The sequence below is a fragment of the Streptacidiphilus pinicola genome, from assembly GCF_003258295.1.
GTDB classification, from domain to species: Bacteria; Actinomycetota; Actinomycetes; order Streptomycetales; family Streptomycetaceae; genus Streptacidiphilus; species Streptacidiphilus pinicola.
Window position 1 is genome coordinate 1 of the sequence record NZ_QKYN01000054.1, and the last position, 56249, is coordinate 56249.

The 56249-nt window shown below is 73.0% G+C and carries 51 protein-coding genes and 1 pseudogene (1 of these 52 running past the window's edge); 35 read left to right on the top strand and 17 right to left on the bottom strand.

Going from position 1 to position 56249, the window contains the following annotated elements:
* Positions 1–131: 131 nt before the first annotated feature.
* Complete coding sequence (locus DN069_RS14055) at positions 132–875, bottom strand: endonuclease/exonuclease/phosphatase family protein (protein WP_165845500.1); 744 nt, start codon at positions 873–875, stop codon at positions 132–134.
* Positions 876–1072: 197 nt separating this feature from the next.
* Between DN069_RS14055 and DN069_RS14060 the strand changes: the two genes are divergently transcribed.
* The 3 genes from DN069_RS14060 (at position 1073) to DN069_RS14070 (ending at position 3924) form a co-directional block, all read left to right on the top strand.
* On the top strand, positions 1073–1540 hold the full coding sequence (locus tag DN069_RS14060) for a MarR family winged helix-turn-helix transcriptional regulator (protein ID WP_111501303.1): 468 nt from the start codon (positions 1073–1075) through the stop codon (positions 1538–1540).
* A 189-nt stretch (positions 1541–1729) separates the two neighbouring features.
* Positions 1730–2992, top strand: a complete 1263-nt coding sequence (locus DN069_RS14065; RefSeq protein WP_111501304.1) for an MFS transporter — start codon at positions 1730–1732, stop codon at positions 2990–2992.
* A gap of 98 nt (positions 2993–3090) precedes the next feature.
* The gene (locus tag DN069_RS14070; RefSeq protein ID WP_111501305.1) at positions 3091–3924 is read left to right on the top strand and encodes an aldo/keto reductase; all 834 of its coding nucleotides are present in this window, start codon (positions 3091–3093) and stop codon (positions 3922–3924) included.
* A gap of 538 nt (positions 3925–4462) precedes the next feature.
* Here DN069_RS14070 and DN069_RS14080 read toward each other — a convergent pair.
* Entirely contained in the window at positions 4463–5044 is a 582-nt protein-coding gene (locus DN069_RS14080) for an HPP family protein (RefSeq protein WP_111501307.1), read from the bottom strand.
* A 56-nt stretch (positions 5045–5100) separates the two neighbouring features.
* Between DN069_RS14080 and DN069_RS14085 the strand changes: the two genes are divergently transcribed.
* The 5 genes from DN069_RS14085 to DN069_RS14105 all read left to right on the top strand — a co-directional run bounded on the left by DN069_RS14085 (position 5101) and on the right by DN069_RS14105 (position 9445).
* A complete protein-coding gene (locus DN069_RS14085; protein WP_133259923.1) occupies positions 5101–5796 on the top strand; it encodes a hypothetical protein in 696 nt (231 codons plus the stop codon).
* Between the two features lie 102 nt (positions 5797–5898).
* Positions 5899–6651: an alpha/beta fold hydrolase gene (locus tag DN069_RS14090; RefSeq protein WP_111501309.1), complete on the top strand. Its 753-nt coding sequence runs from the start codon at positions 5899–5901 to the stop codon at positions 6649–6651.
* Positions 6645–7907, top strand: a complete 1263-nt coding sequence (locus DN069_RS14095) for a cytochrome P450 (protein ID WP_111501310.1) — start codon at positions 6645–6647, stop codon at positions 7905–7907. The genes DN069_RS14090 and DN069_RS14095 overlap by 7 nt, the downstream gene beginning before the upstream one ends.
* A gap of 155 nt (positions 7908–8062) precedes the next feature.
* Complete coding sequence (locus DN069_RS14100; RefSeq protein ID WP_111501311.1) at positions 8063–8917, top strand: glycoside hydrolase family 16 protein; 855 nt, start codon at positions 8063–8065, stop codon at positions 8915–8917.
* Positions 8918–8974: 57 nt separating this feature from the next.
* Positions 8975–9445, top strand: a complete 471-nt coding sequence (locus tag DN069_RS14105; protein ID WP_111501312.1) for a hypothetical protein — start codon at positions 8975–8977, stop codon at positions 9443–9445.
* A gap of 76 nt (positions 9446–9521) precedes the next feature.
* Here DN069_RS14105 and DN069_RS14110 read toward each other — a convergent pair whose 3' ends face one another.
* Together DN069_RS14110 and DN069_RS41540 are read right to left on the bottom strand one after the other, a co-directional pair.
* Positions 9522–9869 (bottom strand): hypothetical protein, encoded by a 348-nt coding sequence (locus tag DN069_RS14110; protein WP_111501313.1) that lies wholly within the window; start codon positions 9867–9869, stop codon positions 9522–9524.
* A gap of 691 nt (positions 9870–10560) precedes the next feature.
* The gene (locus DN069_RS41540; RefSeq protein ID WP_243639206.1) at positions 10561–12939 is read right to left on the bottom strand and encodes a DEAD/DEAH box helicase; all 2379 of its coding nucleotides are present in this window, start codon (positions 12937–12939) and stop codon (positions 10561–10563) included.
* Positions 12940–13173: 234 nt separating this feature from the next.
* Between DN069_RS41540 and DN069_RS14125 the strand changes: the two genes are divergently transcribed.
* Together DN069_RS14125 and DN069_RS14130 are read left to right on the top strand one after the other, a co-directional pair.
* Positions 13174–15759 carry a SpoIIE family protein phosphatase gene (locus DN069_RS14125; protein ID WP_243639208.1) on the top strand — a complete coding sequence of 862 codons (2586 nt, stop codon included), beginning with the start codon at positions 13174–13176 and terminating at the stop codon, positions 15757–15759.
* A gap of 183 nt (positions 15760–15942) precedes the next feature.
* Positions 15943–16839 (top strand): NAD-dependent protein deacetylase, encoded by an 897-nt coding sequence (locus tag DN069_RS14130; protein ID WP_111501315.1) that lies wholly within the window; start codon positions 15943–15945, stop codon positions 16837–16839.
* A gap of 190 nt (positions 16840–17029) precedes the next feature.
* Here the strand turns inward: DN069_RS14130 and DN069_RS14135 are convergent, their stop codons facing one another.
* Both DN069_RS14135 and DN069_RS14140 read right to left on the bottom strand, forming a co-directional pair.
* Positions 17030–17602, bottom strand: coding sequence for a Clp protease N-terminal domain-containing protein (locus DN069_RS14135; protein ID WP_111501316.1), 573 nt, complete (start codon positions 17600–17602; stop codon positions 17030–17032).
* 2 nt (positions 17603–17604) lie between these two features.
* Entirely contained in the window at positions 17605–17841 is a 237-nt protein-coding gene (locus DN069_RS14140; protein ID WP_111501317.1) for an RNA polymerase subunit sigma-70, read from the bottom strand.
* 209 nt (positions 17842–18050) lie between these two features.
* Here DN069_RS14140 and DN069_RS14145 point away from each other — a divergent pair, with 209 nt between their 5' ends.
* The 3 genes from DN069_RS14145 (at position 18051) to DN069_RS14155 (ending at position 22481) form a co-directional block, all read left to right on the top strand.
* The gene (locus tag DN069_RS14145; protein ID WP_243639209.1) at positions 18051–18542 is read left to right on the top strand and encodes a hypothetical protein; all 492 of its coding nucleotides are present in this window, start codon (positions 18051–18053) and stop codon (positions 18540–18542) included.
* A 359-nt stretch (positions 18543–18901) separates the two neighbouring features.
* A complete protein-coding gene (locus DN069_RS14150) occupies positions 18902–21601 on the top strand; it encodes an alkaline phosphatase family protein (protein ID WP_111501318.1) in 2700 nt (899 codons plus the stop codon).
* A 118-nt stretch (positions 21602–21719) separates the two neighbouring features.
* Positions 21720–22481 carry a maleylpyruvate isomerase family mycothiol-dependent enzyme gene (locus tag DN069_RS14155; RefSeq protein WP_111501319.1) on the top strand — a complete coding sequence of 254 codons (762 nt, stop codon included), beginning with the start codon at positions 21720–21722 and terminating at the stop codon, positions 22479–22481.
* A gap of 37 nt (positions 22482–22518) precedes the next feature.
* Here DN069_RS14155 and DN069_RS14160 read toward each other — a convergent pair whose 3' ends face one another.
* A complete protein-coding gene (locus DN069_RS14160) occupies positions 22519–25146 on the bottom strand; it encodes a SpoIIE family protein phosphatase (protein ID WP_111501320.1) in 2628 nt (875 codons plus the stop codon).
* 638 nt (positions 25147–25784) lie between these two features.
* On the opposite strand from DN069_RS14160, the gene DN069_RS14165 reads away from it, so the two are divergent.
* Entirely contained in the window at positions 25785–26564 is a 780-nt protein-coding gene (locus tag DN069_RS14165; protein ID WP_165845501.1) for a thioesterase II family protein, read from the top strand.
* Positions 26565–26573: 9 nt separating this feature from the next.
* Here DN069_RS14165 and DN069_RS14170 read toward each other — a convergent pair whose 3' ends face one another.
* From DN069_RS14170 to DN069_RS14195, 6 genes are all read right to left on the bottom strand, one after another.
* Entirely contained in the window at positions 26574–26930 is a 357-nt protein-coding gene (locus DN069_RS14170) for a cupin domain-containing protein (RefSeq protein WP_111501322.1), read from the bottom strand.
* 34 nt (positions 26931–26964) lie between these two features.
* Positions 26965–27531 (bottom strand): DUF5565 family protein, encoded by a 567-nt coding sequence (locus DN069_RS14175; protein WP_111501323.1) that lies wholly within the window; start codon positions 27529–27531, stop codon positions 26965–26967.
* Positions 27532–27587: 56 nt separating this feature from the next.
* Entirely contained in the window at positions 27588–29150 is a 1563-nt protein-coding gene (locus tag DN069_RS14180) for a long-chain-fatty-acid--CoA ligase (protein WP_111501324.1), read from the bottom strand.
* 106 nt (positions 29151–29256) lie between these two features.
* The gene (locus DN069_RS14185; RefSeq protein WP_111501325.1) at positions 29257–30423 is read right to left on the bottom strand and encodes a GDSL-type esterase/lipase family protein; all 1167 of its coding nucleotides are present in this window, start codon (positions 30421–30423) and stop codon (positions 29257–29259) included.
* Positions 30424–30497: 74 nt separating this feature from the next.
* Positions 30498–31073, bottom strand: a complete 576-nt coding sequence (locus tag DN069_RS14190; RefSeq protein ID WP_111501326.1) for a TetR/AcrR family transcriptional regulator — start codon at positions 31071–31073, stop codon at positions 30498–30500.
* Positions 31074–31133: 60 nt separating this feature from the next.
* Positions 31134–31709 (bottom strand): hypothetical protein, encoded by a 576-nt coding sequence (locus tag DN069_RS14195; protein ID WP_111501327.1) that lies wholly within the window; start codon positions 31707–31709, stop codon positions 31134–31136.
* A gap of 284 nt (positions 31710–31993) precedes the next feature.
* On the opposite strand from DN069_RS14195, the gene DN069_RS14200 reads away from it, so the two are divergent.
* The 3 genes from DN069_RS14200 (at position 31994) to DN069_RS14210 (ending at position 34492) form a co-directional block, all read left to right on the top strand.
* Positions 31994–32254 (top strand): hypothetical protein, encoded by a 261-nt coding sequence (locus tag DN069_RS14200; RefSeq protein WP_111501328.1) that lies wholly within the window; start codon positions 31994–31996, stop codon positions 32252–32254.
* Between the two features lie 48 nt (positions 32255–32302).
* Positions 32303–33964, top strand: coding sequence for a murein biosynthesis integral membrane protein MurJ (gene murJ / locus DN069_RS14205; RefSeq protein ID WP_111501329.1), 1662 nt, complete (start codon positions 32303–32305; stop codon positions 33962–33964).
* Between the two features lie 63 nt (positions 33965–34027).
* Positions 34028–34492, top strand: coding sequence for a phage tail protein (locus tag DN069_RS14210; protein WP_111501330.1), 465 nt, complete (start codon positions 34028–34030; stop codon positions 34490–34492).
* Here DN069_RS14210 and DN069_RS14215 read toward each other — a convergent pair.
* Positions 34476–35417, bottom strand: coding sequence for a LysR family transcriptional regulator (locus tag DN069_RS14215; RefSeq protein ID WP_111501352.1), 942 nt, complete (start codon positions 35415–35417; stop codon positions 34476–34478). The genes DN069_RS14210 and DN069_RS14215 overlap by 17 nt on opposite strands.
* A 146-nt stretch (positions 35418–35563) precedes the next feature.
* On the opposite strand from DN069_RS14215, the gene DN069_RS14220 reads away from it, so the two are divergent.
* On the top strand, positions 35564–36832 hold the full coding sequence (locus DN069_RS14220) for an MFS transporter (protein ID WP_111501331.1): 1269 nt from the start codon (positions 35564–35566) through the stop codon (positions 36830–36832).
* A 7-nt stretch (positions 36833–36839) separates the two neighbouring features.
* Here the strand turns inward: DN069_RS14220 and DN069_RS14225 are convergent, their stop codons facing one another.
* The gene (locus DN069_RS14225; RefSeq protein WP_111501332.1) at positions 36840–37727 is read right to left on the bottom strand and encodes a LysR family transcriptional regulator; all 888 of its coding nucleotides are present in this window, start codon (positions 37725–37727) and stop codon (positions 36840–36842) included.
* A 68-nt stretch (positions 37728–37795) separates the two neighbouring features.
* On the opposite strand from DN069_RS14225, the gene DN069_RS14230 reads away from it, so the two are divergent.
* The 6 genes from DN069_RS14230 to DN069_RS14255 all read left to right on the top strand — a co-directional run bounded on the left by DN069_RS14230 (position 37796) and on the right by DN069_RS14255 (position 43538).
* Complete coding sequence (locus DN069_RS14230) at positions 37796–38686, top strand: EamA family transporter (RefSeq protein ID WP_111501333.1); 891 nt, start codon at positions 37796–37798, stop codon at positions 38684–38686.
* An 84-nt stretch (positions 38687–38770) separates the two neighbouring features.
* Positions 38771–40048 (top strand): FUSC family protein, encoded by a 1278-nt coding sequence (locus tag DN069_RS14235; RefSeq protein ID WP_243639211.1) that lies wholly within the window; start codon positions 38771–38773, stop codon positions 40046–40048.
* Positions 40041–40583: a MarR family winged helix-turn-helix transcriptional regulator gene (locus DN069_RS14240; RefSeq protein WP_111501335.1), complete on the top strand. Its 543-nt coding sequence runs from the start codon at positions 40041–40043 to the stop codon at positions 40581–40583. The genes DN069_RS14235 and DN069_RS14240 overlap by 8 nt, the downstream gene beginning before the upstream one ends.
* A gap of 123 nt (positions 40584–40706) precedes the next feature.
* A complete protein-coding gene (locus DN069_RS14245) occupies positions 40707–41108 on the top strand; it encodes a YciI family protein (protein ID WP_111501336.1) in 402 nt (133 codons plus the stop codon).
* Between the two features lie 59 nt (positions 41109–41167).
* On the top strand, positions 41168–42421 hold the full coding sequence (locus tag DN069_RS14250; protein WP_111501337.1) for an RNA polymerase sigma factor: 1254 nt from the start codon (positions 41168–41170) through the stop codon (positions 42419–42421).
* Between the two features lie 166 nt (positions 42422–42587).
* Positions 42588–43538, top strand: a complete 951-nt coding sequence (locus tag DN069_RS14255; RefSeq protein WP_111501338.1) for a patatin-like phospholipase family protein — start codon at positions 42588–42590, stop codon at positions 43536–43538.
* An 84-nt stretch (positions 43539–43622) separates the two neighbouring features.
* Here the strand turns inward: DN069_RS14255 and asnB are convergent, their stop codons facing one another.
* Positions 43623–45476: an asparagine synthase (glutamine-hydrolyzing) gene (gene asnB, locus DN069_RS14260; RefSeq protein ID WP_111501339.1), complete on the bottom strand. Its 1854-nt coding sequence runs from the start codon at positions 45474–45476 to the stop codon at positions 43623–43625.
* A gap of 534 nt (positions 45477–46010) precedes the next feature.
* Between asnB and DN069_RS14265 the strand changes: the two genes are divergently transcribed.
* The 10 genes and pseudogenes from DN069_RS14265 to DN069_RS14310 all read left to right on the top strand — a co-directional run bounded on the left by DN069_RS14265 (position 46011) and on the right by DN069_RS14310 (position 55276).
* Positions 46011–47567 (top strand): Re/Si-specific NAD(P)(+) transhydrogenase subunit alpha, encoded by a 1557-nt coding sequence (locus tag DN069_RS14265; protein ID WP_111501340.1) that lies wholly within the window; start codon positions 46011–46013, stop codon positions 47565–47567.
* Positions 47568–47573: 6 nt separating this feature from the next.
* Positions 47574–49034 carry a Re/Si-specific NAD(P)(+) transhydrogenase subunit beta gene (gene pntB, locus DN069_RS14270; RefSeq protein WP_165845502.1) on the top strand — a complete coding sequence of 487 codons (1461 nt, stop codon included), beginning with the start codon at positions 47574–47576 and terminating at the stop codon, positions 49032–49034.
* Between the two features lie 201 nt (positions 49035–49235).
* Positions 49236–49970, top strand: coding sequence for a DUF4232 domain-containing protein (locus tag DN069_RS14275; protein ID WP_111501341.1), 735 nt, complete (start codon positions 49236–49238; stop codon positions 49968–49970).
* Between the two features lie 71 nt (positions 49971–50041).
* Complete coding sequence (locus DN069_RS14280) at positions 50042–50629, top strand: class F sortase (RefSeq protein ID WP_243639213.1); 588 nt, start codon at positions 50042–50044, stop codon at positions 50627–50629.
* A 101-nt stretch (positions 50630–50730) separates the two neighbouring features.
* Positions 50731–51207: pseudogene (locus tag DN069_RS14285) on the top strand (RNA polymerase sigma factor); the annotation flags it as partial.
* Positions 51191–52093: a DUF4232 domain-containing protein gene (locus DN069_RS14290; protein ID WP_111501343.1), complete on the top strand. Its 903-nt coding sequence runs from the start codon at positions 51191–51193 to the stop codon at positions 52091–52093. The pseudogene DN069_RS14285 and the gene DN069_RS14290, both read left to right, overlap by 17 nt.
* A gap of 54 nt (positions 52094–52147) precedes the next feature.
* A complete protein-coding gene (locus tag DN069_RS14295) occupies positions 52148–52642 on the top strand; it encodes a helix-turn-helix transcriptional regulator (protein ID WP_111501355.1) in 495 nt (164 codons plus the stop codon).
* A 5-nt stretch (positions 52643–52647) separates the two neighbouring features.
* Positions 52648–53055 carry a VOC family protein gene (locus DN069_RS14300; RefSeq protein ID WP_111501356.1) on the top strand — a complete coding sequence of 136 codons (408 nt, stop codon included), beginning with the start codon at positions 52648–52650 and terminating at the stop codon, positions 53053–53055.
* A gap of 128 nt (positions 53056–53183) precedes the next feature.
* Positions 53184–54449 carry a glucarate dehydratase family protein gene (locus DN069_RS14305; protein ID WP_111501344.1) on the top strand — a complete coding sequence of 422 codons (1266 nt, stop codon included), beginning with the start codon at positions 53184–53186 and terminating at the stop codon, positions 54447–54449.
* Between the two features lie 74 nt (positions 54450–54523).
* The gene (locus tag DN069_RS14310; protein ID WP_243639214.1) at positions 54524–55276 is read left to right on the top strand and encodes a PIG-L deacetylase family protein; all 753 of its coding nucleotides are present in this window, start codon (positions 54524–54526) and stop codon (positions 55274–55276) included.
* 56 nt (positions 55277–55332) lie between these two features.
* On the opposite strand, the gene DN069_RS14315 is transcribed toward DN069_RS14310, so the two are convergent.
* On the bottom strand, positions 55333–55584 hold the full coding sequence (locus tag DN069_RS14315) for a hypothetical protein (protein ID WP_111501345.1): 252 nt from the start codon (positions 55582–55584) through the stop codon (positions 55333–55335).
* Positions 55585–55712: 128 nt separating this feature from the next.
* Between DN069_RS14315 and DN069_RS14320 the strand changes: the two genes are divergently transcribed.
* Positions 55713–56249, top strand: partial view of an SAM-dependent methyltransferase gene (locus DN069_RS14320; protein ID WP_111501346.1) — the 5' portion only. The gene runs 324 nt beyond the window's last position; only the first 537 of its 861 coding nucleotides appear in the window; the start codon lies at positions 55713–55715; its stop codon lies off the right edge, out of view.

Sequence of the window (56249 nt, forward strand, 5' to 3'; positions counted from 1 at the left end):
CCCGCCCGCCCCGACGGGCGGGATCCGCCTCGGTCCGGTCGGCCGAGGCGGGGCTCCGGCGAGGACGACGGCCGCCCGGGGCCGACGCGCCACCGGGCGGCCTTGTCGTGCGGTTCGGGTCGCCGCCCGCGTCAACCGATCGTCGCCGCGACCCCGTAGTGGTCCGACAGGTGGCCCTCCCAGCCGTCGGACGCCTTCACGGTGTCCCGCAGAACGAGCTCGGCCGCCACAGGCAGGCCCGGCGTCGCGAGCACCTGGTCGAGGGCGGCTCCGCTCCAGCGCGGTGTCGGCCGGTAGGTCGTGGCGCTGTCGCCGTGGAACGCGTCCCGCAGTCCGGAGTCGGCCGCGAAGCCCTCCAACAGCCAGGAGTCGCGCGGCACGTTGAAGTCCCCCACCGCGACCACCGTCCCGCCGGCGCCGCCCTGCCCCCGCACCACCTGTGCCAACCGCGCGAGCTCGGCGCGCTGGACTTCGGCGAAGGGTGCCTCCTTGGACCAGTCGGAGCGCAGGTTCGCCGACAGGTGCACGTTGGCGACCACGAGGAGCTCCTCCCCCACCGAGAGGCGGGTCACCAGCACGCCCTTGCGGGTGAGCGCCTCGCGCGTGAACGGCCCGCCCGCGGCCAGCCTGGTGAAGCGGTGGCCCGCGATCGGGATCCGGGACAGCGTCAGCAGCCCGCCGGCCAGCAGCGGGAGGCGCGCGCCGTGGGCCGCGTACGGGTACGACGTCCTCGTCAGCGCGCGGATCAGCGCGTAACTCCGCGGATTCCACAACTCCTGGAGGCAGACCACGTCGTAGTCGGCGTCCGCCAGCACCTCCGCCAGGGCGCGCAGTCGCGGGAACGGGTCCTCGTTGTAGAGCGTGTTGAACGACAACAGCCGGATCCTGCGCACGTCACGCCTTTCTCCACCGGGACGTCCCCGCGCACTGCGGACGCTACCCGTCGCGGCTCCGCTCGGAGGCAGGAACACGCGGCACGATACTTGCACGAGCTTCATATGGGCCTAGGCCGATTTTTTCACACGTGACGTATGCTGGGAGTCCGCTCACAGCCCGAGAGGAGACCTGCCCCATGACCGCCACGGACCCCGCGCTCACCGCCCTGGCCAGCGGATGGGGCGCCCTGTCGCTCCTCCACGGCCGGATCGAGGCGCACATCGAGCGCGCCCTGCAGAGCAAGCACGACCTGAGCGTGCGCGAGTACTCGCTCCTCGACGTCCTGAGCCGCCAGCACGACGGCGACGGCGGGCACCTGCAGATGAAGCAGGTCGCCGATGCCGTGGTGCTCAGCCAGAGCGCGACGACGCGTCTGGTCACGCGTCTGGAGGACCGCGGACTGCTCGCCCGGTACCTCTGCCCGACCGACCGCCGGGGGATCTACACCAACGTGAGCGAAGACGGGCTGAAGCTCCTGGCGGAGGCACGACCGACCAACGACGCCGCCCTGCGGGAGGCGCTGGACGCGGCGCGGAAGAACCCCGAACTGGTGTCGCTGGTCAAGGCCGTCGAAGCGGTGGACGCTCCCGCACAGGCCAGGTAGCGGCTCCGCCGCTCCGACAGCACTTCAGGCGAGGACTTCCCACGGGGTCCTCGCCTCACTTCTCCCATGGCGCCATCTCGCGCAGCCATCCTCTGCAGACACCGACTACCGGCATTTGCATTTATCCCGCGTCTGCAATTATTGTTGGAGCTTGTAAGGCGCTCAAGCAATCGCACGGAGGGTTGCCGCATGCCTCTCGCGCTCCTCGCCCTGGCCATCGGGGCCTTCGGGATCGGCACCACCGAGTTCGTCATCATGGGCCTGCTGCCCCAGATCGCCGGCGACTTCGGAGTCTCGATCCCCACCGGAGGCCTGCTGGTCACCGGCTACGCACTCGGCGTCGTCGTCGGCGCCCCGCTGATGACGGTGCTGGGTACCAAGGTCAGCCGCAAGAAGATGCTGATGCTGCTGATGGGCCTGTTCGTGGTGGGCAACCTGTTGTCCGCGCTCGCGCCGACCTTCGCGCTGATGCTCGCCGGCCGCATCGTGACCTCGCTGGCCCACGGCGCGTTCTTCGGCATCGGCGCCGTCGTCGCCGCCGAGCTGGTCGCGCCGAACAGGAAGGCCGGCGCCATCGCCACCATGTTCACCGGTCTCACCGTCGCCAACATCGTCGGCGTACCACTCGGGACGTTCATCGGGCAGGCCGTCGGCTGGCGCATCACCTTCGGCGCCGTGGCCGCCCTCGGCGTCGTCGGACTTCTGGGCATCGCCAGGCTCGTCCCCGCGCTGCCGCGCGCCGAGGGCGCGCACCTGCGGCGTGAGTTGGCCGCGTTCCGCAACACGCAGGTCGTGCTGGCCATGGCGATGACCGTGCTCGGCTTCGGCGGCGTCTTCGCCGCGGTCACCTACATCGCACCGATGATGACCCACGTCGCCGGCTACTCCGAAGGCGCCGTCACCTGGCTGCTGGTGCTCTTCGGCATCGGCATGTTCCTCGGCAATCTGCTCGGCGGCCGCTATGCCGACCGTAGGCTGATGCCGATGCTGTTCACCACGTTGGGCGGGCTCGCGGTGGTGCTGGCACTGTTCACGCTGACCGCGCACGACAAGATCCTCGCCGCGGTGACGATCGTGCTGATCGGCGCGCTGGGCTTCGCCACCGTCCCGCCGCTGCAGAAGCGGGTCCTGGACCAGGCCCACGGCGCGCCCACACTGGCCTCGGCCGTCAACATCGGCGCGTTCAACCTCGGCAACGCGCTCTCCGCGTGGCTCGGCGGGCTCGTCATCTCCGCCGGTCTCGGCTACACCGCCCCGAACTGGGTCGGCGCGCTCCTCGCCGCCGCGGCGCTGGTACTGGCCCTCTGGTCCGCCGCGCTCGAACGCCACACCGGCGCCCGCGCCGCGGCCACCGCACCGGTCGCCGACGCGGCGGTCGCCGGGGCAGCGGCCACCGACGCAGCGGAGGTGGACCGCTCCCTCGCCACCACCGCTCGCCCGGGGCACGCCTGATGTCCAGCGCCCGCGAGCCGCTTCGGGGACGACCTGATCAACCCTCAGCCCGTCCGCTCCACCCTCACCCCGCGCACGAAGCGAAGGAACCGACCACCATGAGCACCACCCCCGCGATCCCCGCCGTCACCCTGAACAACGGCGTCGAGATCCCACAGCTCGGCTTCGGCGTCTTCCAGGTGCCCGACGACGAGACCACCGCCGCCGTCAGCGCCGCCCTGGAGGCCGGCTACCGCAGCATCGACACCGCCGCGATCTACGGCAACGAGACCGGGGTCGGTCGGGCGCTGGCCGCCTCCGGCCTGCCGCGCGAGGAACTGTTCGTCACCACCAAGCTGTGGAACGCCGACCAGGGCTACGACGCTGCGCTGCGCGCCTTCGATGCCAGCACCGCCAAGCTGGGCCTGGACGTGGTCGACCTCTACCTCATCCACTGGCCCACCCCGGCCCGCGACCGCTACCTCGACTCCTGGCGCGCACTGGAGCGTCTCGTGGACGAGGGGCGCGTGCGCGCTGCCGGCGTGTCCAACTTCCAGCCCGCACACCTCCAGCGGCTGATCGACCACGGCGGCCTCGTGCCGGCGGTCAACCAGGTCGAGCTGCACCCCGGCCTGCAGCAGGCCGAGCTGCGGGCCTTCCACGCGCGACACGGCATCGCCACCGAGGCCTGGTCCCCACTGGCCCAGGGAGCGGTCCTGAAGGACCCGGCCATCACCGGGATCGCGACCCGCACCGGCAAGTCCCCCGCTCAGGTCGTGCTGCGCTGGCACCTCCAGCTCGGCAACATCGTCATCCCCAAGTCGGTCACCCCGGCCCGCATCCGGCAGAACCTCGACGTCTTCGACTTCGACCTCACCGCCGAGGACATGGCCGCCATCGCCGCCACCGACCGCGAGCTGCGCACCGGCCCCCACCCGGACCAGTTCAACTAACACACGCACCGGGAGCCCGGCGGACCCGCCTCGTGCGGTGGGTCCGCCGGGCGTGCGGCTAGTCCCCGCTGAGCACCTCGATGTCGTCCGGCGTGGTCACCCACTCGACTCCCCCGCCGACCGGTCGCACATACACCTCGGTGACAGGACCGCAGCCCGGTAGTCCACTCCTTCTCGAGAGCTGACCGACCAGGACGCCGACGCGGCCCGTCGAACGACTGCGGACCCGCTTGCCCTGAGCGGGATGCGGGGAGAACTGGACGCCCACACGTACCTCCTGTGAGAGATGGATCTTGCACAGGGAGAGTGGGAGCCGCTCCGGCTCTTACAGCAAAGTGATCGACGGCGATCCGCCCCGGCCCCTCGGGGCCGCTGTCGCACGGAAAGCCACCCGAAAGGTCGACCGCCGGACAGGTGACCCGGTGTCAGCTCGCGGCGCGGGCAGCCGGCGTCTGGTCATCGGCCGGCTTCCGCCGCACGCCGCTGGCCCGGAATCCATGGTGGCCCGGGGTCGGCCCGGACCGCATCAATGGTTTGGCTAGTCCCGGACCAACGTTTGGACGATGCCGGAGTCAACCGTTCGGTTGATCCCCTCGGGCTTGGGGCGGGAGTAGGTTCCCCGCAGGACGGGATACCGGACGGGGTGCCCGGCGATGCGCCCCGGCAGCAGGCCGATGGCCACCAGAAGCACCGTGCCCACGAGGAGTAGGGCCAGGAAGGGCACAGCGGGTGGCGCCTGCAGCACCACGATCACAGAGGTGGCGGCCGCCGGGGAGTGCGAGAGGCCGAGTCGCAGCATCACACCGAGCGCAAGGCCGGCGGCGAGGGCCGCACCCCAGGGGCTCGGGCCGGTGAGGGCGAGCACGCCGAACCCGATGAGGGCGGAGAGGAGCTGCCCTCCGATCAGGTTGCGCGGTTGCGAGATGGGCAGCCCGGGAGCGCCGTGCACCAGCGCCGCGCTCGCGGCGAGCGGCGGGATGAGCAGGGGCTGGTGCAGCAGCACGCCGACGGCGACGAGCACGAGCAGGGCGCCGGCGGCGAAGCCCGCAGCACGCAGGGCGTGCAGGGACGGGCGGAGGGTGCGGGTCGTCGGCTCTTCGGTGTGGGACGGCGGCGGCATGCAGGCTCCGAGCAGCTGGGGCGGGACCCGGCCAACTTAAACAGACTGTTGAAAGAATGGGCGAATGTCTTGCCATTCGGGCAAAAGGCCTGGCGCTGATCCAGGAGCGGCGCATCGGGGGTCGCGTGCACGCACCGAAGGACGACGTGTCGGGTTTCTCGCGGACCGAGCCGGGCACGCACTCAGCCAGCGGAACTGACCAGGCGTCACTTGCATCGGACGCCACGACAGGTGGGGGCTCGGCTGCCATGTGGACGTGGATCGAAGTCGTAGAACCGTGGAATCGCCATGCGCCCTACTCGCCGGGCGACTTCCGCCAGTGGGAGCCCCTCGGCGGGGGCGTCGACGGCTGCCTGCCGGCCCACCGGTTCAAGACGTTCGACAGCGCGGGCGACGCCATCGTCGACATGGGGCGATGGCTGGACAGCGAGCACCGCGAGAGTGCCGCGTACGCCCGGAGCGCAGCCCTGCTGCCGGGCGCGCCGGACGGCGAGTTCCTGCTCTGGGACATGGAGCTGGTACGGGGCTGGATGGTGTTGCGGGTGCCGGAGGGCGCGCATCCGGCGGCGCACGCCCAGGCCACCTACCGTCTGTGGCAGGAGCCCGCCTGGGATCGCTTCGTCCATACCACCTCCGGCAGCGGGCGCGAACGGGGCCTCTGGTCACCGAAGGGGCCCGCGGCCTCGGGCCCGGGAGCGGCGCCCGGGGGCTGCCTGCTGCTGCTTCTCCCGTTCCTGCGCCGCCTGTCCTGAGCGTTTGGCATGTCGGTCACCTCAGGCCTTGTTCCGCCGGGCCCAGCACCCCCGTAGGATCACGAAGCACTGGCCTGGTCGGCGGCGGCGAGGAGTGAGTTGATGGAGCATCAGCGCATCGGGACGGGGGAGCACACGGTGTTCGTCCTGTCCGGCTGGTTCGGCTCGTCGCGGGCGTGGCAGGCGCTGCTGCCGCATCTGGATCTCTCCGCCTTCCGCTACGTGTTGTGGGACTACCGCGGCTACGGAACCCGCCGGGGCGAGGCGGGCGACTTCAGCCTGGCGGAGGCGGCCGCGGACGTGCTGGCCGGAGCCGACGCGCTGGGAGTGGACCGGTTCTCACTGCTCGGTCACTCGATGGGCGGGGCGGTGATGCAGCGCGTCTACGCCGACACGCCCGAGCGGGTGCGGGCGATGGTCGGGGTCTCCCCCGTCCCGGCCAGCGGATTCCCGTTCGACGAGGCCGGCTGGGCCCTGTTCTCCGGCGCCGCCGACGAGCCCGGTAACCGCCGGGTCATCATCGATCTGACCACAGGCAACCGCCTGACCGGCGTGTGGCTGGACGCGATGGTGCGCCACTCGCTGGAGAACTCCGACCGTGACGCGTTCGCCGGCTATCTGTCCGCGTGGTCGGGCGCCGACTTCCAGGACGAGATCGACGGCGGCACGGTGCCGGTGAAGGTGATCGTGGGCGAGCACGATCCCGCGCTCGGGGCCGAGACGATGCGGGGAACCTTCGCCCGCTGGTACCCCAACCTGGAGACCGAGGTCCTCGCCAACGCCGGGCACTACGCGATGGACGAGACGCCGGTGGCGCTCGCCGGCTCGGCCGAGCGCTTCCTCGCGCGATGGTGACCGACGCCGTGGACGTGTTCGACCCGCGCGTGTTCGCGCGCGGGGTTCCGCACGAGGCGTTCCGGCGACTGCGCGACGCCGCGCCGGTGGCCTGGCAGTCCGAGCACGAGGTGTTCGACTGGCCGGCCGGGTCCGGGTACTGGGCCGTGACCCGCCACGCGGACGTCAAGCACGTGCTGCGCACGCCCGAGGTGTACTCCTCGTGGCTGGGTGCCACGCAGATCCGCGATCCGGAGCCGGAGGACCTCGACTTCATCCGGCGGATGATCCTCAACATGGATCCGCCCGAGCACACCCGGATCCGCCGGATCGCGGCCGGGGTCTTCACCCGCCGGCGCCTGGAGCGGTCCTACGAGCGCGTCGCGGCGCGGGCGGCTGCGCTGCTCGACGCGGTCGCCGGGCGGGGCCGGTGCGACCTGCCGGTCGAGGTGACGGACGACTTCCCGCTGACCAACCTGGCCGAGCTCCTCGGCGTGCCGGAGGGTGACCGGCGGCTGCTGCTCGAGTGGACCAACCGGGTGATCGGCTATCAGGACCCGGAGCACGCCCAGGTGGTGCGCGACGCGCAGGGCCGACCGGTGAACCCGCGCTCCCCCGCGATGTTGCGGGACATGTTCGACTACGCCCAGGAGCTGGCCCGGTACAAGCGGGCCCATCCGGGCGACGACCTGATGACCGCGCTGGTCCAGGCCGAGGTCGACGGGCGGGCGCTCTCGGACGCCGAGTTGGAGATGTTCTTCTTCCTGCTGGTCGTCGCGGGCAACGACACCGTGCGCAGCGCGCTGCCCGGCGGGCTCCTCGCCCTCATGGAACACCCGGACCAGTACCGGCGCCTGCGCGCCGACCTGGGGCTGCTGCCCACCGCCATCGAGGAGATGCTGCGCTGGCACCCGCCGGTGTTGAGCTTCCGCCGCACGGCCACCCGCGACACGGAGCTCGCCGGCCAGGCGATCCGCCGGGGTGACAAGGTGGTCGTCTACCACGTGTCGGCGCACTTCGACGAGCGCGTCTTCCCGGACCCTTTCCGCTTCGACATCACCCGCCCACCGGGCGACCACCTGGCCTTCGGTCAGGGCCCGCACCTGTGCCTGGGCGCGCACTTCGCGCGGCTTCAGTTGCGCGCGTTCTTCACCGAGCTGCTCACCCGCTTGCCGCAACTGGAGCTCGACGGCGAGCCGGTCCGGTTGACCTCCAACTTCATCAACGGCCTCACACATCTCCCGGTGCGCTGGTCCAGCGCCGGTGGGAGTACGTGACGGCGACGGCGGATGGCCCGGAGGCGCCGGTGGCGAGCGACTGAGTTACTCCGTGTCCGCCGCGTGGGCGTCTCGGAGCTGCGCCTGCGTGACAGGGACCGGTTCCTGACGTTGAGTCGACCGCGACCCATCGTCGTCACGAACCGAGGTCGTCCATGCCGCGTCTGACCGCGCTGTTCGCCGCAGCCGTACTGCCCCTGCTCCTGCTCGGCGCCCAGCAGCCGCCGGGCCACCGGCACGAGGCGGCAACGCGGCAGCCGCGCCAGACACGGCAGACGCCGTCCGCGGCGGTGCGCCCCGTGAGCGCGCCGAGCGGAGTGAGCGGGCCGAAGGGCCTGCCCGGGTGGTGGCAGCTCGCATTCGACGACGAGTTCAACGACCAGGACCTCGACACCTTCGTCTGGAGCCCGGGCTGGTTCGGTACCGGCCTCTCCGGCCCGGTCGACCCCCACGAGACGCAGGGGTACGACTCCCGCAACGTCACCGAGTCCGGCGGGTACCTCCACCTGGCACTGACGTCCACATACGGGGCGCTGGCGTCGACCAATCCGCACGACGGCCGGCCGTTCGGCGGGTACGAGTTCACCGGCCCGGCGGTGCTGGAGGCCCGGGTGTTCACCCCCGGCGGCGCCACCGTCGACAACTGGCCCGCTTTCTGGACCGACGGGCAGAACTGGCCGGTCACCGGCGAGATCGACGCCATGGAGGGCCTGAGCGGCAAGCTCTGCTACCACGTCCACGACAGCGCCGGCGGTCTGGGCTCGTGCACGAGCCTCAGCCCGGGCTGGCACACCTACGCCGCGTTCTGGAACCCGGAGAAGCACCGCGTCACGTTCTACTACGACGGCGTCGACGTGGCCTCCGAGCCGTTCGCGAACCACCGCGCGCCGCAGTACCTGGTCCTCGACAACACCAGCATGACGACGCCCGTCCCGGAGTCGATGCTGGTGGACTGGGTCCGGGTGTGGCAACCCGTGCTGGTGGCGGGCGACGCCCGGCCGCGGGGCTGAACCGAGCCGGGTGCTGGGCGGGGCCGGCGGTCGGCGGTCCATGCCAGACTGCCGCGCATGGTCTTCCTACCGGCGAGCATGCTGCCCCGGTCCGGTACGCGGTTCCTGATGTTCACCGGTGCGGTGCTGTGGATCCCGGCGGGCACGGCGCTCGTGGTGAGCTCGCCGCTGGGGCGCTTCACCGCGATCGGCGCCTTCATCGGCCTCGGCGGGTGCGCCGTGCTGTTCCTGTGGTGGGCGCTGCGCCCCCGGCGCTTCGGCCGGGCACGACGGCTGCAGAACGTCGGCGCGCTGCTGACGGTCGCCACCGCGGCGCTTGTCGAGCTCGCTTTGATCCTGGCGGCGCGGCTCAGCCCGGACGACCCGCTCGGTTCCTACCTGCCCGCGCTGCCGCTGGCCGGTGCGGGGCTGGCCTGCCTCGCTGCCAGGATCGTCGTCGGCGTGAAGGCGCGGGCCGCCGCACAGGAGGAGCCGGCGGCGCCGGGGGCACCGCAGGTCGGGCCGGACAGCCACCGGTATCGGGCCTAGGCGTTCTGTCCACGAGCAGCGGCAGGCGAGGGCCCGCCTCACCCGAGGCCACGGGCTCGGGGCCCGGGGGCCCGGGTCAGGCCGAGGAGGCGCGGGTGGTGTCCAGAGCGACGGCGATGACGCGGATGACCGCGTCGATGCCCTCGACGCTCCCCTTCGGGGCGGCGAGCGCGAGAGCGGTGGTGCGGGCCGCGCGGAGGGCCTCGCGGGCACTGCGCAGGGCACGCGAGTCGTGGGCAGGCTCACACAGCAGGTCGGCGTTGTCGAGGACGGCCACCGCGGCGGCCGCGCCCAGGGCGCGGTCGGTGGCGGCACGGACCTCGGCCGGGTCACCGGTCGGCGCCAGAGCGGCGCCGGTCGTGCTGACCTCGGCGTTGAGCCTGGACACGGGCTCGCCGACCAGGCTGGAAATGGTACGGGACATGCGGACTCCCCCTATGACTGCGTTTCGTACACCCACCGGTCCACAACCGAAATCCACGATTCCGGTCCGGCGGCGTCGCCCAGTCTGCCTGTCCGACGCCGCCCTGTCACCCACCCGGTTGGCGGGAATGTGACAGTACACGCTCACCCCGGCCTCCGACGAGGGGTGTCCGCGACCCGGTTCGACGCGCCCGACCAGGGGTGGGACGGACCCGGGAGCCGGGCCGGGAGGTCCGCCCGCCCGCCCCGGGCCGCGGCCACCACCAGCAGCTACAGGCCGGGGCCGTCGTAAGCGCCGCGGTTGGGCTTGGCGGTCGCGGAGACCGGGTCGCCCCAGAAGTCCTGACCGGCGTTGTTCGCCATCACGCCGCCGTTGAGCAGACCGGGCGAGGTGGCGCGGAGCCGGTAGCCGGTGACGGAGTCGAGGGTGTCGCCGCCGGTGCCGGGGGCGGTGAAGCCGGGATCTCCGACGATGCCGTTGGCGGTCGGGCGCGGGACACGTCGACGACGGCGTTGTAGGGGCTGACCTAGGTGCCGTCGCCGTCGACGGACTGTGAGCAGTCGAGGTAGACGGTCGTGCCGGCGGCCGAGGCGGGAGCGGCGGCGAGGCCCGAAGCCGTGCAGGGTGCGGCGCAGAGCAGTACGGTCCAGGCGGCGGCGCGACCTTCGATCGCTCCTCGATCCCTTTCAGATCAACTGATCTGATGCGGCGTCATCGCGAGACGCTGCTGCTCCTCCTCGATGATCTGGCGCGCCAGCCCGGTGTCGGCGACGTCCACCGCGTCGGGGCTGGACTCGGCCGCCTCGCTGCGGCGCGCGTAGGCGTCGAACAGACGCTCCTTGCGGCCGAGCAGAGTCAGCAGCCGCTGGTCCACCGAGTCCGGCGTGAGCAGGCGGTGGACGCGGACCCGGCGGGTCTGGCCCATGCGGTGGGCGCGCGCCACGGCCTGCTGTTCGAGCGCGGGCTTGATCTGCGGCTCGCACAGGATGACCACGTTGGCGGCCTGGAGGTTGAGCCCGAGGCCGCCGGCCTGGATCTGGCAGAGCAGGATCGCGGGCCCGCGGTGGTCGGTGAACTCGTCGACCGTCTCCTGACGCGCCGTCGCACCGGTGGCGCCGGACAGCGGCCCGAAGAGGAGCCCGGGCTGGTCGCGGCCGAGGCGCCCGCGCACCGCGCCGAGGGTCTGCCGGTAGTAGGAGAAGACCAGCACCTTCTCCCCTGCTGACGTGGCCTCACCGACCAGCTCGGTGAGGCGGTCGAGCTTCGCGGACCGCTCGGGCACGCTGTACGCGGCGCGGCGCATGGCCTGGAGGTTCCCGCCGCGGACGGCCTCCCGGTAGGCCTCGGCGTCGGCCGCGCTGAATTCGGCCCACTCGTCGGTGTGCACGACCTCCGGCAGCTCGGTCAGCACGTCCGCCTGGTTGCGCCGCAGGTACGCGGGCGCGACGGCACGCCGGAACGCGGCGGCGCCGGCCAGCTGGTCCGCCTCGTGCAGCCCCGCGACGAGCTCGGGCTGGAGGTACCCGAGCAACGCGCGGAACTCCGCGACGCGGTTCTCCATCGGGGTGCCGGTCAGGAACAGCGCGCGGCTGCTCCGCTCCACCAGCGCGGCGACGTGGCGGGCGCGTTGCGCAGTCGGGTTCTTCACGTAGTGCGCCTCGTCGACCACGGTCATCGCGACGGGTGTGGCGGCGGGTGCCCCTGCCGCCCAAGGCGTGGCGTCGGCCGGTTCCGCCGCGGACCGTGCCGCGTCGGCCGACACCGCGTCAGTCAGCAGCGCATCGCCCGACACCGCGTCGGTCAGCGACGTATCGGCCACCGGCACGGGAAGCGCGTCGGTCACGACGGCCGTCGCGTGCGCGTGGTCGGCCATCACGCGTGGAGGCTCGGTCGGGCGGGCGGCGTCGAGGTGGCGCAGCCCTTCGAAGGTGGTGACGGCGACTCCGCCGCGCTCGCGCCAGGCCCGGTGGGCGAGCGCGCGGTCCGGGCCGTGCAGGCGGAACGCGGCGAGCGTCGAGCGGCTCTCGATCTCACGCAGCCAGTTGACCAGTACGCCCGCCGGGCAGACGACCACGAAGTGCCGCTCCCCGTCGGCGGCCAGGTGCGAGAGCGCGGCGATGGCCTGGACGGTCTTGCCCAGACCCATCTCGTCGCCGAGCACCACCTTGCGCCGGGCGAGCGCGTAGCGGGCGCCGAACGCCTGGTAGCCGCGCAGCGAGACCTTGAGGCCGGTCAGGTCCAGCGCCTGGGCGCGGACCTGGGCCGCCAGGTCGTCGGGCAGATGCCCCTCGGCCGAGGCGGCGTCGACCGGGCCGGTCTCGGCGAGGTGGCCGAGCACGGTGTAGAACTCGATCGGGCGGCCGAGGAACTCCCACCACGCCTCGTCCGCCGAGGCGGGACGGCGCAGCAGGTCCGTCAGTGCTTGGGCGAACGCCTCGTCGACGCCGTCGCGGTGCGCGTCGGCGAGCGCCGTCCTCAGCGGCCCGAGCGCGTCCCGCGCCTCGGCGCGGTGCCGGGCGCCGGTGAACCACCAGGTGGAGCGGGTACGGGCCGGGGCCGCGGCGCGGAGCAGTGGATCGAGCGAAGCGGCGGTCGTCTCGGCCCGCGCGCAGGCGGCGGGGAGGGCGGGACCGGCCTGGACCAGCGGGTAGAGCGCGGTGATGAGGTCGGTCGCGGCCTCGGTCCGGTCGTCCGGGTCGAGGCGCAGAGCGGTGGCTTCGAGCGCGGCGCGGGCCAGCGTCGTCGCCGCGGCCTTGGCCTGGTCGGCGCTGGCACGTCCGATGCCGGGGACGCGCAGCAGGTCGTAGGGCTCGGCGCGGTGGACCGCGCCCACCGTGCGGTAGCCGGCGGTCTCCAGCACCCCGACGCGCAGGCGGCCCTCGGTGACGTCGCCCAGCCGGGCGACGGGGATCTCCTCCAGTGCGGCGGCCACCTGCTGATCACGCAGCCGCCGGGCGCGGGCCCGCACGGTCTCCGCCGCGGTGCGCTGCTCGTCGAGCGTCTGCCGAGCCGCCTCCGCAAGACGCTGCCCGCGCGCGAACTCGGCCCTGCGCTCGCTCCCCCGCGCCACGCCCGCCTCCCGTTCTCGGCCGGTCACGAACCGGGTCCGGCGGCTCCATCCTGCCAGCCCCGTCCGACAGGCCCGACGACAGCCGAGGCGGGATCGAGGCGGGATCCCCCACCACGACCGAGGCCGCCCGCCCCTGCCCGCGACACACCGGCCTCTGGGGGCCGCGTCCGCCACCTGCGGTTTCGCCTTGACACGCTCGGGGGCCGAGCGTACAGAGAAGGGGTGCGCCAGGATGTGCCGAGAGAGCCAGGGGGCACGGCTGAGGCCGGTGGTCACGACAGAGGTGGTCACGACGGAGCGGCCGGGGCCGCTGGTCACGACGGCGCGGTCGGCGGTGGTCGCCGAGGGCCCGGCGCCACAAGCGGGGTCGGCGCGGCCACCGCAGCGGCCGCCGACCGGAACGGCGACGATCTGCTGGCCGAGGCGGCGGAGCGCACCCTGCGCGGGACGGGAGCCTACGGGGCCATGGTCTATCTGCGCTCCCGGGACCGCCGCTCGCTGGTGCTGAGCACCGTCGCCGGGGTGCCCGTCGCCGCGTTGGAGCCGTTCCGGCGGGTCTCGGTGCAGGGCGCACTGCCGGGGTCACTGGCCTACCGGTCGCGGCGCACGGTGCACCTGTCGGGGGCCGACGAGACGATGCGCCGCTTCCCGCAGCTGCTGATGGGCCTGCCGTACGCCTTCGCATCCGCGTACGCCCCGGTCATGGACGGCGAGGAGGTCTACGGCGTGCTGTGCGCGCTGTGGCCGGCCACCGACGCAGGCGTACCGACAGCGGCCCGCCGCTCCCTGCGGCAGACCGCGCGGCGGCTGGGCGCCGAGCTGACCGCGCTGGTGGCCCAGGGCGGCGCGGTGGAGGGCCGGACCGCAGTCGCGGAGCTGCCGTGGTGGGCCGGGCAGGCGGTCCGGCTGGGGCTGTTCGATCTGGACCTGGACACGCGCGCCCTCGACCTCGACGACGAGCTGTGCTCGCTCTTCGGCCTCGCACCGGGAGCCGACGACGGGCGCGCGGCGGCGCTGGCGGCCGCGATCGACCAGGCCGACCTCCCCCGGGTGCGGGCCGCGCTGCGCCGGGCCTACCGGACGGGCCGGTTCCCGCCTCTGCGCCTGCGGATCCTGGACGCCTCTCAACAGCTGCGCTCCGTCCAGGTCTGGGCGCGGGTGCGCGAGGGCGTCACGGACGGGGTGCGCGGTCCGCATCTCGTGGGGGCGGTGCTCGACGTCGGGACGACTGCGGCCGCGGCGCACGCGGTCGAGCGGCTGCGCCAGGGGGTCTTCTCCCTCGACGGCAGCGGCCGGGTCGACTACGCCAACCTGGGCGCCGAACTCCTGTTGGGCGTGCGCCGGGAGGAGCTGATCGGCAAGCCGCTGTGGGAGGCGCTGCCCTGGCTCGCGGATCCCGTCCACGAGGACCGCTACCGGGCGGCGGTGATCTCCCGGCAGCCGACCGCGTTCCTGGCCTGCCGGCCGCCCGACCGCTGGCTGGCCTTCACGCTGCAGCCCGACCCCCAGGGCATGACCGGCACGGTCGTGCCGGGTGCCCACCCCGCGCTGGGCAAGGACACCCGGATCCCGGCCGGCGCCGCTCCGCCGATCGTGCAGACGGCTGCGGGAGCCCGGCCCGGCGCGGGCGCGATCTACCACCTGCTGCAGCTGGCGAGCGCCCTGGCACAGGCGGTGACGGTCCGTGAGGTGTGCGCGGCGGTGGCCGAGCAGATCCTGCCCGCATTCGGCGGCCAGGAGCTGGCCATCTACGTGGTCAAGGACAACCGGCTGCACCTGGCGGACCAGGTGGGCTATCCGGACGGCTTCCTCGACCCCTTCGAGGGCACGCCGATGCGCGCCCGGCTCCCCGGGGTGGAGACGCTGACCAGCGGCGCGCCGATCTTCTTCGCCTCCGTCGACGAGCTCGCCGGCGCCTATCCGGGCATCCCGCTGGACCAGATGTGCGCGTGGGCGTTCCTGCCGCTGATCGCCTCCGGACACCCGGTGGGCAGCTGCATCCTCGGCTTCGACGAACCGCACCCCTTCACGTCCGAGGAGCGCGGGGTGCTGACCGCGCTGGGCGGCCTGGTCGCGCAGGCCCTGGAGCGCGCCCGGCTCTTCGACGCGGAGTTCGCGCTCGCCCGCGGGCTCCAGCAGGCGCTGCTGCCGCACGCCCTGCCGCACCTGGACAACGTACGCATCGCCGCCCGCTATCTGCCGGGCACGCGCGGCATGGAGATCGGCGGCGACTGGTACGACGCGATCGTGACCGAGCACGGACTGTGCCTGGTGATCGGCGACGTCGAGGGCCACAGCGTGGCGGCGGCCGGCGTCATGGGGCAACTGCGCAGCGCGGTCCGCGCGTTCGTCGCCAGCGGGCATCCGCTGGAGCAGGTGCTCGCGCACGTCAACCAGCTGCTGCCGGATCTCGGTTCCGGCCTGCTGGCCAGCTGCTGCCTGCTGGAGCTGGACCCCGCCTCCGGTCGGGCGTACGGGGTGCGGGCGGGACACCTGCCGCCGCTGCTGCGCCACCCCGGCGGCCGCACCGAGGTGCTGGACCTGGGCGGCGGCATGCTGCTGGGCGTCGATCCGAGGGCGGTCTACCCCGCCGAGGAGGTCCTGCTGGAGCCCGGCTCGGTGCTGGCCCTGTACACCGACGGGCTCGTCGAGCACCCGGGCGGGCAGATCGACCACGGCATCGACCGACTGCGCTCGGTGCTCGCGCACGCGGACACCTCCTCCCTGGAGCAGCTCGCGGACCGGCTGCTCTCCGACACGCTGCCGGCGGCAACCCGCGTCGACGACGTCGCGGTGCTGCTCGCGTCGATCGGCCGCTGAGCCGCTTCGAGGCCGCGCCGGCACGGTACGACGCGCACCGCAGGCCGCACGCCGAGCGGAACAGGGTGGTTGCTGCCCGGCGCACCGCCTCCCGCACCCGCTCCCGGGCGTCCCGCCGGAGGGCTGAGGCTGACGCGAGCGGGTTCCGGGCCGTTCGTCCCGCGATCGCCGTACCCTGCAGGCATGCGGATGCGACCGACCCTGAGCTGGACGCCCGCCGGCGCCCCGCTGCCGCCGACGGCGAACGACGTGGAGGCCGTCGCCGACGTAGTGCGCGACGGCGGCGTCCTGGTGCTGAGCGGGGCGGGCCTGTCCACCGAGTCCGGCATCCCCGACTACCGGGGTGAGACGGGCACGCTGCGCCGGCACACGCCCATGACGTTCCAGGACTTCGTCGGCAGCGAGGACGCGCGCCGGCGCTACTGGGCCCGCAGCCACCTGGGCTGGCGCTCGATCACGCGCGCCCACCCCAACCCCGGCCACCACGCGGTGACCGCGCTGGCCCGCCACGGCTACCTCACCGGCGTCGTCACCCAGAACGTCGACGGCCTGCACCACGCCTCGGGGGCTGCCGATCTTGTCGAGACCGTGGAACTGCACGGCAGTCTCGACCGCGTCGTCTGCCTCGCGTGCCGGGAGACCAGCCCCCGCGCCGAGCTCGACCGCCGGCTGCGCCTGGCCAATCCCGACTTCGCCGCCACGGCCACCCGGATCAACCCGGACGGCGACGCCGAACTCCCGGACGAGCTGGTCGGCACGTTCCGCACCGTTCCCTGCACCGCCTGCGGCGAGGGAACGCTCAAGCCGGACGTGGTCTTCTTCGGCGAGAACGTGCCCCGCTCCCGAGTCGAGCAGTGCTACCGCCTCGTCGACGCCTCGGACGCCGTGCTCGTGCTCGGCTCCTCGCTGACGGTGCTCTCGGGCCTGCGCTTCGTGCGCCACGCGGCGAGCGCGGGCAAGCCGGTGCTCATCATCAACCAGGGCGTCACCCGCGGCGACGAACACGCCGCCCACCGCGTGGACCTGCCCCTCGGCCGGGCCCTCACCGACCTGACCGGCCTGCTCGGGCTCCGACGGTGACGAAGACGCCCGGGAACGAGGACGCCCCGGCCGAGCACGACGGCCGGGGCGAGGGGCCCCGCGCACGGGGGTAAGCCGGGGTCCCACTTCGATGGTGGCGGAGACGGGCGGCGGTTCGATACCGCCGCTTGGTGGTCGGTGCACCGTCAACCGTCGGGTTCGAGCCACCCGAACCGGCGCTGAGGTTGCGTCACTTCCCTTCCGCGAGCATGGCACGGATGCGGTCGCGCAGCGCATCGAGGTCGAAGCCGTGGTCGCGGACCAGACGGGCGGCCGCCGTTCCCTCGTCGCGTGTCAGACCCAGCAGCAGATGACCGGGGAGGATCTCGCCGCTCTTCAGGGCGAGTGCCTCGCGCAGGGAGAGTTCCAGGGACTTCTTGGCGTCGGGGGTGAACGGGAGGTGCCCGCGCGGGATGCCGCCGCGGCGGCGCCGGTCGCCAGGACCGGCGGTCGGGCTGAGGGCGCCGACCCCGAAGACGGACTCGACCTTCTCCCGGACGGCGTCGAGGTCGATGCCGATGGTGTCCAGCGCCTCCGCGTCCAGCTCGGGGGAGGTCGCGGCGTGCAGCCGCCGCACCGCCTCCCGGGCGGTCGGAAGGTCCAACCCGCCGTCGGTCAGCAGGCCCGTGGCGGCGTCGCCGGTCAGCCCGAGGACGCCGAGCAGCAGGTGCTCGGTGCCGGTGGTGGAGCAGCGCAGCATCCGCGCCTCCTCCTGGGCGACGACGACGGCGCGCCTGCAGTCGGCGGTGAACCGCTCGAACATGATCAGTCTTCCTTCCTGCGTCCGAAGCGGCTGCCGCCGCCGTGCTTCTTGTGGACGGCCTGGCGGCTCACGCCGAGGCAGTCCGCGATCATCTGCCAGGTCCAGCCCTGTGCGCGGGCGTTGCCGACCTGCAGGTCCTCCAGTCGCTCGGCCAGTTCGCGCAGGGCGCGGACGGCTTTCAGGCCCACCGCGGGGTCGCGGCTGCTCGCGGCGTCCGCAAGCGTCTTGGTCTCGCTCATGTCTGTCAATGTAGGTTGACAGTGGGCGCGTGTCAACCATGGTTGACAGTCGCGGTCCGCCGTCGCCCGGAAGGCTCGTACACGGAGATTCACCCCGCCCGTTCAGGTGACCTCCGGGCCGGGCGCGCACGGCGGGGCCCGCGACCTGCACAAGAGTGGACGGTGGACGGCCCCCACCGGGGCCCCGGTTCGAGCGGAGGATCCGTCAGATGCGTGTTTCTGTTCGCCTCGCAGCAGCTGCACTCTCACTCGCCACCGTCATCGCCCCCTGCGCGGCGCAGGCCGCCGAACGGCCGACGGCCGCACCGCAGCACTCCGCCGCCGCCACGCGCGCGATCGGTGTCGTCCGCGGCGGCAGCCCCGAATCCGCGGTGGACCGGGTGGCCGACTTCTACGGCGCCTACATCGACGCCGTCGCCGACGGCACCGACCACCTCCCGGACCAACTGCGCGCCCACTACCTCACCAAGAACCTGCAACTCGAGCTCGAGACCTGGGAGAAGACGAACCACGCGGACGGCGTGCTGCGCGCCCAGGACGTGCCCCTGCACTGGGAGGTGCGCTACCACGACGCCGGCGCGGGCCACGTCTTCACCACCGTCATGCTGACCTGGGGCAGCGCCAAGCACCCCACGTACACCCGCCTCATGGTCGCGAGCGAACTGCACACCAAGCTGATCTCCGACATCAGGCCGGCCTGACCGACGGGCGAAACTCCGACAAAGCGAACCCGAGCGGAAGTTGACGTACCCGCGCGACCGCGCGACGGGGGCTGGGGTTCATCTGCACACCTGCCCTCCGGATCAACCGTAAGGGCGTCCGCCGGCACACAGGCCCCGGACAGGCAGGTCATGGCCATGCCTCAGTTCGGCGGCCTCGGCGGCCAATTCGCCCACAATCACTGCAAACCACATCAACCCCCCTCCCTCTCCGGGCCGTCCCACACATTCGTATCCGCTCCTCCTGGCGTTCTCGTTCCCTTCGTCTGTCAGGGCGAAATTCCCAGGTGACCGCCGGTTTCGCAGGACGGTGGCCGACACCGCGGACAAGGAGCCAGTTGATGCGGATACGCTCGATGAGCAGGCGCGCGGTGGTGCTCACCTCCACCGCGGTCGCGCTCGCGATGAGTGCCGGGATGACGTTCGCCCAGGGCGACTTCAGCAACGCCACCACGCTCGGCACCAAGAAGGCCGGCCGGCAGGCCGACGGGTCCTACCTGACCCAGACCAACCAGTTCGTCACCCCCGCGGGCGACGTGATCACGGAAGCCGGCCGCCCCTTCGGCCTGGCGCTGCGCCCCGACGGCAGGACGGCCGCCGCCCTCGACAGCGGCGGCGCCAACCCGAGCCTGGTCACGGTCTTCGACCTCGTCCACCACAAGGTGCTGCAGCAGATCGGCAGCGGCGTCATATCCGACGGCGGGATCCTGTACTCCTCCGACGGCAGGTACCTGTGGACGGCCCAGCCCTTCCGCCTGGTGCGGTGGACCGTCGCCGCGAACGGCACGCTCTCCAACGCCGTCAGCGTGCGGCTGCCCGGCGCCCCCGGGGGCCGTCAGGCGGTGCCGGCCGCGCTGGCCTGGGCACCGGACGGATCCCTGCTGGTCACCCTCAGCGCCGACGACACCCTGGCCGAGGTGAACACCCGCACCAACACGGTGTTCCGGCAGATACGCGTCGGCAACGTGCCCAACGGCGTCGTGGTCGTCGGCGGCAAGGCGTACGTGAGCAACCAGGGCGGCCGCCCCGCGCAGGCCGGCGACCGGACCGACGACTCCTACGGCACGGCCGTGGTGACCAACGACGACAACGCCGTGCCGACCACCGGCAGCCTCTCCGAGGTGGACCTCGCCTCGGGCCGCCAGGTGCGGACCTTCGCCGTCGGTCTGCAGCCGAGCGCGGTGCTCGCGGTGGGCACGAACGTGCTCGTCGCCAACACCGGCGACGACAGCGTCACCAGCATCGACACCGTCAAGCAGCAGGTCGGCCGGACGTTCAGCGCCAACCCGGCCCCCGGCGCGCCGTTCGGGGCGCAGCCGAACGGGCTGGCCATGCTGGACGCGACGCACCTGGCGGTCAGCCTGGGCCGGGACAACGCCGTCGCCGTCTACAGCTACGGCGGCGCCTACGGTCAGCCGGGCTTCGAGGGGCTCATCCCCACCGGCTCGTTCCCGACGGGGATCGCGAAGGACGGGCAGCTGAACCGGCTCGTCGTGGCGAGCGAGCAGGGCCTCGGCTCCGTCAGCGCGAACGCGACCGTCCTGGAGGGCTTCGGCACCAAGCCCGCCACCGCGCACTGGGTCTACAACTACGTCGGCACGGTGCAGAGCGTCGCGGTTCCGAGCGCCCGTCAGATGGCGCAGTACACCGCGCAGGTGTTCAAGAACAACCAGTGGAACGGCCTTCAGCAACGCAACCGGACGGGCGACGGCCACGCCGCGCCGGTCGCGGTCCCGCTGCGGGTCGGCGACCCGTCGACGATCAAGCACGTGTTCTTCATCGTCAAGGAGAACCGTACCTACGACCAGGTGCTGGGCGACGTGTCACGCGGCAACGGCGACGCGGCGCTGGCCCAGTTCGGACAGCGCGTCACGCCGAACATCCACGCGCTGGCGAACACCTTCCCGCTGATCGACAACCTGTACTCGGACGGCACCGACTCCGCCGAGGGCCACCACTGGCTGGACCAGGCCTTCGTCAACAACTACCTGCAGCAGATGTACGGGAACTACACCCGCTCCTACCAGACCGGCGACCCGCTCAGCGACGTGAAGAGCGGCTGGATCTGGGACGACGCGCTCTCCCACGGCAAGTGGGTGGTCAACTGGGGCGAGGACATCGACCGTTACACCGACCCGGCGGGCGACTTCACCGCCGGCGGCAGCTGGCCCAAGTGGTACCACGACGCGCTGGTGCTGCAGGGCAAGGCCTCCGGCCCGCTGAACTTCCCGCTGGGCCGCTACACCTCGAAGACGGACATCGGGTCGCTGGCGGGGGTCACCCGGCCGGACTTCCCCAACTTCGACCTCAACATCCCCGACCAGTACCGGGCCGACCTGTTCCAGCAGGACTTCGCGCAGTACGTGAAGAACGGCAACCTGCCCGCCCTCAACATGATGTGGCTGATGAACGACCACACCGAGGGCACCAACCCGGGCGGGATCACGCCCGAGGCGCACGTCGCCGACAACGACCTGGCGGTCGGCCGCGTCGTCGACACCATCTCGCACAGCCCCTACTGGAAGGACTCGGCGATCTTCGTGATCGAGGACGACTCCCAGGACGGCGTGGACCACGTCGACGGCCACCGCAACATCGCCATGGTCATCAGCCCCTACGCCAAGCGCGGCGCGGTCGTCGACGACTACGACAGCCAGCTGAACTTCATGCGCACCATCGAGCAGATCCTCGGCCTGCCGCCGATGAACCAGGAGGACCTGGCGGCGGAACCGATGTACGACGCCTTCACCGACACGCCGGACTTCACGCCGTACTCGTACCTGCCGAGCAACATCCCCCTCACCCAGACCAACCCGCGCCCCGGCCAGTTGGACGACAACCCCGTGGCCAAGGCCTGGGCCGAGTGGTCCGCGAAGCAGGACTACCGGCACGAGGACATGATCAACATGCAGCAGGAGAACCGCGACATCTGGTACTCCACCAACGGCTTCACCACCCCCTACCCGGGCGACTCCACCGTCCTCCTCCCCAACCAGGTCCCCGGCGCCACCACCGCCCCTCCCCACGACACCGACGGCTGAGCGCCGCCGAGCGGGCCGGCGTCGACCTCGTGAACCTCGACAGCCGGCTCGCGGGGTCCGCGCGTTCGTCCGCGAAAATCGGGTGCGGTCTGCTGAGCTGGGATGATAGGTAAGCGATGTGACAGAGAGTCTTGAGTATTCCGCCCTGCTGCAGCTGATCGACGAGCGGTCGGCCGCCTTCCGGAGCGCGGTTGCCGCCGCGCCCAGCCTTGACGTGCCGGTGCCGTCCTGCCCCGAGTGGACGCTGATCGACCTGGTGCAGCACCTGGGCAGGGGCCAGCGCTGGTGGGCCGCGATCGTCGCCGCGGGCCCGGCCGAGGCTCCGCCGGCCAAGGATGCCGCGGAGGCGCCGCGCGCGCTCGACGCGCTGCTGGCCTGGTACGCCGAGTCGAACGAGCTCCTGCTGACCGCGCTTCGCGAGGCCGGCCCGGGGCGCGAGTGCTGGACGTGGTGGGCCGCCGGCGTGTCGCCGGCGAACGCCTGGGGCGTTGCCCGGCGCCGGGTGCACGAGCTGCTGGTGCACACCTACGACGCCCAGCTCGCCGCAGGCGCCGTGGAGCCGATGCCGGCGGACGTCGCGATCGACGGCGTGGCCGAGTTCCTCGACACCTGCAACTCCACCCCGGCGGCCTGGCCGCACGAGGCCGCCACCATCCACTACCACGCCACCGAGGGCCGCTCCTGGCTCCTCACGCTGGACGGCACCGGCGCCTGGCCCGCACCCCTCACGGATGACGCCGCCCCCGCCTCCGCTTCGGCCACCGGCCCTGCCGAGCGGCTGCTCCTCTTCATGTGGGGCCGCCTCACGATGAGCGACGTGAAGATCGAGGGCGACGAGCAGGTGTTCGAGCAGCTGATCGCCTGGGAACCCGAGGAGTAACCAGCTTCTCGGGCGGATCCGTCCGGTGGTGGCCCGGTCACAGGTTGTCGAAGGCGGTGAGGAAGCCGTCGAGGGGTGGGGATGTGGCCGGGGTGAGGGGCTGTTCGGACCAGATGACCTTGCCGGCCGGGGTGTAGCGGGTGCCCCAGCGGTGGGCCAGTTGGGCGACGAGGAAGATGCCGCGGCCGCCCTCGTCGGTCGTGGCGGCCCAGCGGAGGTGGGGGGCGGTGCTGCTGCCGTCGGAGACCTCGCAGACCAGGCTGGTGTCACGGAGCAGGCGGACCCGGACCGGGGGCGCGCCGTAGCGGATCGCGTTGGTGATGAGCTCGCTGAGGATGAGTTCCGTGTTGAAGGAGATCTCCTCCAGCCCCCACTCCGCCAGCTGCTTCACACAGGCGTTGCGTACCGGCCCGACCGCGGCCGGGTCGCTCGGGACGTCCCACTCGGCGACCTGCTCCGGCGGCAGCACGTCGGTGCGCGCGACGAGGAGGACCACGTCGTCGCGGCCCTGGGGGGCGGGGCCGGAGGCGAGGGCGAGGGCGCAGGTCTGTTCCGGGCTGCCCGGCTCTCGGCTCTCGAGTGCGTGCAGCAGACGCTGCAGGCCGTGGTCGATGTCCTCGCCACGCGACTCGACCAGTCCGTCGCTGAAGAGCAGGAGTTGGGAGCCGGGGGCGAGCTCGATCTCGCTGGTGTCGAAGGGGTGGCCGCCGATGCCCAGCGGCGGGGAGACGGCGACCTCCGGATAGTCGACGCTGCCGTCCGGGCGCAGCACCGCGGGGCCCGGGTGGCCGGCCCGGGAGAGGGTGCACACGCCGGAGACCGGGTCGTAGACCGCGTACACGCACGTCGAACCGGCGATGTTCACGTCGGTGGACTCCTCGTCCAGCTGGGAGACGAGTTCGTCCAACCGGCCCAGCACCTCGTCCGGCGGCAGGTCGAGCGCGGCGAAGGTACGCAGCGCGGTGCGCAGCCGGCCCATCGCCACGGCGGCGTTGATGCCGTGGCCGACGACGTCGCCGACGACGAGCGCGGTGCGGAAGCCCGGCAGCGGGATGACGTCGAACCAGTCGCCGCCGACGCCGGCGCTGGCCGGCAGGTAGCGGTGGGCGACCTCGAGCCCGGTGCGCTCGGGAAGGCTGCGCGGCAGCAGGCTGCGTTGCAGGGCGACGGCGGTGCCGTGCTCGCGGGTGTAGCGGCGGGCGTTGTCGATGGAGACGGCGGCGCGGGCGGCGAGGTCACCGGCCAGCATCAGGTCGTCGGCGTCGAAGGGCGGGCTGCCGGGGGCGCGCCGGAACTCGACCAGGCCGAGCAGCCCGCCGCGCATCCGCAGCGGCGCCGTCACCGTGCCGTGGTGGGCGTCCGGCACGGCGGTGCCGGTGGTCGCGGCGCGGGCTTGCGGGCTGCCCGCGGTGAGGGTGACGGCGGCCCCGACGGGAGCGGTGCCGCTGTCCCCGGCGCCCGCCCCCGCACCCGCCTCCGGGCCGGGGGCGGGAGCGAGCGCGGTGCGGCGGAGCAGGCCGGTGGGCGAGGCGAGGTCGCGGGGCGGCTCCTCGCCGCGGGTCACGGACTCGACCAGGTCCACGCTGACCGCGTCCGCGAACCGGCCGAGCGCGACCTCCGCCAGCTCCTCGCAGGTGCGGGTCATGTCCAGGCTGCGGCCGATCCGCATCCCTGCCTCGTAGAGCAGCTGACGGCGCTGCCCGGCGGCCTCGATGCGGCTGGTGAGGTCGTGCAGCTCGGTGGTGTCGCGCAGGGTCACCACGCTGCCGGGGAGGCCGCCGTAGGGCGCGGTGGGCCGCTTGTTCACGGCGAGCAGGCGGTCGCCGGCCCGGTGGATGCCGTCGGTGATCTCCTCCGCCTCCGATGAGGTGAGCAGCGCGGTGGTGGCGGGGTCCAGGCCCAGCGCGGCCACCGGCCGCTGCTCGGCGTTCGAGGGCAGGTCGAGCAGGCGCCGGGCCTCGTCGTTGGCCAGCATCAGGCGTCCGTCGCCGCCGATGATCAGCACTCCCTCGCGCACCGCGTGCAGCACCGCCTCGTGGTGCTCGTACATCCGGGCGAGCTCGGTCGGCCCGAGCCCGCGGGTCTGCCGCTGCAGCCGACGGGACGCGTACGCCGTGCCCGCGGCGGCCAGCAGCACGGCGCAGGCGGCGCCGCCGAGCAGCACCGGCAGGTGCGTGTCGACGAGGGCGTTCACGCGGCCCACGGTGATGTTGACGACGACGGCGCCGAGCGGTTTGTGGGCCGGGCCGAAGACCGGGACGGCGGTGGCGATCGCGTCGAAGCCGGGCTGGGAGTCCTGGAAGGTCACCGTCTGCCCCGCCAGCAGCTTGGGCAGCACGTTCTGCTGCACGTACGGGGGCACCGAGAAGGGTCGGCCGACGAAGGCCGGATCCGGGGAGGTCAGCTGCACGAAAGAGGTGTTGAAGACGACGACCGAGTCCACGCCCGAGGCCTGCCGCACCGCCTCGGCGCGCGGCTCCAGGACCGCGGCGGGGTCGGAGCTCTGCAGGGCCTCGACCAGGCCCGGCGAGGTGGCGAAGGAGGTGGCGACGCCACGGGTGATCCGGCGGGCGTCGCTGGTGGTACTGGAGCGCGCCTGCAGCACCATGGCCGTCACGGCGGCCACGACCAGCAGCAGCACGATCAGCAGCTCGGTGAGGAACATCCGCCCAGCGAGGGTGCGCAGCGAGAAGATCCTGCGCAGGCCATCCGGCTCCCGCTCCGACGACGCACCGTGGTCACGGTGCGTGGAAGCCCGGCGATGGCGTCTCGGCACAAAACATCATTAACCTGCGGCGCTGTAACCGCACAAGTAGCAGATCGTAATCAGTGACCCGCGTCACAGCAGCAGCCAGACGTCGAGCAGCTTGCCGCTGGCGAGGGGCGGTGCCGCGTGCCGGCGCAGTCCGGGCAGGGCTTCACGACAGAGGGCAGGACGGAGTGACGCACGGCCCAGCGGGCCTTGCGGACGGTATGCATGAAGGTGTCGGTTTCTGGCTCGGCAGAAGCGCGCACGGCCGGCTGCGGCCGCGGCTTCCGGGATCTGACGGATGCTCACGAGGGCGCGTGTCCTCGCCTCAGCGCCGAGTGGTCAGGCTTCGAGGTCAATCGCGCGACACGGTGACTGTGAGTACGTGGCAGCCGTTACAGATCCATGCCGCACAGCGTGATCGAGAGCGCTCGGTCCGGCAATCCGTTTATCCCACCAGCCGGTTCACCCGGCAGACGCACGGGTGCGGCATGATCCTCGTGGGTCCCTGGGGCCCGCCCAATCGACCCATCACCGTGAGGACGCACGCTCCGATGCCGACCCCGACCAGTCCCGCCGCGAACCTCTGGCTGCAGACCGTGACGCCCCGGCCGGCGGCGCGGCTGCGGCTGTTCTGCTTCCACCCCGCCGGGGCCGGCCCCAACTTCTACCGCTCCTGGGGCGAGCGACTGCCGCAGGACGTCGAGGTGGTCGCGGTCCACCTCCCGGGACGGGAGGGGCGCTTCCTGGAGCCGCCGCTCAGCGACTACTCGCCCGTGGTGGCGGAGCTGCACGCCGCGCTGCGGACCGCGCTGGACCGCCCGTACGCGCTGTTCGGGCACAGCATGGGCGCGCTGCTCGCGTACGGCGTGGCCGTCGCCGCGGCGCGGCACGGAGATCCGGCGCCCGAGCGGCTGCTGCTGAGCGGGTGCGGCGGGCCGGGGACGGTGCAGACGAAGGGCGGACGGGCCGTCTGGTCCGACGCGGAACTGGTCGCCGACCTGCGCGAGATGGGCGGCACGCCGGAGGAGGTCCTGGCGGAACCGGATCTGCTGAAGCTCATCCTCCCGGTCCTGCGCGCCGACTACGCCCTCTGCGACTCCTTCCACGCCGCCCCACCGGCCGGCCCGCTGCTCGACGTACCGCTCACGGTCCTGGGGGGCGTGGACGACCACTACGGCCCGGCCGACCTGGCCCGCTGGTCCGCCGTCACCTCCGGCCCCACCACCCAGTACGCCTTCCCCGGCGGCCACTTCTTCCTCGCCGCCGAGTCGGCCGACGCGGTACTGGCAACGGTGACCGCCGAGCTCGGCACCGGCCCGCAAGGACACTGAGCCCCCCGGTCAGCGGGCGGCCGCCTCCGCCTCGACCAGCGCGAGCGCGGCGCCCTCGACGACGAGGGCGGTGAGGCCGGAGTCGCTGCCGGACGTGTGGACCTCGCCCGCATCCCAGCGAGCGCCCTCGCCGACGCCGAGCGGCACCCGGACGCCGTCGGGTCCGGCGACCCAGCCGGAGCCGGCGATGACCAGGAACAGCTGGGCGTCGGTGGCCGGGTGGGTGCCGATGGTCCCGCCGGGCGCGACCTTCAGCTGCGTCAGCCGTACCGGGCCCTCGCCGGCCGCGATGCGCGTGGCGAGGAGGCCGGTGCTGCCGTGGTACGGGATGTCCCGTTCGTCGCGGTCGAACTGGAAGATCTGCAAAAGAGTGCCCTCCGGGCAGTGCGGACGGTCCCGCTCAGGTCTGGTGGAAGTCGCGGGCCTTGATCTTGACCATCCGGCCGTCGGGGTGGTGCCAGACCAGCCCCTCGCAGCCGTCCGCCTCGGCGGCGGCGAGCGCCGTCTTGCGGATACCGTCGAACGTCAGCTCCGGCACGGCCAGGCGCTCCGCGGTCGCGTGCTCGATCAGCCGGTGCCGCTGCTCGCGCTCGGGGTTGCCGTTGACCTTGGGCCCGACCAGCTCGTACGTGCCCGCCCTCGGGCCGTCGGTGTCGGGGTGGTTCGCCAGCGCCTCGGCGTGGAACTTCGCGAACGCCGACTGGCCGATGGGCTCCCAGCCCATCGTCTTCCCCGTCACCTCGTCGGTCGTCACGGGCACGTAGCTCGCGGGAGGGGTCTTGCCGGGCTTCACCTCGCGGCGCGCCCACCACTTCCCCAAGTCGTCGAGCATGACGCAGGTGCCGTCGTACTTCCTCGTCGCGGTTCCGAACCCTTCGAGCACCCACTCGCAGCCGGGGTTGACCTCCGGCAGGACGTGGGCGCGGTCGTCGGGGTCCCGCTGGAACAGGGTGGGGATCTTCTTCATGGACGGCTCCCGGGTCGGATCTCTGAGCGAGGATCGTACGCGGGTGTTCCGGCAGATCAGGAATGCTTTTTGACGTCCCGCCCGCTCTCGCGCAGGTGGCGGTCGCGCAGTTCGCGCTTGAGGATCTTGCCGGCGCCGGAGACGGGCAGCGCGTCGGCGAAGGCGAAGCTGCGGGGCGCCTTGTAACCCGCGATCAGGGCGCGGACGTGGGTGCGCAGCTCGTCCTCCGTCGCGGTGGCGCCGGGGCGCAGGACGACGACCGCGTGGACGCGTTCGCCCCAGAGGCGGTCCGGGAGGCCGAGGACGGCGCAGGAGGCGACGGCGGGGTGCTGGGTGAGGGCGTTCTCGACCTCCGCGGAGTAGACGTTCTCGCCGCCGGAGATGATCATGTCCTTGATCCGGTCGGTGATGAAGACGTAGCCGGCCTCGTCCATGTAGGCCGCGTCGCCGGTGTGCAGCCAGCCGTCGCGCAGCGCGGCGGCGGTCTCGTCCGGGCGGTTCCAGTAGCCCAGCATCAGGTGGTCGCCGCGGCACAGCAGTTCGCCGATCTCACCGCGCGGGAGCTCCGCGCCGTCGGGGCCGGCGACGCGGACCTCGCAGTGGGCGGCGGCGCGCCCCGCGGAGCGGAGCAGGTCCCCGCCGGTACGGTGCTCCTCCGCGCCGAGGACGGTGTTGATGGCGGTCTCGGTCATGCCGTACCCCTGGGTGAACCGCGCCTGCGGGAACAGGTCCATGGCGCGCTTGAGCAGGGACTCGGAGACCGCGGAGGCGCCGTAGCCGATGTGCCGCAGCCCGCTCAGGTCGGCGTCGGCGGCGTCCGGGTGGTCGACGAGCATCTGCAGCATCGTCGGCACCAGCCCGAGCGAGGTCACGCGGTGGCGGGCCACGGCGTCGAGCACGCCCGCGACGGTGAAGCCGGGCAGGAACACGACCGTTCCGCCGACGGTGAGCTGGGCGAGCCAGCCGGTCAGCGCCGCGATGTGGAACATGGGCGCGCTGACGAGCTGGCAGCCGCCGGGCACGGCCGACTGACGGGAGACCTGGGTGCCCAGGGTGGAGGTGACCAGCCCGCGGTGACTGACCATCACGCCCTTGGGGGAGCCGGTCGTCCCGCCGGTGTACAGCAGCGCGGCGAGGGTGTCACCGCCGGCCCGCGCGTCCGGGACGGGATCGGCGCCCGCGACGAGCTCCTCGTAGCCCCGCATCCCGGCCGGGGTGGCGCCGTCCCCGCAGTGCACGACGGCGTCAGCGGCGAGGTCCGGGCACTCTTCGAGCAGCCGCGGGACCGCGTCGGTGAAGTCGTCGTCGACGAAGAGGACGCGCGCGCCCGAGTCGTTCAGGCCGTAGGCGATCTCCGCCGGGCTCCAGCGGGTGTTGAGCGGGGTGACCACGGCGCCCGTCCACCACGCCGCGAAGAAGATCTCGTGGTACCGGTCCGAGTTGCCCGCGAGCAGGGCCACCCGGTCGCCCGCGGCGACGCCGAGCCCGCGCAGGGCGGATGCCAGCCGGGCGACCCGGTCCACCGTCTCGCGCGCGGTGTGCGCGCGGTCGCCGCACACCGTCATCAGGCGTTCGGGCGCGACCTGTATCGCGCGGTGCAGCGCCTGGGTGAGGTACATACGCCACCATTCCCGGGTCGGCGAGAGAGCAGGACGGCCGTGACCTCGCACTCTTCCGCATCTGGTTGCAAATAGCAATAGATCCGGAGCTCGCCCAGCCGCACACTCAGGGCGCGAAGGGTCCGCCGGGTGCGAAGGCGCGACGGGCGAAGTTGGCCGCGATGCGGCGGTGGCCCGCCGGGTCGGGGTGGACCTCGTCCGGCAGCGGGAACTCCGCGTAGTCGGCGGGACCGTAGAGCTCGCGCCCGTCCAGGTAGTGCAGGTTCGGGTCCTCGGCCGCGCGCTCGGCGACGATGCGGGCGAGGACCTCGCGGATGACGGTCAGGGTGAGCCGCCCGGCGGCACGCTCGGCCGGGTCGCCGGTGGCCTTGAAGCGGACCGTCCCGGCGCCGAAGTCGGGCGCCAGCGGTCCCGGGGTGTCCTCCTGGACGGGGCAGAGCAGCGCCGAGACGACCAGCAGCGGCGTCGTGGGGTGGCCCTCGCGGATGGTGTCGAGGAAGCCGTGCACGGCGGGGCCGAAGGCGCGCAGGCGCATGGCGTCGCTGTTGACGACATTGATGCCGATCTTCATGCTGATCAGGTCGGCGGGCTGGTCGCGCATGGTCCGGGCGGTGAAAGGATCGAGCAGGGCGCTGCCGCCGAAGCCGAGGTTCACCAGCTCCACGCCGCCCTCGGCGGCGGCGAGCGCGGGCCAGATCGAGGTCGGCGCGGCGGCGTTCGAGCCGTGGCTGATCGAGCTGCCGTGGTGCAGCCAGCGTCGGCGGCCGCGCTCGGGCACGGGGGCGATCGGCGCGTCGGCGCGCAGGGCGATCAGCTCGGTCGTCTCGTTGTGCGGCAGCCAGATCTCGACGTCCTTCTCACCCGGCGGCAGCCCCTCGAAGCGGGCGGTGCCGGGTTTGCCCGGCTGGAGTTCGGCGGCGCCGGTCGTCAGGTCGAACAGGCGCCGGTGGCCGTCGGCGATTCTGGCCTGCGCCGCCAACGTCCCGTCCGCGACGAGCTCGTAGACGCCGTCGGGCAGGGCGGGCGCGCCGCGGAAGGCGCGCTTGGTGGGCAGGGCGTCCAGCTCGACCACGGTGGCCGCGGTGCGGAAGGCCAGGCGGACGCCAGAGGGCTGGGACTCGGCCAGGACGAACTGTTCGTCGGGGAGCTGCTTGCGGGCCCAGGCGGGCAGCCGGTGCGGCAGCAGGCCGTGGGCGGTGTGCTCGACGTCGAGGTGGCCGCGCAGCAGCGCCTCGGTGACGGGGGTGGTGAGGAGCGGGGCGTCAGCGTGCATGGTCAGGGCTCTTCGTCCGGTCGACACCCCGCCAGGCCGCGGCCGGGACGGGGTGATGGGTGGGGTGGGGGTGGTCAGTGCGGGTCGTCGCGGCGGGCGCGCAGCATCGCGTCGAGGGCGTCGACGGTCCAGGCCCAGGACGCGTCGGCGGCGACCAGGGTGTGGCTGAAGCCGCCGGCCGCCTCCAGGCTGACGAAGCCGTGGAAGACGCTGCCCAGCATCCGTACCGCGTGCGTCTGGTCGGGCTCGTCGAGGTCGTAGGCGCGCAGCAGGGCGCGCGTCATCTGCGCGTGCCGCACGCCCGCGCTCGCCGCCGCGGTCTCCCGGTCGAGCCGGAAGCGGGCGGCGTCGTAGCGGCCGGGGTGCTCGTGGGCGTAGGCGCGGTAGGCGTCGGCGAAGGCGGCGAGCGCGTCCCGCCCCGCGCGTCCGGCCACAGCGTCGGCGACGCGGTCGGCGAGCTCCTCCAGGGCCAGCAGCGCGATCCGGGTCTTCAGCTCGTGGGAGCTCTTCAGGTGCGAGTACAGGCTGGCGACCTTGACGTCGAAGCGCCGGGCCAGGGCCGAGAGGGTGACCTGCTCGAAGCCGACCTCGTCGGCCAACTCCGCACCGGCGAGCGTCAGTCGCTCCGCACTCAGTCCCACACGAGCCATAGCCGTCCCTCCATCAAGCTATGACCATTATGCATTTGCCTAAAGGTATTAGCAAGCACCTCAGGCGCGCGACGGCAGCTCCGTTCGGGCGGCGCTGAACTGGATCACGACGGGCCGCCCGCGCCCGCCCATCGGCCGGGACTGCGAATGACGCTGCACCAGGCCCCGGTTGGCCGCGCTGTGCAGAACGAACCGCAGCCAGTCCGCGTCCGCCCCGATCTGCGCGGCGATCTGCGGCGCACTGAAACGCCGTTCCGGCTCGGCGGCCAGCACCTCGAGCGCGCGGTCGAGATGCCGGCCCGGCCGCCCGCGCCGCCCCGGCTCTCCCCCCGACGCGCCGCCGGAGCCCGGCCCGCCGACACGGCGGCTGCCGGGCTCGTGCACGAGCGCGACCGGCACCCGCGGCGCCCGGGGCCTCGGCATCAGCGCCTCGTCGGGCAGCAGTTCGAGCCCGGAGACGTCCCCGTCGAGCAGGGCCTGCAGCCGGGTCCGGGCCTCCTCGATACCCCTCAGTTCCCGCACGACCTCCTGCAGCAGCGCCAGCCGACGCTGCTCCGCGCGTACGCGCTCCTCGAAGATGGGCAGGCAGTCGGTCGGGTCCGCCACCAGGTCGGCCGGCGTCAGGTCCGCGATCACGCCGCGACCGTATTACCCGCCCACCGCATGACACCACTGACGCCCGGCACCACCACCCGAACGAAGGACAACGGGCCCGCGACGAGCCCCGATCCGGGCGCCGGCGCGTCACGATTGGATCACTCGAACAAGACCTGCCAGTGCCCGAAACCTCCAACTTCGCGACCGCGCGGCCCAGTTCCGCCCACGCCACTCGCCATGCCCCCGTCAGACGCGTCTCACCAGGCAAAAGAGGCTCCCGAAGGACTCCCCCAGCGACCCCCGCAGGGCGTACCCTCCCGGCCATGGACCCCGTGCTCGCCAGCGCCGTCGCCCCCGTCGCCACGGCGCATCCGACCGACCCGATCCACTGGCGCAACCATCACGTCCCGATCACCGCGCCGGTGCCCGTCCCGTGCCGGGCGCGGATCGACGACGAGGTCGTGAGCATCGACAGCTGCCGCGGCAACGGACCCTATGTCGTGCACCTCACCGAGCCGCTGAAGCAGCCTCACCCGCTCGGCTCGCCCCTCACGGTACTGGAGGGGACGGACATCTCCGGGTGATCCGGGCACTCGCCGTTCCCGCCCGGCGCGTTCCCCTAGGTTGTGATCATGGGACGACACGCGAAGCGGCGGAGTGCGGACGGCGGGACGGTGGCCCGCTCCTCGGCGCTGCTGGCCCTGGGGACGGTGGTCTCCCGCGCCACCGGCCTGGTGCGGCTGGCGCTGCAGGCGGCCGCGCTCGGCCTCGGCGCCCACGCTGACGCGTACAACACCGCCAACACCCTGCCGACCAGCCTCTACACGCTGATGATCGGCGGCGCGCTCAACTCGGTCCTCGTCCCACAGCTGGTGCGGGCCCGCGTCGAGCACCCGGACGGCGGCCGGGCGCACGAGCAGCGGCTGCTGACGATGATGCTGGTCCTGCTGGCGGCGGGCACCGCGCTGGCGCTGCTGTTCACCCCGCAGATCGTCGCGCTGCTGACGCCGTCAGGGCCCGGCACGGAGGCGAACTTCCGGCTGACGGTGGCGTTCGCGCGACTTCTGCTGCCGCAGGTGTTCTTCTACGGGCTGTTCTTTATACTCGGTCAGCTGCTCAACGCGCGCGGCAGGTTCGGCGCTATGGGCTGGGCGCCGGTGCTCAACAACGTCGTACTGATCGGCCTGTTCGGCCTCTACATCGCGCTGTCGCACGGCAGCGGCGGGCAGCTGAGCCCCGGCCAGGTGGACGTGCTCGGCATCGCGACGACCGCCGGTATCGCGCTGCAGTCGCTGTGCCTGCTGCCGGCGCTGGCCCGGGCCGGCTTCTCCTTCCGGCCGCGCTTCGACTGGCGCGGCACGGGCCTGCGGCGCAGCCTCGGCGCGGCCCGCTGGACGCTGCTGTTCGTGCTGGTCAACCAGGTCGCGCTGGCTGTGGTGACCCGGTACGCCAACGCGGTCGACACCGCGGACAAGAACGCGCACGCCGGCAACACGGCGTACTTCTTCGCCCAGAACATCTGGATGCTGCCGCAGTCGGTCATCACCGTCTCGCTGGTCACCGCGATGCTGCCGCGGGTGAGCCGGGCCGTCTCCGAACGCCGTCTGGACGACGCGCGCGCCGACCTGTCGCGGGCGCTGCGCACCACGGGCGTCGTGATCGTGCCCGCCGCGTTCTTCTTCCTCGCGTTCGGGCCGCAGATAGCCGTCCTGCTCTTCGGTCACGGCAGCGGCAGCGGCGCCGACGGCGGCCCGGCCGCCGCGGGACCGCTGGGCACGATGCTGCAGGCCTTCGCCCTGGGCCTGATCCCCTTCTCCGCCCAGTACCTGCTGCTGCGCGGCTTCTACGCCTTCGAGGACACCCGGACGCCGTTCTGGACGGCGGTGTGGATCTCGGTGCTCGACATCGCCCTGGCCACCGCATGCCACCTGTGGCTGCCGACCCGTCAGGTCGCGGTCGGCATGGCCGGCGCGTACGCCGTCTCCTACGCGGTCGGCCTGCTGATCACCGCCCACCGGCTGCGCCGCCGCCTCGAACGCCGCCTGGACGGCAGGCGGCTGGTGCGCACCTACGGCAAGCTCGTCGCCGCGGCCTCGTTCGCCGGCCTCGCCGGGTGGGCCGTCGCCCACGCCCTGACCGGATCCGCAGCGCTCGCCGGCCGGCCCACCGGCGCGGCGCTGTCCGCGCTGACGGCGGGCGGGGTGGTGATGCTGGGCGCGTTCGTCCTGGCCTGCCGCGCGCTGGGCGTCGAGGAGCTGCGCGACGTGCCGGCCCGGTTGCCGTTCCGGCGGTGACGGACCAAGGTCGACAGTGATCCCTGGTGGGATGGTCCGCGCGGTTCGTCTTCAGGAGGATGCATGCCGTACGCCGTCGACTTCGTGAACGTGTCCACCGTCGGCCTGGAGTCCTCCCCGGTCGCGGACGCGCTCGCGGGGTTGCGCGCCAACGAGGCCCGCTACTTCAAGAACAAGTACGACCACGTCTTCACGGTGACGCCGGTGGACGAGGCCCCCGAGGTGCTCGACTACGTGAACCGGATCCTCGCCGAGGAGCGGGACATCACCATCGGCTCGCGCCCGTTGGAGGTCTCCGCCTTCGAGGTGGAGGGGATCCGGATGGCCTACGTCTTCTACGAGTCCGGTCTGTCGGTCAACGTGATGTACGACCTCGACGAGACCAAGAAGCGGGCGGTCGGCTTCAAGCTCTCGGAGGGCATGGAGGTCCCGGAGGAACTGGCGGAGCGATTCAAGTTCGCGCGGCAGAAGTCGAAGCTGGCCGGCGTGATCCGCGGCTCCTTCTTCGTCATCAAGGGCGCGTACTGAGCGCCCACCGCGGCACCCACGTGCCGGGGGCGCCGTAACCGGGCGAGGCGGCCGCGAGGTGGGCCCGCAGGGCGGCCAGGGCGGGGTGCGGGTTGTCGCGGTGCCACAGCAGTGAGTGCGGGTAGACGGGCTTCGGGTCGGTGACCGGGATGCGGCGCAGGCCGTACCCGGTCGGCCAGACAAGCCGGGTGAGGCCGCCCATGAAGGTGGCCAGCGCCGGGGTGTCCGCGATGGTGTCCAGCAGGGCGTCGGTGCCGAAGTTGGGGCCGGTGGCCTCGATGGTGAGCCCGAACTCGGCGACCAGGTCCTCGTAGTAGGCGGCCCACTCGGTGCCCGCGGCGAGGCCGGGCATCCAGATCCGGTGGCCGACCAGCTGATCCAGGGTCACCGAACGGGCGTTCGCCAGCGCGTGGCCGGATCCGGTGAACAGGTCGAGCGGCTCGTCGACGACGCGGACGGACGCGATGTCGTCGGGCAGCGGACGGCCGGGCATGGTGACGGCGCGGAAGGACGCGTCGATCGCGCCGGAGCGGATCGCGTGGACGGCCGCGTCGATCTCGAAGAGCGTCACCACGTCGAGGTCGATCTCGGGGTTGGCCTGGTGGAAGCCACGCAGCAGCCCCGACTGGGCGGAGCGCGAACTGAGCACGTCCACGCGCAGCGGGCGGCGGCCGGCACGGACGGAGGCGACGGCCCGCTCGGAGACGCGCAGCAGCTCGCGGGCGTGGGGCAGGAAGGCCTGCCCGTCGATGGTCAGCTCGGCGCCGCGGGGGGTGCGCGTGAACAGCCGCACGCCCAGGGCGCGCTCCAGTGCGGCGATGCGCTTGGAGACGGCCTGCTGGGTGACGGCCAGCTCGGCGGCGGCGTCCTGGAAGCGGCCGGCGTCGGCGGCGACGACGAAGGTGCGCACGGAGTCGAGATCCATGCCGCCCACCCTAGGGGCACAACCAGAGGTTGTGCCTGGGTGCCTCCCCGGTTGTTTGATCCCCAGGTCGGGTCACCGCTTTGATGTCCCAGGTCGCGGATCGGTTGTGCCGGCACGGGTGCGGATGAGGGCGAGGGGCGTCGGGCATGGGGAGCAGGCAGCGGTTCGAGGGACTGCTGGGGCAGCGGCTGGGACGCCGGTTCGGCTGGCTGTGGGCCGCGTACGGGACGAGCGCGCTCGGCACCTGGCTGGCGTTCGGGGCGTTCCCGCTGATCGCGATCCGGGTGCTGCACGCCGGCCCGGCGGAGGTCGCGGCGCTCTCCTCGGTGGGGAGCGCGGTCGGCGCGGCGGTGGCCGTGCCGCTGGGCCCGTGGGTGGAGTTCCGTCGCAAGCGGTCCGTGCTGGTGGCGATGGACCTGGCGCGGTTCGCGGCGCTGCTGACGGTGCCGGCCGCCTACGCCCTCGGGGTGCTCTCCTTCCTGCAGCTGCTGCTGGTCTCGGTCGTGGTGGCGGCGGCCGACATCACCTTCCGGGCCGCGTCCGGCGCCTTCCTCAAGACGCTGGTGCCAGCGGCGGACCTGCTCGTGGCCAACGCCCGGTTCGAGTCCACGGCCTGGACCACCACCATCATCGGGCCGCCGCTGGGCGGCCTGGCGATCGGCCTGCTGGGCCCGGTGGCGACGGTCGTGGCCGACGCCGCCAGCTACCTGCTCTCCGCGCTGGGCATCCTGGCCACCGGCGGGCAGGAGCCGCGCCCGGAGCGAGGTGACACGACGCGGCTGCGCGGCGGGGACCTGCTCGACGGCTGGCGGTTCGTCCTCGCCGATCCGACGCTGCGTCCGCTGTTCTTCAACAGCGCCCTGTTCAACGGCCTGGTCATGGCGACCCAGCCGCTGCTGGCCGTGCTGATGCTCAGCCGGCTCGGGTTCACCCCCTGGCAGTTCGGCCTCGCCTTCGCCGCCCCCTCGGTCGGCGGCCTGCTGGGTTCGCGGCTGGCGCGCCCGCTGACGGCGCGGCTGGGGCAGCACCGGACGATGGCCGCGTCCGGGGCGCTGCGCGCGGTCTGGCCCGTCGGTCTGGCTTTCGTCGGGCCTGGGACGGGCGGACTGCTGCTGGTGATCGGCGTGGAACTCGGCCTGATCTTCTGCTGCGGCGTCTTCAACCCGGTCTCGGCCACCTGCCGCCTGGAGCGGACCGCCCCCGAGCGGGTGGCCCGGCTGCTCTCCGCCTGGTCGGTCACGAGCAAGGCGTCCACGGCGGCTCTCACCGCGCTGTGGGGCGTGCTCGGCACGGTGCTCGGCCTGCGCCCGGCGATCGGCCTCGCCGGTGTCCTGCTGCTGGCGACCCCGCTGCTGCTCCCTCGCCGCGCGGCCGCCCCGCTGGCCGAACCGGAGCCGACCCCGAGCCACGCCTGACAGCACGTCAGGGCTGGCGCGCCGAGCCGGACTTCTTGGCGGCGCCCTCCGCGTACAGCTCGGAGATGAGCGCGACGGCCTCCGCCGTGGCCGGGTGGGGCTCGCGGCGCGGCCAGACCACGTGTACGGGGACGGGCGCGGCCCCGCGCAGCGGGCGGAAGGCGATGCCCTCGCGGCGGTACTGCGTCGCGGTGCTCTCCGGGGTGATGCCGATGCAGCGCCCGGTGGTGATGGCGGCGAGCCAGTCGTCGATGTCCTTGGTGTGGCTGAGGGTGGGCCGGCCGCCGGTGGGCCACAGTTCGGGCGTGGTGGTACCGGTGCGGCGGTCGACGACGACCGTGCGCTCCCGCGTCTCGGCCAGGCCCACCGACCGACGCCGGGCCCACGGGTCGTCCGACGCGACGGCCACGACCCGCCGTTCGACCCCGACCACGGTCGAGGCGAAGCGTTGCGCGTCGACCGGCCCGCGGACGACCGCGAGGTCGCAGACGCCCTCGGCGAGTCCGCCGGTGGAGGTGTTGGTGCGGATGAACTGCAGCTCGATCCCCGGGTGGGCCGCGGCCCAGCGCCGTTGGAAGGCCGCGGTGTGATGGCCCATCGCACCCCAGGCGTGACCGATCCGCAGCCGGGTGTGGCCGGTGGCGACCTCGCGCACCAGCGCGTCGACCTCAGCGAGCAGGTGCCGGGCGCGGGCCAGCACGAGCGTCCCGGTGGGCGTCGGCGCGATGCTGCGACTGGTGCGGTGCAGCAGCCGGACCCCGAACGCGGTCTCCAGCCCCGCCAGAGTGCGGGAGACGGCGGCCTGAGAGACGCCGAGCTCCAGCGCGGCGTCGGTGAAGCTCCCGGTGTCGACGATCGCCACCAGGCAGCGCAGTTGCTTCAGCTCGAGATCCATACGCTCAGCGTATAGCTGCTGCCATGGATGCATTTTGCGTATCAGTCTCGGCGGCTCATGCTGCCGGTATGACGACCTCCACAGCGTCCACCGACCGGACGGCGAACGGCCCTCAGGCCGACGGCTCGCGGGCGACCGGAATCGCGATGATGCTCGGCAGCGCGCTGTCCAACCAGCTCGGCGCGGCGACCGGCGCGCTCGCCTTCCCCGCCATCGGCCCGGCCGGGGTGGTCGCGGTGCGGCAGTGGGTCGCCGCGGTCGTGCTGCTGGCCGCCGGGCGACCGCGGGTCCGCCGGTTCACCTGGTCCCAGTGGTGGCCGGTGCTGCTCCTGGCGCTGGTCTTCGCGACGATGAACCTGAGCCTCTACACGGCCGTCTCCCGCGTCGGCCTCGGCCTGGCCGTGACGCTGGAGTTCCTCGGCCCGCTGACCGTGGCGCTGGCCGCGTCCCGCCACCGGGCCGACCTGGTCTGCGCGTTGGTGGCGGGCGCGGGTGTGGTCTCACTGCTGCGCCCGAGGCCCACCACGGACTACCTCGGCCTCGGCCTGGGTCTGACGGCCGCGGCGTGCTGGGCCGCGTACATCCTGCTCAACCGCCTCATCGGCGCCCGCCTGCCCGGCACCGAGGGCCCGGGCGCGGCCGCCGCGCTGTCCGGCCTGCTCTACCTGCCGGTCGGCGCTGTGGTCTTCACCCACCACGCGCTCACCGCGCGGGCCCTCGCCTGCGCGACGGCGGCCGGTCTGCTCTCCTCCGTGGTGCCCTTCCTCGTCGACATGCTCGCACTGCGCCGCGTCCCGACGCAGTTCTTCGGGGTCTTCATGAGCGTCCACCCCGTCATGGCCGCCCTGGTCGGCCTGGTCGTCCTCGACCAGCGCCTCCCCCTGGCCGACTGGCTCGCCATCGCCGCCGTCGTCGCCGCGAACACCGCCAGCGCCCTGACCTCCGCCCGGCGCGCCTGACGCGCCTGACGCGGGGCGCCTGGGCGGCGCGACGCCCCTGAGCCAGGATTATTTTACGAGTGAAACACTTGCTAAACTGTCCGCATGCCCATGCCCCACAACCCCGCCCTCCCCCTGCGCGGCTCCCTGCGGCTGCGGCCCGCCGTCGGCCCGTGGCACCGGCCCGCCTTCAGCGTCGCCGTCGCGACGGCGCTGCCGAACCTGCTGCTGCTCGCGCTCGGCCGGCTGGACCTGGTGCCCTACACGGCGGCCGGGACGATGTGCGCGCTGTTCGCCCACGCGCTCCCCTACCGGGAGCGGGCCCGGGCGCTGGCGTGGGTGGTCGCCGGGATGGCGGCGAGTGTCGCCGTGGCGCTGACCGCCGCATCGCTGACCCGCTCGGCGGTCGTGCTGGTGGGGCTCGCCGCGCTGATGGCGGCCGTGCAGAAGCTGCTCTGCGACGCCACGCGTCTCGGGCCGCCCGGGAACGTGATCTTCACCTTCGTCACCGCCTCGGCGTTCTTCCTGCCGCAGCAGCTCGGCCGGATACCGGGGCATCTGGCACTGGTCGCCCTCGGCGGGCTGGTCGCCTGGCTGGTCTGCCTGGCGCCCGCGGTGGTGCGCGAGCACGGCCCGGCGCTCACCCTCGCCCGGCCGGGCCTGCCGCGACGGCTGCGGATGCATCTGCCGCTGGCCGTGCGGGTGGGCGTGGGCTGCGCACTGGCCGGCTGGGCCTCGCTCGCGGCCGGGGTCGGGCACCCCTACTGGGCGGTGGTCACCGCGGCGGCCGTGCACCGCGCCAACACCAGCGTCTCGTTCCAGCGCGCATGGCAGCGCACCGTCGGCAGCCTGCTGGGCCTCGTGGTCTTCTCCGTCGCCGTGCCGCTGACCCACCTGCCGCGGCTCGGCGCGCTGCCGGCGCTGCTGTTCGTCGCCGCCTGTCAGGTCGGCGCGGAGGCGACGATCACCCGCAACTACTGGCTCGCCCAGGTCTTCGTGACGCCGATGGCGCTGCTGCTGGTCAGCCTCGGCAGCACGGAGCCCGTGGGCACGCTCGTCGGGGACCGATGGCTCGACACGCTGTTCGGGGCGGGGCTCGGGATGGCCGGGGCGTTCCTGGTGACGAACCGGCGCGCGGGCGAGCGCCTCACCGCGGCGCTGCACCAGGCGCGGGCCGCCCAGCAGGCGGCGCGGACCGGGGCGACCCGCGCCGAGGCGCGCGACCGGCTCGCCGACACGCTCCACGAGCTGCGAGAATCCGCCGACGGACATGCGGGAGAGTGGTGGCAGCAACCGGCACCGTCGCAGGAGGTGGCGCAGGTGGAGCGGGAGGGGCACCGGATGCTGGCCCTGTTGACGGAACGGCAGGCGGCCCATGTCTGAGCGCGCCCCGGAACAGCCCGGCCGTGAGGACATCGTCACCGGCATCATGCGCCAGTGGCAGCAGGTCCACCCCGGGCTCGACCTCGAACCGATCGGCGTGATCGGCCGGATCAACCGCTGCGCCGCCCTGCTGCAGCAGGCCGCCGACGCGCAGCTGCGCCCGCAGCAGCTGACCCGCGCCGAGTTCGACCTGCTCGGCACGCTGCGCCGCTCCGGCCGGCCGCTCACCGCGGGCGAGCTGACCCGGGAGACCTTCGCCTCCGGCGCGGCCGTGACCAAACGGCTGCGGCGCCTGGAGCAGCACGACCTGGTGGAGCGCCGAATCGACGAACGGGACCGGCGCGTCGCGCATCTGACGCTGACCGACGCCGGCCGCGAGCTCGCCGACCACACCCTGCCGGACCAGCTGAACCGCGAGCAGGCGCTGCTCTCCGGTCTCCCGCCCGAGCACCGCGAACAGCTCGCCGAGCGACTGGCAGAGCTGCTGCTGCTCCTGGAGGGCAGCATCGGGCAGATCTCCCGCGCCGCGAACTGAGCTCCGGGCCGATCTCCAAGATTTTTCGGCGAAGTGCGTCGAGGATGTCGAAAACGCCGGACGTGCTTCTACCTACCCGTGAGAGCCCACCAAGGGCGGGTACGACGAACGAGGAGCGGAACGATGAAGTACATGCTGCTGATGCAGTTCAGCGAGAAGAACACCGACTTCCCCAAGATCGACGAGTGGTCGCCCGAGGAGCTGCGGGCCCACATCCGCTTCATGCAGGAGACCAACCGGGGGCTGTCCGCCTCCGGCGAGCTGGTCGACGCCCAGGGCCTGGCCATGCCGGACACCGCGAAGATCGTCCGTTCGCACAGCGGCGGCGCCCCCGTGGTGACCGAGGGCCCGTTCGCGGAGTCGAAGGAGTGGGTGGCCGGCTGGTGGATCGTGGACTGCGAGACCGAGCAGCGCGCCGTCGACATCGCCGCCGAGGTCTCCGCGGCGCCTGGCCCCGGCGGTCGGCCGCTGAACATGCCGATCGAGGTGCGCCAGGTGATGTCCGCGCCGCCCACGGACCTCTGATCCCTCGCTCGCCCGCCGTTTCCGCGCGGTGACCCCGTCTCACCTGTGACCATGGACGGGTGACCGTGCTCGAACCCGACGTCGAGGACCTGCTGCGCACTCTCGCGCCGCAGGTCGTCGGCGTGCTGACGCGCCGCTACGGCGACTTCGCCACCGCCGAGGACGCCGTGCAGGAGGCGCTGCTGGACGCCGCCGCGCAGTGGCCGGACGAGGGCGTGCCGCGCAACCCGCGCGGCTGGCTCGTCCAGGTCGCGAACCGGCGGATGACGGAGCAGGTCCGCAGCGAGCAGGCGCGCCGCCGACGCGAGGAGCTGGTCGCCGGACAGGTCCCGGCCGACCGCCGCGCCGCGCCCGGAGCGGACGCGGTCGACGAGGGCGGGCAGGACGACACGCTGACCCTCCTCTTCCTGTGCTGCCACCCCGTCCTCTCCCCCGCCTCGGCGATCGCGCTGACGCTGCGCTCGGTCGGCGGCCTGACGACGGGTGAGATCGCGCGGGCCTTCCTGGTGCCCGAGGCGACGATGGGTCAGCGGATCAGCCGGGCCAAGCAGCGGATCAAGTCCTCCGGCGTGCCGTTCCGGATGCCCGGCGCGGCCGAATGGCCCGCCCGGCTGGACGCGGTGCTGCACGTGCTCTACCTGATCTTCAACGAGGGCTACACCAGCAGCACCGGCACCGAGCTGCGCCGCGTCGAGCTCGCGCGCGAGGCGATCCGCCTCACCCGCGCGGTGCACGCGCTGCTGCCGGACGACGCCGAGGTGACCGGGCTGCTGGCGCTCATGCTGCTGACCGAGGCCCGCGGGCCGGCACGCACGGGCCCCGACGGTGAGCTCGTGCCGCTCGCCGAGCAGCACCGCGACCGCTGGGACGCGAACGCGATCGCCGAGGGCGTCGCGCTGGTCACCGCCGCCCTGCCGAGCGGGCCGGTCGGCCCCTACCAGGTGCAGGCGGCGATCGCGGCCGTCCACGACGAGGCGCCGACGGCGGCCGACACGGACTGGGCGCAGATCCTGGCGCTCTACGGTGTGTTGGCGCGCATCTCCGACAACCCGCTGATCACCCTGAACCGCGCCGTCGCGCTCGCGATGGTCGACGGCCCCGCGGCGGGTCTCGCGCTGCTCGCCGATCCCCCGCCCGCGCTCGCCGCCCACCACCGCCTCTTCGCGGTCCGCGCCCACCTCCACGAACTCGCGGGCGACCGCGACGCCGCCGTCGCCGACTACCGCGCGGCGGCGCACCGCACCGCGAGCCTGCCGGAGCGCCACCACCTCTCGCTCCGCGCGGCCCGCCTGGCCGCGGAGGCCGACGGCTGAGCCGTCGGGCTGATAGATTGCCGTCGACCGCGACACCGGCCCAGGAGGTGAGACCCATGAACGCTGCAGCAATGTGGGTGCTCCCCCTTTCCGTCACGGTCGGGCGGCTGACGTAGGTGTCGCCGGGAGCGCCTGGACCACAGGGCACTCCTGAAAGGCAACACCCATGGATCACAACCTTGCTCTGGTTCTCGGTGGCGGTGGCGCCGCCGGAAACGCGTGGGCGATCGGCATCGTCGCCGGCCTGGCCGAAGCCGGCCTCGATCTGACCGAGACCGCCGATCTGGTGATTGGCACCTCCTCCGGTGCCACGGCGGCGGCGCAGGTGCGCAGCGGCATCCCGGCGGCCGAACTGCTGGCCGCGATCGTGTCCGCGCCGGTCCGTCCGGCCGGTCAGCACGGGCCGGGCGGCCCCGGCGGCCCCGGTGCGCGCGGCGCACAGAACCAGAACCGGCCGCCGTCCCTCCCTGCGGAGACCGTCTTCGCGCGGATGCGCGCCATCTCCGCCGCCGCCACCTCGGCGGCCGAACTCCAGCGCGCCATGGGCGCGTTCGGGTTGGAGAGCGACGCCGTGCTCGCCCCCGGGGCGGCGCAGCGGCGGGCGCTGGTCGCCTCCCGACTGCCGCACCCCGAGTGGCCGGAGCGGCCGATGATCGTGGCGGCTCTCAACGCGCACACCGGCGAGCTGACCGCCTTCGACCGCGACTCCGGCGTCGAGCTGGTGGACGCGGTCACCGCGAGCACCGCGCTGCCCGGCATGGCCCCGACGCACGACATCAACGGCACGCACTACATCAACGGCGGCGTGCGCTCCACCGAGAACGCGGACCTCGCCACGGGCTACGCCAACGTCCTGGTGCTCACGCCGCTGACCCGGCGCAGCCAGACTCCGCCCCCTCCGGGCCAGTTCGAGGGCCTGCGCCGGCTGCCGGGCGCGGACCTGGACAGCCAGGTCGAGACCCTGCGCCGCCAGGGCAGCCGCGTCGAGGTGATCACCCCGGACGCCGACTCGGTCGCCGCCATGGGCACGGACCAGATGGACCTGGCGACCCGCGCCCCGTCCGCCCGTGCCGGCTACGCCCAGGGCAGGCGGGAGGCGGCCCGCCTGACGTTCTGACGGGTCACCAGGTGGTCCTCGGCTCCTCCGTCCACGGCGGCTGAGCCCCGCCCGGGGGCGGGGCTCAGCCGGACCGAGCGGGTGTCAGATGTCGAGCGTGACGTCGTACGAGCGCAGCCAGGTGTCGAGGGCGAGGACGACCTCAGCGGAGTTGCGCAGCTCGGGGCCGGGCGCGTGGCTGACGGTGTCGGCCGTGGCGCCGAGGTCGAGGAGGTCGCGGGCGGGGGCGTCGGTGTCGGCGAGCAGGGCGCGGAGGTCGCCGCGCAGGGTCTCGGCGTAGGCGGGGTCCTGGGTGGAGGGGTAGGGGCTCTTGACGCGTTCGGCGACCACGTCCGGCAGGACGTCGCGGGCGGCGGCGCGCAGCAGGGACTTCTCGCGGCCGTCGAAGGTCTTCATCGCCCAGGGGGCGTTGAAGACGTACTCGACGAGGCGGTGGTCGCAGAAGGGGACGCGGACCTCGAGGCCGGTGGCCATCGAGGCGCGGTCCTTGCGGTCGAGCAGGAACTGGACGAAGCGGGTCAGGTGCAGGTGGCTGATCTCGCGCATCCGGCGCTCGACGCCGCTCTCCCCGGCCAGGCGCGGGACCTCGGCGATCGCCTCGTGGTAGCGCTCGCGCACGTAGCCGGCCATGTCGATCTTGCCCAGCAGGCCGGGCGCGAGGAGCGCCTCGCGGCTGAGCCGGGTCTGGTCGGCGGCGAAGCCCCGCTGGATCGCCCAGAGCCAGGGGAAGGTGTCGGCCGCGACGGCCGCCGGGTCGTGGAACCAGGCGTAGCCGCCGAAGATCTCGTCGGCGGACTCGCCGGACAGGGCGACCGTCGTCTGCTCGCGGATGGCCTTGCACAGCAGGTAGAGCGAGGTGTCGCCCTCGCCCATGCCGATGGGCAGGTCGCGCGCGAGCAGCACCGCGTCGCGGTGGGCGCGGTCGGTCAGCGCAGCGGTGTCCAGGACAATGTCGCGGTGGTCGGCGCCGACGTGCTCGGCGAGCGCGTGGGCGTAGGGGCCGTCGGGGGTGGCGCGCATCGCGTCGGGGCGGAAGTTCTCGGTCTGGCCGACGAAGTCGACGGCGAAGGAGCGGACCGGCCCGCGTCCGCTCTCGCGCAGCGACTCGGCGGCCAGCGCGGTGATCACGGAGGAGTCGAGGCCGCCGGAGAGCAGCGTGCACAGCGGCACATCGGCGATCAGCTGGCGCTGCACGATGTCGTCGAGCAGCTCGCGGACGTGGTGGACGGTGGTGGCGAGGTCGTCGGTGTGCTCGTGGGCCTCGAGCGCCCAGTAGCGGCGCTCGGTCAGGCCGCCGCGGCGCACCCGCAGCGTGTGGCCGGGCCGCAGTTCGCGCATGCCGCGGTAGACGGCGTGGCCGGGGGTCTTCACGAAGGCGAGCAGCTCGGCCAGGCCTTCGGCGTCGACGACGGCGCGGGCGAGCGGGTGGGCGAGGATCGCCTTGGGCTCGGAGCCGAAGAGCAGGCCGTCGGCGGTCGGGTAGTAGTAGAGCGGCTTGATGCCCATCCGGTCGCGCACCAGCAGCAGCTCCTCGCTGCGCGGGTCCCACAGCGCGAACGCGTACATGCCGTTGAGGCGGCGGGTGAAGTCCTCGCCCCACTCGAGGTAGGCGCGCAGCGCCACCTCGGTGTCGCTGGCGGTGGTGAAGGCGTGGCCGCGGGCGACCAGCTCGGCGCGCAGCTCGCGGTAGTTGTAGATCTCGCCGCTGTAGGTGGTGGCGAGCAGGGTGCGGCCGTCGTGGGTGACGGTCATCGGCTGGGCGCCGCCCTCGAGGTCGATCACCGCGAGGCGGCGGTGGCCGAGCGCGGCGTGGGTGTCGAGCCAGACGCCGCCGGCGTCGGGGCCGCGGTCGGCCATGGTGGCGTTCATCGCGGCAAGGACGGTGTGTTCGGTGGTCAGGTCGCGCTCGTAGGAGACCCATCCAGTGATCCCGCACATACGGCTCGGGTGCCTTTCTCCGAGAGTCGGCGCGTCGCCCCGGTGGGCGGGGCGTGGCCGGTCCGCTGCGGCCCGCCGACATGATCACGCTAAGCACGTTGGATGTACGACGCAATCATTACTCCGCCTCAAGGTCATGTTCAGGCCAATCCTGCGCAGCCGGTTTGGCGCGCGCAAACGTGGCAGCACCCGGCCTGGCGGGACGCACACGAAGCATGACGGCCGTCCCGTCGGTCGCCGATCTGACCCGAACTGGACGTCCGCTCCCGGCCACGGTCTCTCACACCTGCGGATTCACGTTGTGAAGCGTCCGCAGGCCAGGTCCGCGCCGTCGCTCCACTTCCTGCAGGGGCCCGCTCCGTCGCCGGTTCCTCCAGCAGCACGAAAGTGAAACATGTCACCGTCCATACCGATCGGTATGGCCACGTCCGACGGGTAGGTTCCTGCAACCAAGAGGGAAGGAGTCCGGTGGACCGTCCTTCCCCGCATCGCGGATCCCCCGTCACACCCTCCACTGACGAGAGAACACGAGACATGTCTGCTCAAGAACCCGCGCACCACCCACCCCAGCGCATCGGCGTCGTCGCCGAGTCCGCGTCCGGGGAGACGCGTGTCGCCGCGACGCCGGCCACCCTGCGTCAGCTGCTGGGCCTCGGCTACGAGGTCGTCGTCGAGTCCGAGGCCGGAGCCGCCTCCGGCTTCACCGACGAGGCCTACCTCGAGGCCGGTGCGCGGATCGGCGAGGCCTGGGACGCCGACGTCGTCCTGAAGGTCAACGCCCCCTCCGAGGCGGAGATCGCCCGACTGCGCGAGGGCGCCACCGTCGTGGGCCTGCTGGCTCCCGCGCAGAAGCCGGAGCTGCTGCGGGCGCTCGCCGCGGCCGGGGTGACCGCCCTGTCGCTCGACGCGGTGCCGCGCATCTCGCGTGCGCAGTCGATGGACGTGCTCTCCTCCATGGCGAACATCGCCGGGTACCGGGCCGTGATCGAGGCCGCGCACGTCTTCGGACGGTTCTTCACCGGCCAGGTCACCGCGGCCGGCAAGGTCCCCCCGGCGAAGGTCCTCGTCGCCGGCGCGGGCGTGGCCGGGCTCGCGGCGATCGGCGCCGCCTCCTCCCTCGGCGCGATCGTGCGCGCCACCGACCCGCGGCCCGAGGTCGCGGACCAGGTGAAGTCGCTCGGCGGCGAGTACCTGCCGGTCAACGTGGTCCAGGAGCAGAGCACCGACGGCTACGCCAAGGCCACCTCGGCCGACTACGACCGCGCCGCGGCCGAGCTGTACCACCAGCAGGCCGCGGACGTGGACATCGTCGTCACCACCGCGCTGATCCCCGGCCGTCCGGCGCCACGGCTGCTGACCGCCGAGGACGTCGCGGCCATGAAGCCGGGCAGCGTCGTCGTCGACATGGCCGCCGCGATGGGCGGCAACGTCGAGGGCACGGTCGCCGGCCGGGCCGTGGTGACCGACAACGGCGTCACCATCATCGGCTACACCGACCTCGCCTCCCGGCTGCCCACCCAGGCCTCGCAGCTGTTCGGCACCAACCTGGTGAACCTGCTCAAGCTGCTGACGCCGGGCAAGGACGGGCAGCTGACGATCGACTTCGAGGACGTCGTCCAGCGCGCCGTCACCGTCGTGCAGGCGGGCGACGTCACCTGGCCGCCGCCGCCCGTCTCGGTCACCGCCGCGCCCGCCGCGCAGCCCGCCGCCGCGCCGCCCAAGCCGGAGCCCAAGCAGCCGAAGCTGACGCCCGCCGGTCGGCTCGGCCTGATCGGCCTCGGCATGCTGGCCATGTTCCTGGTGGTCGCCTTCGCCCCTGCCCAACTCGCCGAGAACTTCACGGTGTTCGCGCTGGCGGTGGTGATCGGCTACTACGTCATCGGCAAGGTGCACCACGCGCTGCACACGCCGCTGATGTCGGTGACCAACGCGATCTCAGGAATCGTGGTGATCGGCGCCCTGCTGCAGATCGGGCACGAGAGCTGGATCGTCACCACGCTGTCCTGCGTGGCGATCCTGCTGACGAGCGTGAACATCTTCGGAGGTTTCGCCGTCACCCGCCGCATGCTGTCCATGTTCTCGAAAGGCTGAGCCGAGATGACCTCCATGACGGCCTCCCACGCCGCCGACCTGGTCGCCGCGCTGCTGTTCATCCTCAGCCTGGCGGGCCTGTCCCAGCACCGCACCTCCCGCTCCGGCGTCGTCTACGGCATCGCCGGGATGGCGCTCGCCCTGGTCGCCACGATCGTGGTGGCCGCGCAGTCCATCACGGCCGGTGCCGTCGCGCTGATCGTGGTCGCGATGGCGATCGGCGCCGTGATCGGCCTGTGGCGGGCGCGCCGCGTCGAGATGACGCAGATGCCCGAGCTGATCGCCGTCCTGCACAGCTTCGTCGGCCTCGCCGCCGTGCTGGTGGGCTGGAACAGCTACCTCGAGGTGGAGTCGCACGGCTCCGCGCAGACCAGGATCGGCGCGGACCTGCTGGGCATCCACCACGCCGAGGTGTTCATCGGCATCTTCATCGGCGCGGTCACCTTCACCGGTTCGATCGTGGCGTTCCTGAAGCTGTCGGCGCGGATCAACTCCCGTCCGCTGATGCTGCCGGGCAAGAACGGCCTGAACCTCGGCGCGCTGGCCGCGTTCGTGGCGCTCACCATCTGGTTCACCGTCACCCCGAACCTGGCGCTGATGATCGTGGTCACCGTGCTGGCGCTGCTGCTGGGCTGGCACCTGGTCGCCTCGATCGGCGGCGGCGACATGCCCGTCGTCGTGTCGATGCTGAACAGCTACTCGGGCTGGGCGGCGGCCGCGGCCGGCTTCCTGCTCGACAACAACCTGCTGATCGTCACCGGCGCGCTGGTCGGCTCCTCGGGTGCCTACCTGTCCTACATCATGTGCAAGGCGATGAACCGTTCCTTCATCTCGGTGATCGCGGGCGGCTTCGGCATCGAGGCGCCGTCCAGCTCCGAGGAGGAGTACGGCGAGCACCGCGAGGTGCGCGCGGCGGAGGCGGCCGAGCTGCTCGCCACCGCGAGCTCGGTGATCATCACCCCCGGCTACGGTATGGCCGTCGCCCAGGCGCAGCACCCCGTCGCGGAACTGACGCGGCAGCTGCGCGAGCGCGGCGTCGAGGTGCGCTTCGGCGTCCACCCCGTCGCCGGCCGCCTGCCCGGCCACATGAACGTGCTGCTGGCCGAGGCGAAGGTGCCGTACGACATCGTCCTGGAGATGGACGAGATCAACGACGACTTCGCACAGACCTCGGTGGTGCTGGTCATCGGCGCCAACGACACGGTGAACCCGGCCGCGTCCGAGGACCCGGGCAGCCCGATCGCCGGCATGCCGGTGCTGCGGGTCTGGGAGGCCGAGAACGTGATCGTCTTCAAGCGCTCCATGGCCTCCGGCTACGCCGGCGTGCAGAACCCGCTGTTCTTCCGCGAGAACAGCAGCATGCTCTTCGGCGACGCCAAGGCCAGCGTGGACGCGATCCTGCAGGCGCTCAGCACCGACGGCCGCGCCGCGGCCGCGCCGGCCGCCCGTCAGGCGGTCGCGGGCTAGACCGTCCCGGGTCGGGTGGCCACCACCCGCGACCCTGCCCTGCAGCAAAGGGCCCGGCGCACGCCGGGCCCTTCGCCGTGTCACGAGGCGCCCTGCCGTCGGCCGAGGCCGGATTTTGACATCTCTTTACAACCCCGCCCCGAGGTGCGTCGTCTCTCCTGCCGCTCGACACGTTCGCTCGGACCAGGGAGACGCACGATCATGCTCAGCAGCAGCAAAGCCCTCTCCGTCGGCGCCGCCACCGTGGCGCTCGGCGCGGCGGCCCTCGCCTTCGCGCCCGTCGCCGGCGCGGCGCCGCAGGCGGCCACCCCGATGTGCACCACCGCCCAGTTGACCGGCTCGCTCGGCGCCGGGGACGTGGGCGCGGGCCAGATCTACCGCGACGTGGTGCTGACCAACCACAGCTCCGCCACCTGCCACCTCACCGGCTTCCCCGGGGTGTCGGTCCTCGACGCCCACGGCGCCCAGATCGGCGCGCCCGCCACCCACGAGCCCCGGCCCTACAGCCTCGTCGTGCTGGCGCCCGGGGCTACGGCCACCACCACGATCCACACCACCAACCGGATGACGAACGACCCGAAGGAGTGCCGTCCCGAGTCCACCTCGCTGCGGGTCTACCCGCCGGGTAACCGCGCGTCGCTGGTCTTCCCCGCCAAGCTGACGATCTGCAACAACACCTTCACCGTCACGCCGTTGGTCGGCAGCACCACGGCGCCGTCCGGCTCGCCGACGCCGACGCCGGTGCCGTCGGCCTCGGCCACGCCCTCCTCGCAGGTGAGCGCGGTCCCGAGCGGCGCTCCGGCGACCGGAGAGGCGCCGACGAACTCGGGCGGCGGCTCGGCCGGCACGCTGGCGGCGGGCGCGGGCGCACTGCTGGTCCTCGGCGGCACGGGCGTGGCGGTCGCCCGGTCCCGGCGCTCCCGGGCCCGGGGCTGATGCCCCGTCGGCCCACGGCCGGGCTCCGCTCTGCGGGGGCGCGCGCGGCGCGGGCCGGGGTTGGGCTGGCCTTGAGCGGGCTGCTGCTGGCGGGGTGCGCGGCGCACGGCGACGCGGGCCCGGCGGCATCGGTCCCCGCGGGCAGCGTGCCCATCGCGTCCGCCCCGCCGGCGCAGGCCGGTTCGGCCGCGCCGATGGGGCGGTCCGTGCCGGTGGGCCTGAAGATCCCGTCGATCGGCGTCGACGCCTCCGTCATGTCCGTCGGGCTGAACTCCGACGGCACCGTCGGCGTCCCGCCGATCGAGGCGAACGCGCCGGCCGGCTGGTACGACGGCTCCCCGACGCCGGGCCAGACCGGGCCGTCGGTGATCCTCGGCCACGTCACGGTCGGCCAGTACGGCGACGGGGTGTTCCTGCACCTGGGCCGGCTGCACCCGGGCGACCGGATCGAGGTGCGTCGGCAGGACGGCTCGACGGCCGTCTTCGCCGTCGACCGTGTGCAGACCGTCGACAAGTCCGCGTTCCCGACCTCGGCCGTCTACGGGAACGTGGACCGGCCCGCCCTGCGTCTCATCACGTGCGGCGGCCCGCACCTGAGCGGCGGCGGTTACCCGGACAACGTGATCGTCTATGCCTCCCTCACCGGGACCGCGCTCTGAGCATCGGGGTTCGGAACCGGGAGCGGGCCGCGCAGCCCGAGGTTACGAGGGGGGCGGTCACCGCGAATCGCAGGGAGCGCAAGGGGCGCCGGTCGGGTGCGGAGGAGGACGCGGAGGAACTGTTCCGCAGCCTCTACCCGCGTCTGGCGGGTTGGTGCCGTCGTCTGGTCGACGACGACGGCACCGCCCACGAGATCGCGTCCGAGGCCTTCACCCGGCTGTGGGCGCGCTGGACCAAGGTCGACGAGCCGACCGGCTTCCTCTACGTCACCGCGGCCAACCTGGTCCGCGACCACTGGCGCAGAATGGAGCGCGAACGGCGCGCCCTGCGCCGGGCCGGGCAGGAGGAGTCGGTCCGTCAGGCGGCCGAGGGCGACGAGCCCTCGGTGCGGCTGGTGGTCCAGTCGCTCCCGGAGCGTCTGCGCGACCCGGTGCTGCTGTACTACTTCGCGGACCTCCCGGTCCGCGAGGTCGCGGCCCGCCTGGGCCGTGCCGAAGGCACCGTCAAGTCCGACCTGCACACCGCCCGCGAACTGCTCCGCGCGACCCTTGGGGGCTTCCATGACCGGATCCGCTGACCGCTTCGGCCCCGGCGGCGAGGCGAGCGGCCCGGACGACCCCGGCGCGGGGGCCGATCCCCTCGCGCGGCTGGCGCGTGGTTCGGCTCCGCCGCTGCCGATCCCGGAGGGGGCGTTCGCGGAGGTGCGGCGCCGGGCGGCGCGGCGCCGCAGACGGCGCGCCGTGCTGGGCGCGACGGCGTGCGTCGGCGTGGCGGCGGTGGGGATCTACGCCGCCGGGGTGTTCTCCCCGCGCGGCCCCGGCGAGGTGGTCACCCCGCCGGCCTCGTCGGTGCGCAGCCTGTCGACGCCCTCCGCCCTGCCGTCCACGACGGCTTCGCCCACCCCCTCCGCGACGGCGTCACCGGCACCGTCGCAGCCGACCGACTCCCCCAGCGCCTCGCTCGGCGGCTCGGCGGTCCCGACACCGAGCGCGGGCCCGGGCACGCCGGCTCCCGGCGGCGGCCCGAGCGGCACCGGTGGCACTCCGCTGTGCACGGCCGCCCAGCTGTCACCGCGGCTGGACCCGGGCAACGCGGGCGCGGGGCAGATCTACACCTACGTCGTGGTCACCAACCACAGCTCCACGGCCTGCCACGTCGCCGGCTTCCCCGGCCTGTCGATGCTGGACTCCTCGGGACGGCAGATCGGCATCCCGGCGACTTACACGCACCTGCCCTACACACAGGTGGTCCTCGCGCCGGGCGCGTCGGCGAGCGACACCGTCCACACGGTGAACCGCCAGACGAACGACCCGACGGAGTGCCTGCCGACCTCGACGTCGCTGCGGATCTACCCGCCGGGCAGCCGGGCCTCCCTGGTCTTCCCCGGGCAGATCACGGACTGCCTCAACACCTTCGAGGTGACCCCGTTCGGGCCGGGCACCACCGGCAACCCGGCCAACTGATCCGCTCGGGCCGGAGCAGCGGTGATGTCGGTGGCCGGTGGTAGCTTCGAGAGCATGACCCCGGAGGAGCTCGCCAACCTCGCGCATCTGCGTCGGGCGCGGGATCTGATCGACCGCGAGTACGCCAGTCCGCTCGACGTGCCGACGATGGCGCAGCGCGCGCTGATGTCCCCCGCCCACTTCTCGCGCCGCTTCCGCGCGGCGTACGGGGAGACGCCGTACAGCTATCTCATGACGCGCCGGATCGAGCGCGCCATGACGCTGCTGCGCGGCGGCATGAGCGTGACGGACGCGTGCATGGCGGTGGGCTGTACCTCGCTGGGTTCGTTCAGCGCGAAGTTCACCGAGATCATCGGGGAGTCGCCGAGCGCGTACCGCGAGCGCGACCACGCCGCGGTGGAGGCGATGCCCGCCTGCCTGGCCAAGGTGCGCACCCGGCCGACCCGGGAGGCGGCGCGTGCCCGGACGCGTGAGCAGGCGCCGGCACAGGCGCAGTCCGGCATCGAGCAGGATTCGAGAAGCAGGGCGTCCGGCCGCCGCCTAACGTGAACCGCATGACCATCGCGCTGCAGTACTGCCACATCACCGTCAACGACGTGGACGAGTCGCTCGCCTTCTACCGTGACGCGCTCGGCCTCGCCCTCAAGAACGACGTCGCCTCCGGCGGCTTCCGCTGGGTCACCCTGGGCAGCCCGGAGCAGCCCGAGGTGGACATCGTCCTGTCCGAGCCGCACGCCGGGCGCTCCCAGGCCGACGGCGACGTGCTCCAGGAGCTGCTCACCAAGGGCGTCCTGCCCATCACCGTCTTCCGCACCGACGACGTGGACGCGGCCTTCGAGCGGGTGCGCGCCTCGGGCGCCGAGGTGCTGCAGGAGCCGATCGACCAGGCGTGGGGTCCGCGCGACTGCGCGTTCCGGGACCCCTCAGGAAACATGGTCCGGATCCAGGCCGCCAAGTCCTGACCGGCCCGGCCGACCGAGCCTCTCCCGAGGCGTCTCCTTGACGCGTTCGCGGGCCCGGCCCTACGGTTCCCAGAGGTGTTCGCATGGATGTCCAGCGTTCACATACTCGAACCGGGAGCTGCCACCGTATGAGCCGGATCGCCGCCGTCACCGTCACGCCCGTCGCGTTCCGGGACCCGCCGCTGCTCAACGCCGTCGGCGTGCACGAGCCGTACGCGCTGCGCGCGATCGTGGAGATCACCACCGACGCCGGCGTCACCGGGCTGGGCGAGACCTACGCGGACGAGGGTCACCTGGCCCGGCTGGCCGTCGTCGCCGAGGCCGTCGTCGGGCAGGACGTCTTCGCGCTGAACCGCATCCACGAGCGCGCCGGGCAGGCCCTGGCCGGGGACACCGGCAGCGACGGCCACGGCCTGACCGGCCTGATCACCACCAGCGGCACCGTCGACCGGGTCTTCTCCCCCTTCGAGGTGGCCTGCCTGGACGTCCAGGGCAAGCTGCTCGGACGCCCCGTCAGCGACCTGCTGGGCGGAGCCGTGCGCGAGCGCGTCCCGTTCAGTGCCTACCTCTTCTACAAGTGGGCCGCCCACCCCGGCGGCGAGCCGGACGCCTGGGGCGCGGCGCTGGACCCGGACGGCATCGTCGCCCAGGCCCGCACCATGCTCGACCGCTACGGCTTCAGCGCCGTCAAGCTCAAGGGCGGCGTCTTCCCGCCCGAGCAGGAGATCGCGGCGATCCGCGCGCTGCGCAAGGAGTTCCCCGCCCTGCCGCTGCGGCTGGACCCCAACGCGGCCTGGAACGTGCAGACCTCCGTCGAGGTTGGCCGCGCACTCGCGGGCGTGCTGGAGTACCTGGAGGACCCGACCCCCGGCATCGCGGGGATGGCCGAGGTCGCCGGCCGGGTGCCGATGCCGCTGGCCACCAACATGTGCGTGGTCGGCTTCGACGAGGTGCCGGACGCCGTGCGCGCCGGATCCGTCGGCGTGATCCTCTCCGATCACCACTACTGGGGCGGGCTGCAGCGTTCCCGGGTGCTGGCCGGCATCTGCGACACCTTCGGGCTGGGCCTGTCCATGCACTCCAACTCCCACCTGGGCGTCAGCCTGGCCGCCATGGTCCACCTCGCCGCCGCCACCCCCAACCTCCGCTACGCCTGCGACACCCACTGGCCCTGGAAGCGCGAGGACGAGGACGTCGTCCGCCCCGGCGCCCTCGCCTTCGAGCGGGGCTCGGTGGCCGTGCCGACGGGCCCTGGCCTCGGCATCGAGCTCGACCGCGACGCGCTGGCCCGCCTGCACGAGCAGTTCCTCGCCTGCGGCCTGCGCAACCGCGACGACACCGGCTACATGCGCCGCGTCGACCCGGGCTACGAGCTGGTCCAGCCGCGCTGGTGAGCCCTCGTAGGGCGGGGCGCCCGCGACGTGGGTAGCGTCGAGGTGAGCGCCTTGTCGATCACCTGGAGGCTGTCGTGAACGAGGAAGCACCCCCACGGTTGGAGCCCGTGGACGAGGACTGGCAGACCGCGCTCGCCGTGGTGGCCCACCCCGACGACATGGAGTACGGCGCCGCCGCGGCGGTGGCCCGCTGGACCGGGCAGGGCAAGCGGGTCGTCTACGCGATGGTCACCAGCGGCGAGGCCGGGATCGACGGGCTGGACCCCGAGCAGTGCGGTCCGCTGCGCGAGGCCGAGCAGATCGCCTCGGCGGCCGTCGTCGGCGTCGACACCGTCGAGTTCCTGCACCACCAGGACGGGGTCCTGGAGTACGGGCTGCCGCTGCGCCGCGACATCGCCCGGCTGGTGCGCCGGCACCGGCCGGACGTCGTCATCACCACCAACTACCGCGACACCTACGGCGGGGTCTTCCCCAACCAGGCCGACCACATCGCGGCCGGGCGCGCGACGCTGGACGCCGTGCGCGACGCCGGCAACCGATGGGTCTTCAGGGAACTGCTGACGGAGGGCCTGGAGCCGTGGGACGGCGTGCGGATGCTGCTCGCCGGCGGCTCCCCCGAGGCCGCCCACGGGGTGGACGTGACGGAGACCTTCGCCCTCGGTGTCGCCTCGCTGGCCGAGCACAAGGCGTATCTGGCGGGTCTCGGCGACGGGGGGATGGCCGACCCCGGGGAGTTCCTGGAGGGCTTCGGCCGCCAGGCCGGCTCCCGCCTCGGCGTGCGCTACGGATCGGTCTTCGAGGTGCTGCGGCTGCGCCCGCCGGCGTAGCCGGCCGGGGCGGAACCCTTGGTCGCCGCCGGCGCCGAACGCGTCAGCCGAACGGGTCAGCCGAACGGATGATGGACGAGGTTGCCGACGGCGGCCGTGCCGGTGCAGGCGCTGTTCACGGCCGGCAACTGGCCCACCACCGGCGCGGAGCCCACCTGCTGGGCGCAGACGTCCGTCGGCGTGGGACCGCTGGGCGCGTCCACGAGGGGCGCGGCCTGGGCGGGCGCCGTCGCGGTGAGCGCGGCGGCCCCAACGGCGACGGCGGTGGCGGCGAGGGTGAGGAGGGTGCGGGGAGTCGTCGTCTTCATACCCCGCCCAACGAGCGCCGAGGGATGCGGACACCCCCTCACCGGGGCGTCGTCGACGTGATCGTTCGGCTCGGCTATCGTCATGGCCGGATGCGTCGCCTGGGGGGCGAGCGGGGAGGGCGTGCACGATGGTCGACGAGGCGTGGGGCCCGAGCGGGTGGATGAGCACGGCGGTCCGTCAGGAACCCGTGGACCGCCGCGAGTTGCACACGGACCGGCCGCAGTCGGCCCGCATGTACGACTACCTGCTCGGCGGCAAGACCAACTTCGCCCCCGACCGCGAGATCGCGGCCAAGGCGCTGGAGGCGTTCCCCGGCCTGCGTGACGTGGTCCGCGCGGGCCGCGCGTTCCTGGGCCGTGCCGCGGACTTCCTGGTGCGGGAGGGCGTCGACCAGTTCCTCGACATCGGCTCCGGCATCCCGACCAGCCCGAACCTGCACGAGATCGTGCAGCGGGTGAACCCGGCCGCGCGGATCGTCTACGTCGACAACGACCCGATCGTGCTCGCGCACACCCGCGCACTGCTGAACAGCACGCCCGAGGGCCGCATCGACTTCCTGGCCGCGGACCTGCGAGCGCCCGAGGCGATCCTGGCCCACCCGTGCCTGGTCGGCCCGGACGCCGCCCTGGACCTCGATCGCCCGGTGGCGCTGGTGCTCAGCGCG

Bases quoted from the DNA above. Each gene is read 5' to 3' on its own strand.
- DN069_RS14060 (WP_111501303.1), top strand. From the start codon at position 1,073: ATGACCGCCACGGACCCCGCGCTCACCGCCCTGGCCAGCGGATGGGGC.
- DN069_RS14065 (WP_111501304.1), top strand. From the start codon at position 1,730: ATGCCTCTCGCGCTCCTCGCCCTGGCCATCGGGGCCTTCGGGATCGGC.
- DN069_RS14070 (WP_111501305.1), top strand. From the start codon at position 3,091: ATGAGCACCACCCCCGCGATCCCCGCCGTCACCCTGAACAACGGCGTC.
- DN069_RS14080 (WP_111501307.1), bottom strand. From the start codon at position 5,044: ATGCCGCCGCCGTCCCACACCGAAGAGCCGACGACCCGCACCCTCCGC.
- DN069_RS14085 (WP_133259923.1), top strand. From the start codon at position 5,101: ATGGGCGAATGTCTTGCCATTCGGGCAAAAGGCCTGGCGCTGATCCAG.
- DN069_RS14090 (WP_111501309.1), top strand. From the start codon at position 5,899: ATGGAGCATCAGCGCATCGGGACGGGGGAGCACACGGTGTTCGTCCTG.
- DN069_RS14095 (WP_111501310.1), top strand. From the start codon at position 6,645: ATGGTGACCGACGCCGTGGACGTGTTCGACCCGCGCGTGTTCGCGCGC.
- DN069_RS14100 (WP_111501311.1), top strand. From the start codon at position 8,063: ATGCCGCGTCTGACCGCGCTGTTCGCCGCAGCCGTACTGCCCCTGCTC.
- DN069_RS14105 (WP_111501312.1), top strand. From the start codon at position 8,975: ATGGTCTTCCTACCGGCGAGCATGCTGCCCCGGTCCGGTACGCGGTTC.
- DN069_RS14110 (WP_111501313.1), bottom strand. From the start codon at position 9,869: ATGTCCCGTACCATTTCCAGCCTGGTCGGCGAGCCCGTGTCCAGGCTC.
- DN069_RS14130 (WP_111501315.1), top strand. From the start codon at position 15,943: ATGCGGATGCGACCGACCCTGAGCTGGACGCCCGCCGGCGCCCCGCTG.
- DN069_RS14135 (WP_111501316.1), bottom strand. From the start codon at position 17,602: ATGTTCGAGCGGTTCACCGCCGACTGCAGGCGCGCCGTCGTCGTCGCC.
- DN069_RS14140 (WP_111501317.1), bottom strand. From the start codon at position 17,841: ATGAGCGAGACCAAGACGCTTGCGGACGCCGCGAGCAGCCGCGACCCC.
- DN069_RS14145 (WP_243639209.1), top strand. From the start codon at position 18,051: ATGCGTGTTTCTGTTCGCCTCGCAGCAGCTGCACTCTCACTCGCCACC.
- DN069_RS14150 (WP_111501318.1), top strand. From the start codon at position 18,902: ATGCGGATACGCTCGATGAGCAGGCGCGCGGTGGTGCTCACCTCCACC.
- DN069_RS14160 (WP_111501320.1), bottom strand. From the start codon at position 25,146: ATGTTCCTCACCGAGCTGCTGATCGTGCTGCTGCTGGTCGTGGCCGCC.
- DN069_RS14165 (WP_165845501.1), top strand. From the start codon at position 25,785: ATGCCGACCCCGACCAGTCCCGCCGCGAACCTCTGGCTGCAGACCGTG.
- DN069_RS14175 (WP_111501323.1), bottom strand. From the start codon at position 27,531: ATGAAGAAGATCCCCACCCTGTTCCAGCGGGACCCCGACGACCGCGCC.
- DN069_RS14180 (WP_111501324.1), bottom strand. From the start codon at position 29,150: ATGTACCTCACCCAGGCGCTGCACCGCGCGATACAGGTCGCGCCCGAA.
- DN069_RS14185 (WP_111501325.1), bottom strand. From the start codon at position 30,423: ATGCACGCTGACGCCCCGCTCCTCACCACCCCCGTCACCGAGGCGCTG.
- DN069_RS14190 (WP_111501326.1), bottom strand. From the start codon at position 31,073: ATGGCTCGTGTGGGACTGAGTGCGGAGCGACTGACGCTCGCCGGTGCG.
- DN069_RS14200 (WP_111501328.1), top strand. From the start codon at position 31,994: ATGGACCCCGTGCTCGCCAGCGCCGTCGCCCCCGTCGCCACGGCGCAT.
- murJ (WP_111501329.1), top strand. From the start codon at position 32,303: ATGGGACGACACGCGAAGCGGCGGAGTGCGGACGGCGGGACGGTGGCC.
- DN069_RS14210 (WP_111501330.1), top strand. From the start codon at position 34,028: ATGCCGTACGCCGTCGACTTCGTGAACGTGTCCACCGTCGGCCTGGAG.
- DN069_RS14215 (WP_111501352.1), bottom strand. From the start codon at position 35,417: ATGGATCTCGACTCCGTGCGCACCTTCGTCGTCGCCGCCGACGCCGGC.
- DN069_RS14220 (WP_111501331.1), top strand. From the start codon at position 35,564: ATGGGGAGCAGGCAGCGGTTCGAGGGACTGCTGGGGCAGCGGCTGGGA.
- DN069_RS14225 (WP_111501332.1), bottom strand. From the start codon at position 37,727: ATGGATCTCGAGCTGAAGCAACTGCGCTGCCTGGTGGCGATCGTCGAC.
- DN069_RS14230 (WP_111501333.1), top strand. From the start codon at position 37,796: ATGACGACCTCCACAGCGTCCACCGACCGGACGGCGAACGGCCCTCAG.
- DN069_RS14235 (WP_243639211.1), top strand. From the start codon at position 38,771: ATGCCCATGCCCCACAACCCCGCCCTCCCCCTGCGCGGCTCCCTGCGG.
- DN069_RS14240 (WP_111501335.1), top strand. From the start codon at position 40,041: ATGTCTGAGCGCGCCCCGGAACAGCCCGGCCGTGAGGACATCGTCACC.
- DN069_RS14245 (WP_111501336.1), top strand. From the start codon at position 40,707: ATGAAGTACATGCTGCTGATGCAGTTCAGCGAGAAGAACACCGACTTC.
- DN069_RS14255 (WP_111501338.1), top strand. From the start codon at position 42,588: ATGGATCACAACCTTGCTCTGGTTCTCGGTGGCGGTGGCGCCGCCGGA.
- asnB (WP_111501339.1), bottom strand. From the start codon at position 45,476: ATGTGCGGGATCACTGGATGGGTCTCCTACGAGCGCGACCTGACCACC.
- DN069_RS14265 (WP_111501340.1), top strand. From the start codon at position 46,011: ATGTCTGCTCAAGAACCCGCGCACCACCCACCCCAGCGCATCGGCGTC.
- pntB (WP_165845502.1), top strand. From the start codon at position 47,574: ATGACCTCCATGACGGCCTCCCACGCCGCCGACCTGGTCGCCGCGCTG.
- DN069_RS14275 (WP_111501341.1), top strand. From the start codon at position 49,236: ATGCTCAGCAGCAGCAAAGCCCTCTCCGTCGGCGCCGCCACCGTGGCG.
- DN069_RS14290 (WP_111501343.1), top strand. From the start codon at position 51,191: ATGACCGGATCCGCTGACCGCTTCGGCCCCGGCGGCGAGGCGAGCGGC.
- DN069_RS14295 (WP_111501355.1), top strand. From the start codon at position 52,148: ATGACCCCGGAGGAGCTCGCCAACCTCGCGCATCTGCGTCGGGCGCGG.
- DN069_RS14300 (WP_111501356.1), top strand. From the start codon at position 52,648: ATGACCATCGCGCTGCAGTACTGCCACATCACCGTCAACGACGTGGAC.
- DN069_RS14305 (WP_111501344.1), top strand. From the start codon at position 53,184: ATGAGCCGGATCGCCGCCGTCACCGTCACGCCCGTCGCGTTCCGGGAC.
- DN069_RS14315 (WP_111501345.1), bottom strand. From the start codon at position 55,584: ATGAAGACGACGACTCCCCGCACCCTCCTCACCCTCGCCGCCACCGCC.